A 54,911-nucleotide genomic window follows, 5' to 3' on the forward strand; every position below is an offset into this window, starting at 1 on the left:
CGCCCACCCCGCCCGTGACCTGGAGGAGCTGGGCGCCCGCCTCGGTGAGCTCATGCCTCTCCATGGTGCCCACCCACGAGATGTAGGTCAGGACGGCCATCCCCCCGCCCGAAATCACGGTGCACCCCCCGGACCACGCCAGCGCACGCCGCTGCCCTTCCGCGCGGGCGTCCAGATGGGCAAGGACCTCCATGTCCTCGAGCAGGTCCGGCACCGGCGCGCGGGACTGATAGCGGAAGACTTCGTGGAAGCGGCTGATGTTGACCGCCAAGGCGGTGGACTCCCTGCGATGCCCGTCGGGCGGACCCGTGCGCGAGCGTAGGGGCCTCCGGGCCGTCCCACCAGGGGTGAACCGCCGGGCATGCAGGCAAGCCGAGCGCCGGGAAGGCGGGGACGTTAGGTAGGATGGGCGGCCCCAACGGCATGGAGCGCGAGGTGGACCGTGGATGAAGTGAGCCGGAGGGCAGCGCTGAAGCTCATCGCGGCGGCGGGTGTCACCACCGTCGCGGGGTGTTCACGCGGCTCGGGAAAGGCAGAGGAGTCGAAGATGAGTCAGCAGGCGCAGCAACCGGAAGCCGTGGTCCGCGTGGATCCGCTCGGGCCGTCCCCCACCCCGTGGCGGACGCCGGATCCGTTCCTCTTCTGCGTGCACCATGACGACCGCTACCCCCAGGGCAACGAGAAGCTGGGGCCCCAGGCATCGCTCGCGGGCCGGGACATCGGCCAGGACTTCGCGGGGCGGGACGGCTGGAACATGTACCACGGCACCGTGGTGCCGGGCTTCCCGCAGCACCCGCACCGGGGCTTCGAGACGGTGACCATCGTGCGCAACGGGCTGCTGGACCACTCGGACTCGCTGGGCGCGGCGGCGCGCTTCGGCGGGGGCGACGTGCAGTGGCTCACCGCGGGCGGCGGCATCAACCACTCGGAGATGTTCCCGCTGCTCAAGCAGGACCAGGGCAACCACATCGAGCTGTTTCAAATCTGGCTCAACCTGCCGCGCGCCAACAAGATGGTGCCCGCGCACTTCTCCATGCTGTGGAACAACGTCATCCCGCGCCACGTGGCGAAGGACGACGCGGGCCGCGCCACGAACATCACCGTGGTGGCGGGCAACCTGGGTGACATCCAGGCGCCTCCGTCGCCGCCCAAGTCCTGGGCCGCGAACGCGGACGCGGACGTGGCCATCTGGACGCTGAAGATGGAGCCGGGTGCGCGCTGGACGCTGCCGGCCGCGAAGCGCGGCACGAACCGGATGCTCTACTTCTTCCTGGGCGCTGGGATGAAGGTCGGCGGCCGGGCGGTGCCGGCGCGCAACGCCATCGAGCTGCGCGCGGACGTGGACGTGGTGCTGGAGAACGGCCCGGAGACGGCGGAGCTGCTGCTGCTCCAGGGGCGGCCCATTGGCGAGCCGGTCGTGCAGTACGGCCCGTTCGTGATGAATTCGCGGCAGGAGATTCAGCAGGCCTTCGCGGACTACCAGCGCACGGGCTTCGGCGGCTGGCCCTGGCCCAGCCACGACCCGGTGCACGCGCGAGAAGAAGGCCGCTTCGCGCGGCACGCGGACGGCAACGTGGAGCGGCCGGCCTGATCAAGGCTTCTTCGCGTCGGCGCCCTCCCACTCGAAGCTCAGGGAGGGCGCCTTGGCGCTCCTGGCGTCCTTCATGAGGAAGCCCTCCTGGCGCGTGCGGGCGCGCTCCAGGGCGGGCTTCAGCGCTTCGGGGATGGGCAGCAGCACGCCCACCACGAACATGTTCCCGCGGCAGGACTCGTTGTCGTAGGCGAACGCGATGCGCACGGCGACCTTGTCGCCTTCGACGTGGTGGAAGGCGACCGAGCGCTTCACGTTGTCCAGGCCGGAGGAGTTGAAGCCCACGCAGTCCTCGCCGGGCTTCAGGATCTCCATCAGGCCCGCCACGGTCTTCGCGTCGTTGAAGGCCTTCGCGTCGTCGATGTGCTCCTTCACGAAGCTGTCGGCCTTGAGGGCCTGGAGGACGTCCTTCTCCGGGAACACGTCCAGCAGGTTGAAGGCGCCGTGCTCCTTCGTCACGTCCCAGGTGACGTAGCCGGAGTGCGCGTATGGGTGGGCGCCGCCGGTGTAGCCGGAGCTGGACTCCTCGTAGCTCGCCCAGGGCCCCACGACCGACAGCACCTTGAAGGAGTGGTAGGCCTCCCAGTCGGACATGTCCCGGGTCTCCTCCGGGTCGGGCTTCAGGTCCTCCAGGAAGCCCTTCTTGCGGGACAGGAGGCCGAAGACCTCCTTGCCACCGCGCAGGGCGCGCAGGTCCTTCGAGGACATCTCGAACGTCACATCATCGGAGCCAGTGACCTTCCACGTGAGCGGCTGGGACTTGGGAGCGGGCGCGGCCGTGAACAGCGCCACCATCACCACGGAGCACATGAGCATGCGCGCCATCCTGCCCGAACTCCGGACCGCCCGGTTTGCCGCCGGCCCGCCGTCGCGGTAGCACCCGTCCGTGGCCTCCTCTGGAATCGTCTACGCGTCCTTCGACCGCTTCCCCGCGCCCAAGGGCGCCGCCGTGCACATCCGCGCCTTCGTGGAGGCCCTGGGCGCCGCGTTTGGCCCGGTGGACCTCGTGGCCATCGGCGACGCGCCGGGCGCTCCCCCGCCTGCCCTGGGTCCCCACATCACCTACCACCCGCTGGGTGCCCGCGGGAAAGACCTGGTCGCCCAGGCGCTGACGTTCCGCTCGCACCTGGGTGCGTGGTGGAGGGGTCGGCCGCGCGCGAAGGTCGTCCACGTCCGCTCCATCTTCGAGGGCTACCCCATCGCCCGGCGCAAGGCCGCCCTCACCGACGCGCTCGTCTACGAGGTCAACGGCCTGCCCTCCATCGAGCTCAAGTACCACCATCCCGATGTCTCCGATGACATGGAGCTGATGCGCAAGCTGCTCGCGCAGGAAGAGGCCTGCCTCCAGGCCGCGGACCTCCTCGTCACGCCCAGCGCCGTCACCGCCGAGCACCTGCTCTCACGCGGCGCGGATCCAAAGCGCCTGCGCGTCATCCCCAACGGCGTGGACCTGGACGTGTTCCGCTACGCGCTCCCACGCGCCCCTGAAGCGGGCCGCCCGCTGCGCCTGCTCTACAGCGGCACCATGACCGCGTGGCAGGGCGTGCACCACGCCATCGAGGCCTGCCGCATCCTGCGCCGCGACCTGCCCGTGACCCTCACCCTCGTGGGCCCTCTGCGCAAGCACGCACGCCGCGCCCTCCTGGACCGGTGCGGAGACCTCGTGCTCCAGGGCGCCGTTGAAATCCTCGAACCCCTGCCCCAGGAAGAGCTCGCCCGGCTGCACCACGCCTGCGACGTCGTGCTCGTGCCGCTGCCCGTGAACGACCGCAACTGCGTGCAGGGCTGCTGCCCCCTGAAGCTCATCGAAGCCATGGCCACCGGCACGCCCGTCGTCGTCAGCGACCTGCCCGTGGTGCGCGCGCTCGCGGAGGCCACCGAGGCCTACCGCGTCCGCCCCGGCTCGCCCAAGGCCATCGCCGAGGCCGTGAAGGACCTCATCGCCCATCCCGCCCTCGTCGCCGCCATGAGCGCCAACGCCCGAGCCCGCGTGGAGCGCGACTTCCCGTGGGGCCGCGCGCAGGAGGCGCTCGTGAACGCCTACTCGGACGACCTGGGCATCGCGCGAGTCAGCACGCGAGACAACACCGCAGCCTCCGCGTCCGCCTGAAAGCCCGCCTCGATTCGCGCGCGCGCCGCGGCCCCCAGCGCCGCGCGCTTCGCCTCGGGCATCCCCAGCACGTCCAGGCACGCCTGCCCCAGGTGGTTGAGCAGCGCCTTCTCCACGATGAAGCCATTCACCCCGGACTCCACCGCCTCCGGGATACCGCCCGCGTCGCTGGCGATGACCGGCCGCGCGCACGCCATCGCCTCCAGCAGCGCGTTGGGCATGCCCTCCCACAACGACGGCTGCAGATACACGTCACACAGCCGCAGGTGCTCCGCGATGAGCTCCGGGGACTCCAGCGCGCCGGAGATGATGATGCGCGCCGCGTCCTCCGGATGCTCCGCCCGGTAGGCCACCAGGTGCTCCGCGTCCCGGGCGCGCACCTCGCCAATCACCAGCAGGCACGCGGGCCGCACGCGCCGCACCTCCGTGAGCGCGGACAAGAGGAACGGCAGCCCCTTCTTGTGGCGCAGCTCTCCAGAGAAGCCGAGCACCGCCTCGCCCGGCTGGATGCCCAATCGCTCGCGCAGGGCCGCGTCCGCGGGGCCCGGTGAGAACAGCGCCGTGTCCACCGCGTTGGGGATGACTTCCACGCCCGGGTCGCGGCCCAGCAGCATCGCCATCTTCCGGCCCAGGTCCGCGGACGCGGCGGTGAGCACGTCCGCCCGCTGAATCGTCCAGAGCAGGCGGGCGAAGTCTCCGGGCGGGAACATCAGCTGATCCACGTCATTGCCCCGCGCGCTGAGGATGGACCGCAGCCCCGCGCTCTGCGCGAACACCACCGCGAGGAAGCCCGGCGGGTACAGGTAGTGCCCCCACACCAGGTCATACTTCCGCCGCGAGTGCAGGTGGCCGAGCACATCGAGCGTGTGCTGCATGGACAGGTCCGCGCTGCCGAACAACCCCATCCGGTGCAGCGTGACGCCCTTCGCGAACGGCGACACGTCCCCCGCGTCCGGCACCGTCTCCAGCGCTCCGGGCTGCGCCGTGCGCGTCCAGGCGACCACGTCCACGCGTGCGCCCAGCCGCACGAGCGAGCCCGCGGTGCGCGCCCCGCTGCGCGCGAGCCCTCCGATGTCAGGGGGAAAGCGCTCGGCGAGAAGGAGGACGCGGGGACCGGAAGCCATGCCCTCAATCTACCCGTCCGCACGCGCCGGCGAGCGGGGAACCGCGAGGGATGAAAGGCGGAAGGCGTCCCGTTGCAACGCGCAATCCATGACGCAACCCCCGCCTGAAATCCTCGCCCCGGACGCCGCCCCCTCCACCACTGGAGCCAGGGGCCTCCTTGCCTCCCTGTGGCTGGCGGTGAAGGGATCCACCGAGGACCTGGCCACCGGGCCCGTGGATCGCGCCTTCCTGCTGCTGTCCGTGCCCATGGTGCTGGAGATGGTGATGGAGTCCATCTTCGCCCTGGTGGACGTGCTCTTCGTGTCGCGCCTGGGCGCGGACGCCATCGCCACCGTGGGCCTCACCGAGTCCATGCTCACGCTCCTCCAGACGCTGCCGCTGGGTCTGTCCATCGGAGCCACCGCGCTCATCGCGCGCCGCATCGGGCAGAAGGATCCGGAGCGCGCCGCGAGCACCGCGGTGCAGGCCCTGGGCCTGGGACTCGCGCTGGCCGTGCCGCTGGCGTTCGCGGGCAGCTTCTTCGCGCGTCCGCTGCTCATGGCCCTGGGCGCCGCGCCCGGCGTGGTGGAGCACGGCGCGGGCTACACGCGGCTGATGCTGGCCAGCTATCCCATCATCATGCTGCTGTTCCTCATCAGCGCCATCCTGCGCGGCGCGGGGGACGCGGCCACGTCCATGCGCGCGCTGTGGCTGGCCAACTCCGTGAACATCGTGCTCGCGCCGCTGTTCATCTTCGGCCTGGGCCCCGTGCCCGCGCTGGGTGTCACCGGCGCCGCGCTGGCCACCACCGTGGGGCGCTCCACCGGCGTGCTGTATCAGGTGTACCGCCTGCTCAAGGGCAGCGGGCGTCTGGAATTGCGCCGCCGCCACCTGCGCGTGGACGTGTCCACGCTGCGCTCGCTGCTGAAGCTGTCAGGAGGCGCCACGCTCCAGTCGCTGTTGGGCATGTCCAGCTGGCTGGTGCTGATGCGCATCGTGGCCACCTTCGGCAGCACCGCGCTCGCGGGCTACACGCTGGCCATGCGCATCCTGCTCTTCGCGCAGCAGCCGTCATGGGGCCTGTCCCACGCGGCGGGCACGCTGGTGGGTCAGAGCCTGGGCGCGGGCGACACCGACCGCGCGGAGCGGGCCGCGTGGCGCGCCAGCTTCTACACGCTCGCGTTCCTGGGCGTGGTGGCGGTGGGCTTCCTCCTCTTCGCGGAGCCCCTCATCCACCGCTTCACCTCCGAGCCGGAGGTGGGCCTGCACGCCGTGCGCTGCCTGCGCATCGTCAGCTGCAGCCTGGCCCTCTACGCCTTCGTCACCGTGCTGCCCCACGCCTTCAACGGCGCGGGCGACACCACCACCCCCACGGTGGTGAACGCACTCTTCTCCTGGGGCCTCCAGCTGCCGCTCGCGTGGATCCTCTCCCATCCGTTGGGCCTGGGTCCCTCGGGCGCATTCATCGCCATCGCCGTCACGTATGGAGCGCTCGGCCTGGCGAGCGCCGCCCTCTTCCGGCGCGGTGGGTGGAAGCTGCGGCACGTCTGAGACCGTCCTCCATCAGCCGACAGTGGCCACGGCCTGGGGGCTGAGTTGAAAGCCTCCAGGCATGTGGAGACCTTCCCGAAACTCTCACGGCGAATGGGCACCTCCGGTGCCTCCAACCTCGGGGGCGCCAGTCACCCTGGGGCGCTTCCGAAGTGTCGCCGCGAGAGCACGGGGCACAACGGCGGGGAGGGGCTTCACACATGGCGGGCAACGAGCGGTTGGGCGTGGCGGTGGTGGGACTGGGCGGCGCGGTGGCGACCACGGCGGTGGCGGGCATGGAGCTCCTGCGCCGGGGACGGGTGGACACGCGGGGCCTGCCTCTGGCGGACGCCAAGGGCCTGGGGATGGTGGAGTACGGCGAGCTGACCTTCGGCGGCTGGGACCTGTTCGAGGACGACCTGGCGCACGCGGCGCGCAACCACGCGGTGCTGACGGAGGCGCAGCTGGAGGCGGTGGCGCCCACGCTGGGCCGCATGCGGCCGTGGCCCGCGGCCTCCAACGCGAAGTTCTGCAAGAACGTCGTCGGCACCGCGGAGAAGAAGGCGCGCACCCTGCGCGAACAGGTGCTGGCCATCCGCGACGACCTGGCCCGCTTCAAGCAACGTGAGCAGTTGGAGCGCGTGGTGGTGGTGAACCTGGCCTCCACGGAGAAGGCCGTGGACCTCACCCGTCCGGAGTTCGCCACGCCGGAGGCCTTCGAGAAGGCCCTGGACGCGAACGACCCGGACATCGGCCCCGCGATGCTCTACGCGTACGCGGCCATCGTGGACGGCCTCCCGTTCGCCAACTTCACGCCCAGCGTCGCCGCGGACGTGCCCGCGCTGCTGCTCCTGGCGAAGCGCACCGGCGCGCCCGTCGCGGGCAAGGACGGCAAGACGGGGCAGACGCTGCTCAAGACGGTGCTCGCGCCCGCGCTGCGTGACCGCGCGCTGCACGTGGACGGCTGGTACTCCACCAACATCCTGGGCAACCGCGACGGAGAGGCCCTCAACGACCCGGCGTCGAAGCAGAACAAGCTCGACACCAAGGGCGCCGCGCTGGACAGCATCCTTGGCTACAAGGTCCAGGACCACGTCGTCCAAATCCAGTACTACCGCCCGCGCGGAGACAACAAGGAGGCCTGGGACAACATCGACGTGACGGGCTTCCTGGGGCAGCCCATGCAGCTGAAGCTCAACTTCCTCTGCAAGGACTCCATCCTCGCCGCGCCGCTCGTCGTGGAGCTGGCGCGCACGCTGGACCTGGCGAAGCGCCGGGGCGAGTGCGGCGTCATCGACGCGCTGGGCTGTTTCTTCAAGGCCCCCATGTCGCAGGACGGCGAGCCCGTGGAGCACGCCATGGCGGAGCAGCAGCGCCGCTTGATGACGTGGCTGTCCAAGGGCAGCGCGCGGCAGGTGGAGCGCCTTCCGGAACGCATCAGGGGTTGAGCCATGAACGCACCCGCGCGTGACACGGCGTCCCCTGGCCGTTTGGCGAAGCTCCGTCCGCTCCTGTCGGAGCTGATGGACCTCAAGCGCATCCGCACCCCGGACCATCCGGACGGTCTGGCGGCGCACGGTTTCCGCCGGGCCTGGGCCGCGCTGGCCTCCGGCATGGACCCACGCATCGTCGCGCTGCAGGAGACGGCGCGCGCGTTGGCGGCGGTGCGGCTGGGCGGCCTGGACATGGACGTCCTCCAGCGGGCGGGGCTGTCCCCGCTGGACGCGACGCGGGTGCTGCACCGGGGCCTGGAGGCGATGACCGGGCCGCTGGCCCCCGGCCTGCGGGAGCGGCTGTCCGTGGCGCTCTCGCAGACACCGGAGGAGGCATGTCACGTGCCGCCGCCCCTGTTCGTGGACCGGCTGGTGCGTCAACCCCGCGCCGGGGCCACGTTCCCCGGCCGGCCGCGCATCCTCGTGTCACCGCAGGAGGGCCACGCGGACCACTGCTACGCGGTGGCGGTGGGCGCGGTGCTCGTCGCGCCCTGCTTCAGCGCGTCCCCTGCCCTGCCCTTCGTGGCGGGGCTTTCGCACCACCTCTTCAACGCGGTGCTGCCGGACGCGGGCTACTGCGGGGAGGCGCTGCTGGGGGACCTGCTGGAGCCCGTCATGAAGCGCCTCACGGAGAAGGCCCTGTCCTCGCTGCCGGAGCGGCTGGCCGGTGTCGTGCGGCAGGCGCTGTCGCTCACCGGCAACGTGGACTCGGCGGAGGCGCGCGCCTTCAACGCCGCGGACGCACTGGACCGGGTGCTGGAGCTGGAGGCCCACGCTCGAGCGGCGGGCTTCACCCTGCGCCACGCGATGGAGGACCTGGAGCTGATCCACCCCGGCCCGCTCCAGACGTTCGGCAACGGCGTCCTGCGCGACGCGGCGGTGTGGCCATGAGCCAGCGGCGGTTCCTGAACCTTCCCAACAGGCGGTGACCATGTTCGAGGCGAAGCCGAGGCCCCGGAGGCTGGGCTGGGCGGTGGTGGGCTGTGGCTGGGTGGCACGGGACTACGTCATCCCTGCGCTCCAGGGCGCGAGCAACGCGCGGCTGGTGGCCCTGTGCGACGCGAACGCGGAGGCGCTGATGCGCATCCCGGCGGACGACGTGAATCGCTACACCGAGCTGGGGTCGGTGCTGGCGGACAAGGACGTGCAGGCCGTCTACATCGCCACGCCCAACCACCTGCACGCGGCGATGACGGAGGTGTGCGCAGCGGCGGGAAAGCATGTGCTGTGCGAGAAGCCCATGGCGGTCACGCCGCGCGACGGCCTGCGCATGGTGTCCGCGTGCCAGCGCGCGGGCGTGCACTACGCCACCGCGTTCGACCAGCGCCACCACGCGGCGCACCGCAAGCTGCGCATGCTGGTGAAGGAGGGCGTGCTGGGCACCGTCACCCAGGCGCGCATCCACTACGCCTGCTGGCTGCCCGAGGACTGGACGCCGGACAACTGGCGCATCGACCCGGAGCAGGCCGGCGGCGGCGCGATGATCGACCTGGCACCGCACGGCCTGGACCTGCTGGAGGTGGTGCTGGGCGACGAGTGGGAGTCGCTCACCGCCATGACGCAGCGGCGCGTGCACTGCTACGCCGTGGACGACGGCGCGGTGCTGATGGGCCAGTTCAAGAGCGGCGCGCTGGGCCTGTTGCAGGTGGCCTACAACTGCCCGGACGCGTACCCCCGGCGCACGCTGGAGCTCATCGGCACCCGGGCGCGAGCGCTGGCCTACAAGACGATGGGCCAGACACCCGGCGGCTCCCTGTCGCTCATCGACGCGAAGACGGGAGAGGAGACGTGGGTCCCCCTCTCGCCGGAAGAGGACCGGAGCCCCTTCCTCCACCAGGTGGAGGTCTTCTCCACGTGCGTGCTGGAGGGGCGTCCACAGCCGTTCGCGCCAGAGCGTGACGTGCGGTTGGTGGGGCTGCTGACGCAGGCGACGCAGGCCGGAAAGGCGTTTCCGCCATGCCACTGACCCGCTACGCCTGCACCCATTGCGGCACGTGGCAGCCGGGCTTCCCGAGCGAGCGGCCCACGGGCTGTCCCACGTGCCTGGACGTGCGCAACGCGCTGCCGCGCGACGGCTGGGACTTCCAGACGGCGGGCCAGGTGTCGGAGCGGCTCACCACGCGCTGGGAGGAGGCGCTGCCCGGCATCTGGGGCTTCACGTGCACGCCGCCCTTCGGCCTGGGCTCCACGGGGTGGCTGTTGCGCAGACCCGAAGGCAACGTCTGCTTCGAGGGCGCGCCCTGGTACTCGCGGCCCGCGCTGGAGTTCATCGAGGTGATGGGCGGCCTCCAGGTGCTGTCCGCGTCGCACCCGCACGGCTTCGGGGCGCTGTGGCAGTTGCAGGAGCACTTCGACCCGCTGCTCGTCCTGCACCGGGACGCGGTCCAGTACAGCAAGGCCTTCCAGGTGCGCTGGCCGGTGGATGACGAGCATGAGCTGGCGCCGGGCCTGACGTTGCATTGCGTGGGCGGCCACTACGAGGGCCAGACGGTGCTGTACGACGCGCGCACCCGTTCACTGTTCTGCGGCGACGCGCTGAAGGTGGACCTGGACGCGCGAGGCAGGCCCACGGGCCTGTCGTGCCACAAGGGCTTCCACTCCGCGATTCCGCTGAGCCACGGCGAGCTGCGCCGCTACCGCGCGGTGCTCAAGCAGCTCCCGTTCGAGAACGTCTTCACCCCGTTCGAGTTCGCGCGAGGCGTCACCCGCGAGCACGCGCTGGCGCTGTTCGACCGGCTGCTCTCGGGCATGCCGCACACCCGTCCCCTGCCCTTGGAGGAACTGTCATGAGCATTGCCCGAGCCCTGGATGCGTATCACCACGCCATGTCCACCGGCGCCCTGCAGATGTTCCGCATCGACCCCATCGACCGGCTGGGAATTCCCGTGGCCTCCGCCAGTCTGGCGCTGGGGGGCGGTTCGAGCGCGGTGCTGCACGGCAACGGCTATGGCCGCACGGACGAAGAGGCGCGGGTGGGCGCGCTGGGCGAGCTGGTGGAGGAGACCTTCTGTGAGCTCGCGATGCACCGAATGCCGCGCGTGCACGGCAGCTACGAGGCGCTGGTGCGCGCGAGAGGTCCCACCGCGGTGGCGGATCCGCTCACGCTGGGGCTGCCCGCGGGCAGTCCGTATCAACCGGACCTGCCGCTCGTCTGGGTGGAGATGCAGCGGCTGTCCACGGGGGAGCGGGTGCTGGTGCCGGAGGAGTACGTCGCCATCCACCCCGGGCAATTGCAGGGGAGAACACCGCTCATCACACCCATCACCAACGGCCAGGGCGCGGGGCTGACGCGGCCCCAGGCGCTGGCGCACGGCCTGCTGGAGCTCATCCAACGCGACGGCAACGGGCTGATGTACCGCGCCATGGACCAGGGCGTGGAGCTGGACCTGGAGGGCACGGACCTGGCGCCAGATGTGCGCGAACTGCTGGAGCTCTACCGCCGCGCGGGCGTGGAGGTGATGGCGAAGCTGGCCAGCACGGACTTCGGCCTGGTGAACCTGTACGTGGTGGGCCGCGACCTGTCCGTGGGGGACCAGCCGCTGATGGTGACGGCGTGCGGAGAGGCGGCCGACCCGGACCGGGACCGGGCGCTGCGCAAGGCGCTGCTGGAGTACGCCTGTTCGCGCGCGCGCAAGGCGTTCATGCACGGGCCGCTGAGCCACGTGGCCCGGGTGGCGCCGCCGGAATACATGGACCGCTTCGTGCCGCGGGTGGACCTGGACGCGGAGGAGCCGCGCGCGCTGAACGCGATGGTGGAGTGGGCGCGGCTGCCGGCCTCGGCGCTGCGAGAGCTGACGGCGTGCACGCTGATGATCCGCCAGAAGGTGCGCTTCGAGGACCTGCCCCGTTCGCCCACCGTGGAGGACCCCTCGCTCCGGTGCGACCACGTGGTGAGGCAGCTGCACGCGGAGGGCTTCGACATCCTGGTCGCGGACCTGTCGCCGCCGGGCCGCCAGGTGCACGTGGTGAAGGCGCTGGTGCCAGGCCTGGAGGTGGAGACGATGACGTACAACCGCCTGGGCGAGCGCAACGTGGCGCGGCTCCTGGAGCGCAGGGACCCGCTGGTGGGCCTGGGAGCACCGCCGTCGGGAGCGCAGCCGGTGCGACTGACGCCGGAGGCCGAGTCACGGCTGGGAGGCCCCGTCTGGTTCAACGTGCGGCTGGCGGAAGCGCGAGTGGGGAGGCTGTACGCGCTCTACCGGGAGCCGGACCGCCACGCGGTGCCGGCGGTGCTCGCGAGCCGCCGCTTCGGAGGGCAGTGAGCCATGGCCCTGCGCTTCGCATACAACACCAACGGCGTGTCGAATCACCGCTTCGAGGACGCGCTGGGCCTCATCGCGGACAGTGGCTACGACGGCGTGGCGCTGACGCTGGACCACCACCACTTCGACCCGTTCGCGCCGGACTTCGAGCGGCGCACGGAACAGCTCGCCACGAGGCTGGAGCGGCTGGGCCTGGGGCTGGTGGTGGAGACGGGGGCGCGCTTCCTGCTGGACCCTCGGAGGAAGCACGAGCCCACGCTCATCACTCCGGACGCGCAAGGACGCGCGCGACGGCTGGAGTTCCTGAAGCGCGCGGTGGACGTGTGCGGGACGTGCCGGGGGGAAGCGGTGTCCTTCTGGGCGGGAGTGCCACGCCCAGGAGTGACGGAGAAGGCCGCGTGGCCGTGGCTGGTGGACGGCGTGGCACGGCTGGCGGAGTACGCGGCGGCGCGCGGCGTGGTGCTGGCAGTGGAGCCGGAGCCGGGGATGCTGGTGGAGACGGTGGACGATTGGCGCCAGTTGGAGACGCGGGTGCCCGGCGTGCGTCTGGCATTGGACGCGGGGCACCTGCTGGTGACGCAGGAGCGGACGCCCGCGGAAGCGGTGCGCGAGTTCGCGCAGGTGCTGGGCACGGTGGCGCTGGAGGACATGAGGCGCGGCGTGCATGAGCACCTGCCCTTTGGCGAAGGGGACGTGGACGTGCCGTCGGTGCTGCGCGAGCTGACACGCGCGGGCTACGACCGGCTGGTGTGCGTGGAGCTGTCACGGGACGCGCACCGGGCGCACGAGCTGGTGCCCTGGGCGCTGGAATGGTTGAGGAAGCGCCTGCCGACGGGCGCGGAGGTGGCGGCATGAACACCGTGAACGGACTGCGAATCTGTTTCATCTCCCGGCGTTTCTTCCCGGCCATCTCGGGGATGAGCGTCTATGCGCTGAACCTGGTGCGGGAGCTGGTGGCGTGCGGGCACGACGTGACGATGGTGAGCCAGTACCGCAGCGACGCGGCGGGCATGGCGGTGTACGGGGGCGGGCCGCCACCGGGAATCCCAGGCGCGCACGTGCTGGGCTGCGAGTCGGTGGGCGAGCAGCGCATCAACCAGGGCCAGCCGGCGAGCTTCGAGCATGACCTGGAGGTGATGGTGAACACGGTGGTCCGCGAGCACCGGCGCCGCCCGTTCGACCTCATCCATGCGCAGTACGGCTATCCGTGCGGCCTGGCGGCGCTGCAAGCGGCGAGGCTGTTGGGATTGCCCAACGTCGTCTCCATCCAGGGCGGAGATGGGCACTGGGTGGGGGCCTGCTGCGGGACGCACAAGCAGGCCATGCTCGCGGTGCTGGGCCACGCGGGGGCGCTGCTGATTGGGAGCAGGTCCTTCGCGGAAGAAGTGAGCGGGAACCACGGGACACCGCTGGAGCGGTTCACCATCGTCCCCGGCGCCACGGACACGCTGCGCTTCCATCCGAGGAGTGAGTCGGCGGTGGGAGAAACGCGGGACGTGCCGGTGTGGCTGTACCACGGCCGGGTGGACGCTCGGAAAGGGGTGATGGAGCTGCTGGATGCCGTGCGGCGGCTGGTGGCGGACGGGCGGAGGTTCAAGCTGCGGGTGTCTGGGATTGGACCGGACCTGGAGGCGGTGCGAGCGAAGGTGGAGACGGAGGGGCTCCACGGCGTGGTGGAGCTCACGGGGGCATCCCTCTACGCGAAGGCGCCGGACCTGTACCGGAGCGCGGACCTGTTCGTGTCGCCCACGTACTCAGAGGGGTTCTCCAACACGCTGCTGGAGGCGATGGCCTCCGGGCTGCCCATCGTGTCGACGCGAGCGGTGGGGGTGGTGGACTGCCTGGAGGACGGGCGGGACGCGCTGCTGGTGCCGCCGAAGGACAGCGCCGCGCTGGCGGAGGCGATGGGCCGGATGATGGACGACGCGCCGCTGCGCAAGCGGCTGGCGGCGACGGCGCTGCGCGAGGTGCGGGAGTTGTACTCGTGGCGTGCGGTGGGGCGGAGGATTCAAGGTGTCTACAGGAACCTGACAGGCACGCGGCCGGACACGCGGTGGACACACCTCTACGACCCGGCGATGACGGAGGAGCGAGCGGACCACACGTGCCGCTTCCGGGCGGAGCCGCACCTCCTATGAGCACGGCCCTGTTCGTGTCGCCGCACCTGGACGACGTAGCCTTCTCCTGTGGAGGCACGTTGGCGGCGTTGAAGGCGAAGGGGTGGACGGTGGCGCTCGTCACCGTCTTCACGAAGTCGGTGCCGGGGCCGAAGGGCTTCGCGCTGCAATGTCAGACATCGAAGGGGCTGGGGCCGGAGGTGGACTACATGGCCCTGCGGAGGAAAGAGGACCGCGCCTTCGCGGCCTGCATGGGCGTGGACCAGGTGCGCTGGGGGGACCTGGAGGAAGCGCCGCACCGGGGCTACGCAAGCCCTGAAGCGCTGTTCCAGCCACCGCGAGCGGACGACGTCATCGAAGCGAAGGTGGCGAAGTGTTTGAAGCCGGTGTTGTGGGACCTGAAGCCAGACCGCGTCTTCGTGCCCCAGGCCCTGGGAAGCCACGTGGACCACGTGCACGTGGTGCGAGCAGTGAAGGGGCTGGGCATCCCAACGAACCGGATCCTCTACTACCGGGACACGCCGTACGCCGTGCGCCAACCGAAGGCCCACCCCGACCCCGCCGTGCCCCAGGGCCTGCACCCGCTGGCGGTGGACATCACGGAGCACCTGCCGAAGAAGGTGGAGGGCTGCGTCCGCTACGGCACGCAACTGGGCTTCCAGTTCGGCGGAGTGGACGGCCTGGCGCGGACGCTCACGGCGTTCCACCGGATGGAAGCACAGACACGCGGTCAGTCAGGAGCCGCGGAGGTGTTCCTGACGGATGGGGTCAGCTAGGAAGCCGCAAGGGATGCAGCAGGCCCGCGGCGTCGAGCACTTGTTGAACCTCCGAAGCCAGCGCGACGTGTTCCGGGTTCGTCACCGTGAACCGCTCCGGAGTGAGGACCACGAGGGTTCCCAGGTCGCCCACGGGCTCGACGCGTACGGGGGCGGGGAGCGGGGGCACGGTCCCCCTCTGGCGGGAGAAGTACATCACCCAGCCAGGAAGTGTTCCCATCTTGGGCCGTGAGGACAGGCTCCCATAATGATCACTCGAGGTGGCGAAACCAAACTCAGGATCCCAAGCAAGCGCCATCTCCCGAACCACTTGGGAAAGCACGGCCGCGGTCAAGATGCGCTCTGAGAGTGGCCCCTCCTCGGGTGGGGACAGGACACAGGTAGAAGGAGTCCAGGGATCCGCGGAGCCACATGTCCCAGTGACACTCGCCGTTTCATCGGGCCGAGCCCCCGCCCAGAGCCAGTACTGGAAGGCATCTCCCAGCCGGCGGTCCTTCCTGCTGAAGTGCTTGCGCAGCGAATCCACGTCCGTAGCGACCTGCTTTTGAGACGCCTCCTCGAAGGAGTTCGCTGTTTCGCACCAGCGGTTCCATGTCGGTTCGATGCGGGCCAGGAACTGGAAGAAGGCTGAGGCACGCTGAGCGCACTGCTCCGCGGATTCGCTACGTCCCAGCCAATACGCACCTGCAAAATAGGATTCCATCATGGAGGGGGGACTTTGACTGGACGTAGGACGACTTCAATGCCGATGCTTTCCCGCTCGAACATCCTCTTGAGGACCCTCGCGAACCGCTCCTCCGCGACAAGCCAACGCACAGGAGTATCTCCGGCCACGCTCAGTTGACGCCTTGCCTGTTCACGAAGGCCCTTTTCTCCCTCGAAGTACCTCTTGAATCTCGGCACCTCATCAAGAAACTGCTCGTAGCCAGGCCCCTTGGCGTCCAGCAGAACGTTCTCATCCAGGTCATAGCCGTCGAAGTCGACTTCCTCATCCCCTCGCTTGACCCGGTACGCGGATCCCTTCGGTGCTCCGGTCACCTGGGCCTGATAGTCGCGGGCGCGGTTGGACATCGACTCATTCACCTGCACCCACTTGCCCGGCCCTCCTGCTGGCGGCATCCCTCCGCTGCTGCTCGCGGGAGGCGGGCCCACGGCAGCCATGGCCACCGCCGTGGACGCGAGCGTCACCTCCACCACGCCGTCCACCACCGCCACCGCGCTCACGTCCAGCACGCGTGCCGGGTTGAAGCCCGCCTGTGTCGAGCCCAACCGCACTGCGTCCGGGAAGCCGGGCATCAACGTGAGCGCGGATGACAACCCCACCGTCACGCCGTGACTCACCAACATCGTCACCGCGAGCACGAAGACGCGCGCCACCTCCGGCCCCAGTGCCTGCGCGAAGACTTCCGCCGCCTCCTCCAACTCCTGAAACGTCCGCGCCCGGTCCGTCGCATCCTTCAGCGCCCAGCACGCGCGCACTACGGCGACGAACGACTGCACACCCACGTACGCCAGGAACACGGCCGCAATCACCGCCGCGGCCTTCGTGAACACGGGCTCCGGCGCCGCGGCCAGCACCACCCAGGACGCAATCGCGCCCGACACCACGGACACGAAGAACTCCGGATTCAGCGTGTCCTGCAGCGCCGCGCCAATACTCGCGCGCAAGGGGGTCCAGCGACATGCCCACCGCGAGCGTCAGCCGGTCCAACTCACCGAAACCCGCGCCGTCCTCCAGCAAGGACAGACAGTCCCCCGGAGCCTCATGCGCCCGGCACCACCGCCCGTACCCGTCCCGCAGCATGAACCCGAATCCCAGGTCCAGCTGCGCCCCCTTCTTCGCGACCGCGCGCACCACCTTCGGTGCCCCCACCGTCAGTGGCGCCTCCAGCACCAGCCGCGTCAGCGCCTCCTCGAACTCCCGAGCGCTGACCGGCACACTGCGGTCCCACGTGGCCGGGGCGTATGTCCGGGTCTCCCGTTCCGTGCGCAGCCGCACCGTGGGTCCACTGGCGCAGCCCGCCCAGAACACCAGCAGCATCAGCCAGCAGCCAGCCCGTCCCCACGGTTTCGTGCCCAAGTGGCGTCTCCAACCCACGACGTGTCGTCTAGACTGCTCCGAGGACCGCGAATGTCTCCCAGGTCCCCGGAGCACGAATCATGACGTCCATCTCGGATGAAACCCACCAACGCATCACCGACCTCTGCGCCCAGGGAGACACCGCGGCGGGAGAGGACGACTTCGAGCAGGCCCTGAAACACTTCAAGGCCGCCCTCGCCCTGATTCCGGAACCCACCCGCGACCATCAGCAGAACACCTGGGTGCGCGCCGCCATCGGCGACATGTACTTCCAGCTCGAACGCTTCGAGGACTGCCGCGAGCACTTCCGCGAAGCCGTCCACTCGCCGGGAGGGCTCGGCAATCCCTTCATCCACCTGCGGCTCGGCCAGTGCGCCCTGGAGCTGGGAGACGAAGCCCGCGCCGCCGATGAGCTGGCCCGAGCCTTCATGGGCGGAGGTGAGGAGCTCTTCGAAGGCGACGACGCGAAGTACCTGGAGTTCATCCAGTCCCGCCTGCAACCGCCCCAGGACGATTGAGGAATCCGGGACCCGAGCGCCGGCCTCCCCGCTCGACCTGGCACCTCACGCCCGCGGGGAATGCACACCCTGAGGCGTGAACCCGCTCCCGCGAGGAGGCGCCCATGACACGCCAGCAGCCGAGCACCGTCCGTCCCTTCTTCCCGGAAGGCTTCCGCGAAGGTGACGAGGACGTCAACGGCACGCGGATCCACTTCGTCATCGGCGGCAAGGGCAGCCCCGTCGTGCTGCTGCACGGCTACACGCAGACGCACCTCATGTGGTGGCGCCTGGCGCCGGAGCTGGCGAAGGAGCACACCGTGCTCATCCCGGACCTGAGAGGCGCGGGTAGCTCGGCCGCCCCCGCGCAGGGCTATGACAAGGAGACGATGGCCGGCGACATGCGCGCGCTGGTGAAGAAGCTCGGCTTCGACAAGGTCTCCGTCGTGGGCCACGACATCGGCCTGATGGTCGCCTACGCCTACGCCGCCCGGTTTCCCGGCGAGGTCGAACGCCTGGCCCTCCTGGACGCGTTCCTGCCGGGCATCGAGCCCTGGTCCGACCAGGTCATGAAGAGCCTGGACGTGTGGCACTTCACCTTCAACGGCCCCACCGCGGAGAAGCTGGTGCAGGGGCGCGAGCGCATCTACTTCGACCATTTCTGGACCGACTTCGCCGCCAATCCCCAGGCCGTCGGCGAAGCGGAACGGCAGGCGTACACGGAGGCCTACGCGGCCCCGGGCCGGCTCCACTCGACATGGGGCTACTTCCAGGCGTTGGACCAGGACAAGAAGGCCTTCCGGGAGCTGGCCCGGAACAAACTCCCCATGCCCGTGATGGTCATTGGCGGTGACAAGTCCATGGGCGAACCGCTCGTCGCGCAGGCGCGTGCAGTGGCAACCCAGGTCGAGCCCCACATCCTCCGGGACACCGGCCACTGGGTGACCGAGGAGCGGCCAGCGGAGGTCCGCGAGCTGCTCGGAGACTTCCTCCGGGCGTGACGCCTGGCCTTCCGCGCCCGCTAGGCTCCGAAGCCGCCCAGCGCCGTGCGGCTGAAGCTGGCCGCACCCTGGCTGACGCGCACGGCGGACTGGCTGAACACCTGGAACGCGGCGCGGATCTCCTGGGCGCTCTGCCCCGGCGTGAGAATCCACCGGTCCGAGATGCCCATCTCCTGGAACACGCGCCGGAAGTCCGTCACCCCATCGTCGATGCCCATCGCCGCGACGATGTGGTTCTCCACCCGGTGCAGGTCCTTCACCAGCGCCGCTACATCCTTCGCCCGCGCCTTCTGCGAGCCCGCGTCGGCGCCGTCCGTGATCAGCAGCGTCACCGTGCGCACCGGCACTCCGTTGCCGCTGAACTCCTGCGACTTCGCCAGCACCGTGCCCAGCAGCACCACCGCCTGGTCGTACAGCGGCGTCCCCTGGTCCGCCGAGTAGTTCTTCGAGTGCATCCGCACCACGTCCTCCAGCGGCCGGAACGGATTGAGCACGTGTCCGTTCAGGTAGCGCGTGTGGAACAGCACGCCGTCCTTCTGCTGGCTCGCCAGCAGCGCGTCCAGCACCAGGTTGTGCCCGTCACACACCGTCTTCGTGTGCCCCGCGTGCGAGATGCTCCCGGAGTCATCCGGCATCACCGTCACCAGCACCACCTCGCTCGCCTGCACGTCGTCCACGTGGATGCCCAGACCCGCTTGGATCTGCGCCCCCAGGTCCACCACCGTGAGCGTCTGCAACCCCGCAGGGCTGAGGATGCCCTCCGCGTGCGCGTCCTCGAAGAGCTTCGTGACACCCGTCCCGTTCGCCTTGCTCATGTCCGTGTCTCCCTTCGTGTGAGTGCCAATGCCAGACGTCACGCCAGGTGCAGGTCCGGCCAGCTCGCCAGCGGATCCGTCGACTTCACCAGGTGCATGCCCGCGTCCGCGAAGCGCTTGAGCGCCGCGTCCGCCTGCGGCGTGAAGTCCGCCGCGAAGCCGCCCTTGCCGTCCGGCACCGTCACCGACGACATGCAGTCCGTCAGCAGGTACACCTTGCGAGCCAGCGCCGCGTCCTGCGCGACAATCTCTCCCAACAGGTCGTCGATGCTGCTCTTCACGCAGTGGCTCGCGGCCTGCCCGCCAATCACCACCGCGTCCGACGTGAGAAGCGTCTTCAGGAACTGCGTGTTGCGCTGAGCGAGCGGCTGGCCGTCATGCCGCAGCAACACCTCCGGCCGCAGCACCGAGTAGTTCTCCGTCAGCGGGTTGCCGCCCTTCACCTCCGCCCACGACTGCACGCCGCGCGCGTACGAGTGGAACAGCCGCGCCTCCTGCACCACGCCCGACAGCGCGTGCCCGTCGCTGCCCAGCAGGCAGTGCGGCGGCCACAGGTAGAGCGTGTACTTCCCCGCGCGCTCCAGTTCCTCGCAGTAGAACTTCACCTGCTTGAGCAGCCACGGGTAGTTGCCGCCGCACAGCCACTTCGCCACCGCGGGGTTCGGCCTCGCCTGGCCGCGCTCAATCTGCTCGCGAGTCACCTCGAGGTACGGCTGGAGCGGCTGGTCGTCCTGGTCCACCCAGAACGACGGGAAGAAGATCTGGAAGGCGAAGTGCGTATCCAGCGTCGCGGTGACGTTCGTCAGCGTCCCCAGGTTCCGGTAGATGAACTCCGCGATGCGGCGGTTGTCGTCGATGGCGCCCCGCCCGCTGCGCCCCGCCACGTACAGCGAGCCATCCGGGAAGCAGAAGTCCTTCTGCACGTCGATGAGCAACAGGTGCAGGTTGAAGCGGTCCGTGGCCGCCGCCGTCACGCCCTGCGCCGCCTTCCACGCTCCGGCGTCACGCTGGAGCTTCCCGGCGTTCGCGCCGTAGCCGTACTCCGCCGCGTGGTTCGAATTGTAGAACCCGGGCAGCGGCAGTTCCTTCACGGTCGTCTTCTTCATGTCCATCCCCCTGTGTGTGTTTCACTTCATCCGCAGCAAGGTGAGGTCCTGGGCCCCCACCACCGTCAATCCCTCTCGCGACAGCAGGAGCTCGCGGCCCGCGTCCACGAACGGCTCCGCGTCCGGGAACTCGCGCACCGCCACCAACTGGCCCTGCTGGAGCTCCACGCGCGTCAGCCCCGCGTCCGTGGCGCAGAAGAGCGCGCCCCCCACGGCGCACTTTCCACGCAGCGTCCCCAGCCAAGAGCCATCCCCCGCGTCTGCCCGGGCGCTCGCGCGCACCGCCCCGTCCGAGCCCAGCAGCACCGCGTGATGCACGGTGCGTCCGTTGGCCTCCTCCGCGAGCAGCAGCCACACCGAGTCCGCGTCGAACACAGCCTCCGCGTCCAGCAACTGCCCTGACGGCCACGGCAGCGCGAGTCCGTCCCGCAGGCCCTTGCGCTCCACGTTGAACAGGAAGGCTCCCCGCAGCCCCGCCGCGCGGTGGAACCCCAGGCCGAACCGGGGTCCCACGAACAGCCGCGTCTGCCCCTGCAATACGTCCCCCCAACGCTCGGCCCCATACACGCCGTCCCGCCACAGCCCGCCGCCCGCCGCCCAGAACCGGTGTCTGGCATTGGCCGCGAACACCGGCCGGTTCTCACAGACATCCACGCCCAGGAACTCCTGCTCCCGGCCCGGCGTGAACACCGCCACGCGGCCCCTTTGCCCCAGCAGCGTCACATCCCCCTGCACCGCCCAGCGCAGCGTCGGGTCCAGCGCGCCACGCATCACCGTGCGCCCGTCCTCGCGCCGGTACGCGCCGTCCGCGTGGTAGACGAAGCGCACCACTCCGTCCTCCGCGCTCGCGTGCACCATCACGCCGCGGGTCGTGAACGTCCGCTTCGCCGTCACCTGACCGCGCACCGCCGACACCGGCGTGGCAGCCACCGTCGCGTGCGGCTGACATGTTGGACACGCGGCCCGCGCGTGCTCCAGGCCACACGACGCGCACACCGTGAAGCGAAGTCCCTCCAGCACTGGCAGCGGGAACGCGCCGCGCCGGTCCTCCACGAACACCTGGTGGAACAGGTGCAGCAGGTCATCCGGCAGCGACACCCGGGGCAGCGCGGGCTTGGGGTACTGCACGTCCGGATGGAACACCGTGACGCGCTGGAGCATCCGTCCCACCGCGTTCAGCCGCGCCGCCTGCGCCTTCGGCTTGTGGATGCCGCCCTGCGGCCCTACGCACAGGAGCGACTGCATCACGGTGACGGCGAAGGCATACCAATCGCTCTCCACCGTCGCCGGCCGCGCGGGCGTCAGCGTCCGCGCGCTCGCGTCCAGCCGCAGCGGGTCCAGGAACTTCTCCGTGAACACCGGGCACAGGTAGGGACCGAACTGGAAGCTGTCCGCGTCGATGAAGTACGCGTCCGTGCCCACCGTCAGCACGTTCAAGTCATTGAAGTCCCCCACCACCACACTGGCCGAGTGCACCGCCGCCAGCACCCGGTGCAGCCCCGCCAGCACCGTCACCGCGTCCGCGGCCTTGCCTCCCGCGCGCCGGAACGAGGGCTCGCTCCACCGGCGCAGCGGCTCCACTCCGTCCAGCTTGCGCATCGCATAGCCCAGCACCTCCGCGCCCTTCTTGTCCGTGGCCAGGGCCTGCGGCGTCACCACTCGCGCAGGAAGGCCCGAGGGAAACGCGCGCAGCTTGCGCTGGTGCTCCACGAGCCGGGCCTTCGCCGCGGCCTGCTCGGGCAACAGGCCCAGGTAGTCCGGGTGCTGGGGCTGCTTGAAGACCTTGAGCGCGCGGCCATCACCCAGGTCATACACATCCGCCTCGCCGCCCTTGCCCAGCGCCTGCTGCGGATCCAACCGGACCTTCTTTCCCTCCAGCCAGACGTCCATGGCCTCACGCCCTCCCCATCCGGCGGCGCAGCACCACCAGCGTGGTGTCGTCCGTCAGCAACCCCGGCGTGCGCAGCAGCCGCCGCTCCGCGAAGTCCGCGCGCACCGCCTCGCGATTGAGCTGCGCCAGCCGCCGTCGCACCGCGTCCGGGTTCGTGAAGTACCGGTCCTCCGTCCAGAAGCGCGACAGCGGGCCCACCGCTTCATCGCGCTCTGGCAGCCGCGCCTGCGAAAGGTCCAGCAGGTCCCCCACCCCGTCCGTGCCCACCAGCAGCGCGTGCACATCCTCCGTGGGCACCATCGCCCGGCGTTCCAGCCGCACGTCCTCGCCGCGCAGCAGCGCATACGCGAGATACGGCGGCGCGTTGCCCGGGAACGGCCCCAGCGCGTGCACCTCGCCGTTGAGCATCCACACCCCGTCCCCAGACGAGAAGACGAGCGTGTGAGCCGGCGTCATCACCGCCCCCACCAGCGTGAAGAGCAGGTCCCCCATCACGTCCCGCCCCAGCGTGGATGCCAGGCCCTCCATCAGCTCCAGCAGGTCCGCGCGCAGCCCGGTCAGGAAGTCCGCGCCGTCCACGGTCTCACCGCGCGCCAGCCTCGCCTGCGCCGCCTGCGCCAGCCGCCGCACGCCCAGCTGCGCCCCCAACTCGCTGCACGGCTGGCTGCCACACCCGTCCGCCACCACCACCACCAGCCCGTGCTCGCTCTCCCGGACGCAGGCGGCGTCCTGGTTGTTGCGCCCCGAGCGCGCGTGCTCCCGCCCCTGCACCGAACCCACCGCGACATCGAAGGGCAGCGTGGACATGGCTCTCCCGTGGCCCTCGAAAAGGGCTCGCACGACCCGGAACCTGCTGGCGAGTGGACGGCCCCACGCCGTCCAGCTTCGTGTATCTACGACACCAACATAGTGTCCACATGACACGAAGTCAAGGCGACGTGGGACAACCTGTCAGCGGGCGCCGATGGGTGTGGCGGGAGGTGGGGGTGTTCAGAGCTCGAAGTTGAAGCCGGCCTTCTCGAGCTGTTTGTACTTCTTGTGGTCGAACCGGTAGAGGCGCGCGGCGCGGTGGGAGACGTCCTGCTCCACCTCGTCCAGTTCCTCCAGCAGGTCCATGGCGAGGATCTTCTTGCGGAAGTTGCGCTTGTCGAGCTCGCGCTCCAGCACCGTCTCGTACAGCCGCTGGAGCTGCGACAGCGTGAACTTGGGCGGCAGCAGTTCAAACCCGATGGGCTGGTAGCGCACCTTGCCCTTGAGCCGCTGCAGCGCGGTGGACAGCACGTCCGCGTGGTCGAACGCGAGCTTCGGCGTATCCCAGACGGAGAACCACGCCGCTTCACGCGCGTCGGTGGACGCCTGGAGGTGGTGCTGGGACAGCTTCACCAGCGCGAAGTACGCCACGGTGATGACGCGGCCCCGGGGGTCGCGGTCCGGAGAACCGAACGTGTAGAGCTGCTCCAGGTGGCTGGTGCGCAGGCCCGCTTCTTCCTCCAGCTCACGGCGCGCGGCGTCCTCCAGGGACTCGTCCATGCGCACGAAGCCGCCGGGCAGCGCCCACCGGCCCTGGTACGGCTCCACGCCGCGCTGGATGAGCAGCACCTTGAGGTCCTCTTCGTCCAACCCGAAGACGACGCAGTCCACCGTCACCGCAGGGCGCGGGTACTCATAGGTGTGGCTCAATTGGAAACCCTCCGGCCGGCATCGTGTCCAGAGGACACGGTGCCGGCAAGCGCCATCATGCGCTCATCGGAAGGGACAGCGGGCTAGACCGCGACGAGCCGCCCCAGGCGACGCCAGTCGACCAGGTTGACGTTCTCCTCCGCCAGGTCGAACTCCAGCGAGCGGCGCATGCCCAGCACGTCGCCGCCCATCTGGAAGGGGACGTCGCGGTCGAAGTCCATCCGCAGGCGCTCCACGAAGAAGTCGTGCATGCGCGGCATGGGGTGCTCGCCGCGCCACAGGCGGAACATGTTGCGCGTGGCCTCCATCACTCCCGCGCCGTACACGCGCACGGACAGCCGGTGCGGCACCGCCTGCGCGAACGGGAACGCCTTGAAGCCGAAGCCCCACTCCGGCGTCGTCGCCGCGCCCGCCACGCCCGCGGGGCCCTGGTACAAGAGCTGCCCCTCGCCGGCGTTGGGCAGCGGCCGCACCGCGCCCGTCGCGTCGATGGTCAGCGCGGGCGCGCCCAGGTTGTAGACGGAGACGTTCGGGTTGCCCTCGCCGAACAGGTGGCGAGGCACCGTGCGCGTGAACATGGCACCCAGGTAGCCGCGCAGGCCGGCCTGCGACTTCTTCAGCGGACCGGCCGCGGCGAGCTGGTTCTTGAAGTCCTGAATCATCTCCGCGTCCCAGCCCGTGCCCGCGAAGGGCGCCACCCGGCCCTCCACCCGCACCAGGGAGAAGGGACGCAGGGGAGGCAGGCGCTCGCCGTACGCGGCGATCTGCTTCAGGGCCACGTGGGGACGCGGCGCCCCGGTGACGCGGGCCCAGGCGTTGCCCGTGCCCAGCGGCAGCACGCCAATGGCCGGCAGGGCCACACCCTGGGAGCGCAGCTCGTTGAGCAGGCCCGTGATGGTGCCGTCGCCTCCGCCCGCGAGCAGCAGGCTGGGCGGGTCGTGCCGGAGCTGGTCCACCCACTCCCGGGCTTCCTCCAGGGAACGGGTCAGGGCGACCCGGGCCCGGGGGAGCAGGTCTCTGACGAGCCCGCCCATCCCTTCGGTCCCTTTACGCGCACGCAGATTGACGAGGACGGCGATGTTCATGGCGGGCGCGACTCTTCCCCAGTTCATGTCATGGCCCCGTCACGAAAAGAGCCCCGGCATGGGGACTCCCCCGGAAACATGGGCATCACACCCCCAGGGCGTGGGCCAGCCGTGCTTCCAGGTGCCGCTCGGCCGCACGCCGGCGCAGCGTCACCGCCGCGGCGGCCAGCCCTCCGGCCACCAACAGACGACGTAGCCATTGTTTTCCGGTGCCGTGGTAACCGCCCGAGGCCGTGTCCCCCTCCTCCATGGGCTGGAAGAGGTTGCCGGGGGTAGGGCGCTGCCGCTCGTCCTTGAAGTGCAGCGCGTCCGTGCCGGCCCGCATGGTGCGCTCGTACGTGCGAGGGAACAGGCCGTGCATCGCCGCGAAGCTCTTCCCCGCGGGGCCGACAATCACCTCGTCCTGGGGGTGGCGCAGCACGCGGAGGATGGTGCGGGCCACGCGCTCCGGCGTGTAGACGGGCTCCACGGGGCGGATGCGCCAGCCGGTGTAGTTGGCGGTGTGGCGCCACAGGGGCGTGTCGATGGCGGCGGGCATCACCGTGCACACGTCGATGCCCGTGCCCAGCAGCTCCTGGCGCAGCGACGCGGAGAAGCCGCGCACCGCGAACTTGGAGGCCACGTAGGCGCTCAGGTACGGCGCGGGCACGGTGCCAAAGGTGGAGGACACGTTGACGAGCGTCCCGTAGCCCTGGCGACGGAACCGGGCCAGCGCCGCGCGCGCGCCGCTCACCGTGCCGAAGAAGTTGGTCTCCATGAGCTGGCGGAACGCCTCGTCCGGCGTCTCCTCCAGGCTGCCCAGCATGTAGACGCCCGCGTTGTTCACCCAGCCGTCGAAGTGGCCGAAGGCCTCCACCGCGGCCTCCGCCAGCTTCCGCACGGCCTCCGCGTCCGCCACGTCCGTGGGGACCACCAGCGCCTGGACACCGTGGGACTCGCACTCGGCCGCCAGCTCCTCCAGGGGGTCCTCCCGGCGCGCGGCGAGCACCACGTGGGCACCCTTCTTCGCCAGGAGCAGCGCGGTGGCCCGGCCAATGCCGCTGGAGGCGCCCGTGATGACGATGACCTTCTTCTTCCAGATGCGATCCATGGAGTGGGGTCCTTGTTGGCGGGCCCGCCGGCTCTGGACGGCCCGAGCATTCGAAAGGGTTCGTGGACGGAAAGGTGGGGATGACGCCCGGCGTCGCACCCGGGACACAGGTGACTCACCCGGAGGGCAACCAGCGAGGCAGGGGGCCCGGAATCCGGACGGGGGTCCACGTGCGGGACCGGGAGGCAGGCTCCGGGGTCGCTGGCCTGGAGGGTGGACAGTCCGGTAGAGGACGGAACGCGGCCTGCATCGCCGGTCCGGCCATCCCTTCCACACCCACGTGACCATGCCCTTCCGTCCGAAGCCGTCCGCCTTCGCGCTGCTTTTGTGCCTGCTGTGCGCCGCCGCCTCGGGGGCCGCGCCCCACCGGCTGGTGGTCTCCAGCGGCGACTGCCGGGACGCCGAGCTGAGCGGCCAGTCCAAGGCGTTCTACGACGCCCTCCGCGCCCGCCCCGAACAGCACCTGCTGAGCGCGCCCGAGTTCGCCGAGCGCCTCTTCCCCGACTCCTCGCGCTCCTTCGAGGACCTCCAGCGCCAGTTGGACGCCGCGCAGGACCAGTTCTACGAGGGCCGCAACGCCCGCGCGACCCAGCTCCTGGACGATGCCCTGCGCGACATCCGCCGCCTGCCGCCGGGCGCGCCGCGCTGGAAGCTCTTCGCCCACGCGCAGCTGCTGCACGGGCTCAACCACCGGGCGATGGGGAAGACGAAGGACAGCGACGCGGCCTTCCTCCAGGTGCTGCGCCTCCAGCCGAAGTACCAGCTGGACCCAGACCAGTACGCCCCCTCCATCCGGCAGGCCTTCGAGAAGCTGCGCCGCGACCTGGCCAGGACGCCGAAGGTGAAGCTGTCCCTGAAGTCCACGCTGCCCGCGGCGGACGTGTACCTGGAGGGCCTGAGCGTGGGGCAGACGCCGCTCACGCTGGAGCTGCCCGCGGGCGCGTACGAGCTGACGATGGTGAAGGGGGACGCGGTGAGCTTCCCCCGGCAGGTGCAGGCGCAGGGGGCGGACACGCCGCTGCTGGTGGACCTGGCCTACGAGGGGTCCGTGACGGCCGCGCCCTTCCCGTGCCTCGCCGCCGCGGACGGCAACGAGGAGCGCACCTGGAGCCACGCGGTGCGCCTGGGCGGCACGCTGGGCGTGGAGGAGGTCATCGTCGTGCGGCTGGAGCGCCCGAGCAGCGGGCCCAAGTGGTTCGCCGCCACGGTGCTCAACGTCGACGGCGGGCAGAAGCTGCGCGAGGGCGGCTTCAAGACACAGGGCCTGGACGCGCCCGGTGAGGCCCTCTCCGCGCTGGTGGACTTCGTCACCACCGGACGCTCGCCCTCCAACCTCGTGGTGATGAACAACGCCAACGGCAAGGCGCCCTGGGACGCGGGCGGCGCGCGGGGCACGGCCAGCGCCTCCGGCACGGGCGCGGACCTCACCGCGCCCAACCTGCTGTCGGAGGACGTCTCCAGCGACGCCGCCCCCAGCACGGGCCTGCGCACGGCGTCGTACGTGACGGTGGGCGCGGGCGTGGCGGCTTTGGGTGGCGCGGGCGTGGTGCGGCTGCTGGCCCAGAAGGACCTGAACGGCCTGGAGGACCGCCGCGCGGCCAATGGCGGCCAGTTGGTGAGCACGGATGCGCGGGCCGTCGCGCTGCGCGACTCTCTGGTGGGCAAGAGCCACGTCATGACGGGGCTGCTCGTGGGCGGCGGCGCGGCGGTCGTCACCGGGGCGGTGCTCTTCCTCGTGTCCTCCCCCGCGAAGCCAGCGCCCGTGACGCTGGGTGTGACGGCGGACGAGACGGGCGCGGCGGCGAGCGTGTCCGGAACGTTCTGAGCGGACGGTCCCGGCCGGAGGTTCCTGGATGGGAAGCGCCGGGCGCGTAGAGTCGCGCCACATGCGCGCTTCCCTCCTGCTGTTGCTGCTCACGGCGAGCACCGCCCTCGCCGCACCCCGGACGTTCCGCGTCGACTACTTCCACACCGGCAACGCCACCGAGGAGCGCTTCAGCCTGGAGCGGCTGGTGGTGGAGCCCCTGCCCTGGCCGGGCCACCCGGCGCGGGCCATCGACGAGACGAACCTGGGCAAGTACCTCTTCGAGGTGCGGGACCGGAAGACGAACCGGCTGCTGTTCTCGCGCGGCTTCGCCTCCATCTTCGGCGAGTGGGAGCTGACGGACGAGGCGAAGCAGGCCCACCGCACCTTCAGTGAGTCGCTGCGCTTCCCCGCGCCGGACAGCCCCGTCCAGGTCATCCTGAAGAAGCGCGACGCGCAGAACGCCTTCCGCGAAATCTGGTCGCTGGTGGTGGATCCGAAGGACCCCTTCGTGGATCCGTCCTCGCCGCCCGCGCCGGGCCCGCTGCTGAAGCTGCTGGAGAACGGGCCGCCGCAGGACAAGGTGGACTTCCTCATCATGGGGGACGGCTACACGGAGGCGGAGCGCGCCAAGTTCGAGAAGGACGCGCGCAAGCTGGTGGAGATCCTCTTCAGCTATTCCCCCTTCAAGGAGCGCAAGGCGGACTTCAACGTCTGGGGGCTGATGCCCAAGGCGTCCGAGTCCGGCATCTCCCGGCCCTCCACCGGCGTCCACCGCCGCTCGCCCCTGGGCTCCACCTACGACGCCTTTGGCGCCGAGCGTTACATCCTCACCTTCGACAACGCCGCGCTGCGTGACACCGCCGCCTTCGCGCCCTACGAGTTCGTGGAGATCCTCTCCAACGGCAATACCTACGGCGGAGGAGGCATCTACAACCTCTTCAGCACCGTGGCCGCCGACAGCCTCTGGGCCCCCTACGTCTTCGTCCACGAGTTCGGTCACCACTTCGCGGGGCTGGCGGACGAGTACTACACGTCCGCCCCCATCTACGGCGCCGCGCCTGCGGAGCGGGTGGAGCCCTGGGAGAAGAACGTCACCGCGCTCCACGACCCCGCCCAGCTCAAGTGGAAGGACCTGGTGGCGCCGGGGACCCCGCTGCCCACGCCCTGGAATCAGCCCGCCTATGACGCGCACGCCCTGCAGGTGCAGCAACGCCGGCAGAAGATTCGTTCAGAGCGCAAACCCGAGTCGGAGATGGACGCGCTGTTCGTGGCGCAGCGGGACTGGGAGGAGAAATTCCTGGGCACGCAGAAGTTCTCCGGGAAGGTGGGCGCCTTCGAGGGCGCGCACTACGAGGCGAAGGGCTACTTCCGGCCGCAGATGGACTGCATGATGTTCACCCGGGACCGGGTGCCCTTCTGCGCGGTGTGCCAGCGCGGCATCACCGAGGTCATCGACCTGTACGCGGGTCCAACGTCCACCCCTGCACGAAAGAGTCCCTGACTTCCTTCGATTCCCAGGCCCCTGTGCATCCTTTCGGGTGACAGGGACGTGGCAGGTGGTTGGGCAAATGGACGCCCCTCTGTTTTCGGGTGTAAGGGGGACCGCACCTGCAATCTGGACACCCTGGAGGCATTTACATGCTGAAGCAGAGCTTGAAGCGGAGCTGGCTGCCGGCGCTCGTGACCACCGTGTTCGTCACGGTCGGCACGGGTTGCGGCGACGAGTGTGTCGATCAGTTCGACTGTCGTGACAAGGGCGCGCCGCCCGCGGGCCAGGCGTACACCTGCGTGGAGAACAAGTGCGAGCTGCGCACGCTGAACATTCCTCCGGAAGAGGACGCGGGCACGGAGACGGACGCCGGCACCACGACGGACGCGGGCACCGACGCGGGCACGGAGACGGACGCCGGCACCACGACGGACGGCGGCACGGGGGGTCCCCAGGCGTGCACCCCGGCCTGCGCGCTGACCGATTCCTGCGACATCGCGACGAACACCTGCACGCCCTCCAGCGTCACCACGCCTCCGGCGGATACGAGCGCGCAGATCGCCGCGTTCATCGCGGCCCCGGCGGGCGCACTGACCACGCCGCAGATCGTGAGCGGCGCGTTCGTGACCTTCGTCAAGCCCGCGGTGACGGGCAGCGCGGCCACGGAGGCCTCCGGCTTCTTCCTGCAGGCCGAGGCCAACGGCCCGGCGATGTTCGTGCGCGACTCCGCGTCCACCACGGCGGTCGCCGTGGGTGACCGCGTGACGCTGAACGTCACGGAGAAGGAGATCATCAGCGGTCTCAACGTGGCGAAGACCGTCACGGACCTGACCGTGGTGAGCAAGAACCACGGCGTGTGGAACCTGAGCACGGCGACGCCCCCGGGCCTGAAGGTGGACGCGAACGCCGTCAGCTCCTTCGAGGACGCGGGCACGACCGGCGTCTACGAGAGCCGTCTGGTCACCGTGTCCGGCAAGCTGGAGGCGGGCGCTGGCAGCGGCGCGGCCTTCACCGCCTTCCCGCTGATCACCACGGGAGAGCCGTCCCCCAGCCCCCTGCGCCTGCGCGTGCCCACCACCCTGTCCACGGACCTGGACCTGGTCTCGGGCTGCGACGTGACCGTGCCCACCGGCGTCGTCTGGCGCTTCACCGCCCAGCCGCAGGTGTCCGTGTTCGCGCCGGAGCAGCTCACCATCACCGCCTGCCCCGCGCCGAAGCTCACCGAGGCGCGCCCGCTGAGCGGCACGGAAGTGCGGCTGACGTTCGACCGGAAGCTCGACGCGGCCAGCGTGGAGGCGGCGGACTTCGGCATCACGCCGACCGTGGCCGTCTCCGCTGCGACGACGACGGGCAACCAGGTCTCGCTGACCACCGGGGACCTGACGGGTGGCACGCAGTACACGGTGACCGTGAACGGCGAGGTGAAGGACCTGGCCGGCAAGGCCCTGGACGCGGCCGCCAAGACCGCGACGTTCACCGGCCTGACGCCTCCTCCGACGGGCCCGTCGCTGGTCATCAATGAGATCGACTACGACAACGTGGGCACCGACACCGCGGAGTTCGTCGAGATCTACAACCGCGGCACCGAGGCGGCGGACCTGACCAACGTCAAGCTGGTGTTCGTCAACGGCGACTCCACCGCCAACCCGCGCGTGGAGTACCTGAAGTTCAACCTGGCTGACACCAAGGACGCGGCTGGCACCGCGGTGACGTCGCTGCCCGCGGGCGGCTACATCGTCGCGGCGCCCGAGCCGTACTTCACCACGGCGAACCTGCCGGCGGGCACGCTGCGGCTGATCATCAAGACGACCTCCGGCGCGAACACCGACATCATCCAGAACGGCAGCGGTGACGGCGTGGGCCTGGTTGACGACGCGGCGGGCACGCTCCTCGACAGCGTGTTCTACGAGCCGGGCGCCCAGAACCCCACGTTCACCATCACCACGGCCGCGGGTGCCAAGTCCCTGAACTTCGAGGAGGGCACGCGCACCTCCGCCTCGGACTCGAACTCCGCCGTGGGCTCCCTGCAGCGGACCCCGAACGGCAACGACACGAACAACAACAACGCGGACTTCGCGTTCGTGACCACCCCGACGCCGGGCGCTCCGACGCCGTAGTCGCCGCGTCTGACACATTGCAGTAACCCAGGGCCGCGTTCCCCCACCGGGGAGCGCGGCCCTTCTTCTTGGATGACGGGGGGATGTGCGACTCTTGGGAGCATGGGGATGCACCGCCCGTCATCGCGATGGGCCGTGGTCCCTTTCCGGTGTCTGGACCGGATGGCTTCCATGTCCCTCCCTCGCATCGTCGCGCCCCTGCTCGCACTGCTGCTCGCCGCGTGTCCCAGCTCCACACCGCCGACGCCGGTCGAGCCTCCCGACAGCGGAGTGAAAGCCGACGGCGGCGCGTCCGACGGTGGCGGCGAGCAGGTCGACGGCGGCGAGCAGGTCGACGGCGGCGAGCAGGTCGACGGCGGCGAGTCTGTCGATGGAGGTGGGCCTGGCGACGCGGGTGAGCCCGACGATGGCGGCGCCTCCGGCGATGGCGGTTCGTCGGATGATGGCGGTTCGTCGGGTGACGGCGGTGTGCTGAACGATGGCGGCTCGTCTCCCGATGGCGGCGATGCGGGAGTGCCAGATGCAGGCATTCCGGCGCTCACGGTGACCTCCCTGGGGCTCGGGGACGGACGCGTGGGGCAGCCCTACGCCATGACGCTCACCGCCTCTGGCGGGCGGGCACCGTTCACCTGGAGCTTCACCGGCACGCTGGCCGCGGGGCTCACGCTCTCCACGGACGGCGCCCTGTCCGGCACGCCCACCGCCGCGGGCTCGACGCTCTTCACCGCCACCGTGCGCGACGCGGAGGGACAGACCGCGTCCGCGCGGCTGATCGTGATGGTGCAGCCGCCCCTCTCCCTGTTCACCGTGGGCCACTGGAACCTGGAGTGGTTCGGCGCGCCCAACCAGGGCCCGGCCAACTCCACCTCCGACGGCGGCGTGACCGACGACCTCCAGGTCGCGGGGGCGACGAGTGTCATTCGCGACGCGGAGGCCCACGTCTGGGGCCTGGTGGAGATGGTGGACACCGTGGACTTCAACACGCTCCTGTCGGGGCTGCCCGGCAGCTACCGCGGCTTCCTCGCCAACAACACCACCTACGTCCTCAGCGGCACGTCGACGTACTCCGCGGGCGAGCAGAAGCCCGGCATCGTCTACGACAGCTCGCTCACCTACCGCAGCGCCCAGATCATCCTCACCGCGCAAGCCGCCGACTTCGGCGGACGCCCGCCGCTGCGCGTGGACTTCACCACCCGCATCCATGGCGAGGACGCGCCGCTGGTCGTCATCGTCACGCACATGAAGGCCTTCGAGGACATGACGTCCTACGGCCAGCGCCAGCGCTCCTCGGCCGCCCTCAAGAGCTACCTGGACCAGTGGCTGCCCGAGGCGCGCGTGCTCGTCATCGGCGACTGGAACGATGACCTGGACCACTCCATCTCCACGCAGAACGGCGTCGCGCTGCCCACGCCCTACGCGAACTTCCTGGACGACCCCACGCACTACACCTTCCTCACGAAGGTGCTGACCGACGCCACCATCCGCACCACCACGGAGTACAACGACGTCATCGACCACACGCTCGTCACCGACGAGGTCGCCGTGGACGCGGTGCCCGGTGGCGTCCAGGTGCTCCGGCCCGACGCGACCATTCCGGACTACGCCCGCACCGTCAGCGACCACTACCCCGTCATCACCCGCTACGACCTGAGCGGCGTTCCCGGTCCGCGCGTGCGGGTCACCGCGCCCCTGGACGGCACGTTCGTCGTGGGCACCCCGCTGACGTTGACGTGGCGCTCGGCGGGCGTGAGCACCGTGCGCATCGAGGCCACCTACGACAGCGGCGACCAGTGGTTCGTCGTGGCCCCCTCCGTGAGCGCGAGCGCGGGCACCTTCACGTGGACCGTGCCGGACGAGGAGAGCGACCTGGTGCGCGTGCGCGTGGTGGACACTGCCAACGCGTCGCGCTTCGACATGACCCCCGGCCGCATCTGGTTCACGCGCACGGCGCCCCGCGTGATCATCAACGAGCTGCTCGCCAACGAGCCCGCGCTCCCCGGCGGCACCGCGCACGAGTTCGTGGAGCTCTACAACACGGGCTCCGCCCCGCTGGACCTGTCCGGCTGGAGCCTGTGGGACGCACTGAGCACGCGGCACGTCTTCGCCCCGGGCACGGTGCTTCAGCCAGGACGACCCCTGGTCGTCTTCGGTGGGTCCGCGGGCTTCCCGGCCGGCACGCCCGACACCGTCGCGGCCTCCAGCGGGACGCTGAGCCTCAACAACACGTCGGACACCGTGCAGCTCAAGCGCCAGGATGGCGGCGTCGTGGACAGCGTCGATTACTTCAGCACCGTGGACGCGGTGTCCATCAACCGCTCCCCGGACCTGTCGCCGGACACGAGCTTCGTGCTGCACACCACGCTGACGCCCGGGCTGCAGTCCTCACCGGGCCGGCGCGCGGACGGAGGCGCGTTCTAGTCAGCGCAGCGGCGGGGCCTGGGGGTCGGGCCCGGGCTCCGGCTCCGCGGGCACCGCCTCCACGTCCCGGGCGATCCACTCCTGGCCATGGTCCTCGTAGGTGACGCGGATCTCATCGCCCTCGGACATGTCGTGCAGCTGCACGTTCTCGTCGTCGCGCTTGAGCCGCGTGGCCTCGTCCACGAAGACCTCCTGCTCCTGGCCCTGGCCGTCCACGAAGAGCAGCTCGTCGTCGCCCACCCAGGACACGCGGCCCGCGGCCCAGCCCATGGGCCGGGGCTGCTGACCGGAGCCGCCCGTTCCCTCTGGAGCCGGAGCGGGGGCCGATTCGCCCTTCACCTCCGAGCCCGCGGTCTTCAGCGCCTTGGGGTCCACGGTCTCCTTGGAGGCCATCAGCCCGCGCAGCACCTCCGAACGTCCCTCGCGGTGCTTCGCGGAAGGGCCGTCTTGCCCCGGCTCGCCGCCGTGGCACGCCGACAGCCCCCCGAGTCCCACCAGGCCCAGCATCAGCAGGCCCGCCGTCCCGCGCATTCTCCGCATTGGCCACGTCCTCCCGTGTCGTGCGAAGGAGCCCGCTTCCCGACGGAGTCCCGTCCATGGCGCGCGAGCCCGCTCTCCCCCGGTAAAGATGGGGACACCCTGCCCCGCCGGGAACCACGACCGTGTGGGGCTGGGCCTGGCTGCCTGGAACTCTCTCCTTCCTGTCCGGAGGGCGGGCGGGCATGCGCTACCTCGCGCCCTGGCCCAGGGCCTTCCGGAAGCAGCGCCTATGCGGCCAGGAGCCAGTCGCGCACCGCGAGGAAGCGGGCCGTGGGTGCCGCGGCCCTGCGCCACGCGACATAGAGCGTTCCCCGAGGCTTCCGTGCGGAGCGTCGGCCCAGCTCCGGCGTGAGCGTCACGACCCGCTTCTCGCGCACTGCGGGCGCCACCAGGTAGTCGGGCAACACCGCCAGCCCCACGCCCGCCTCCACCAGGGCCAGCATCTCGTCCAGGTTCGCGACGCGGCACACCACCTGCGCCGGCAGGGGTTCTTTCGGTCCGAAGGTGGCGCGCCACCACGGCGCCAGCATGGCCAGGTCCGCATCGAAGGCGATGAAGCGGTGCGCACCGAAGTCGCGTGCCCCGCGCGGTGTTCCCCAACGCTTCAGGTACGAAGGCGCGCCCACGGCGACGAACTCCTCCTGGGCCACCGGTCGGACCTCCAGCCCCGGAGCGTCCGGCAACAGCCCGACGATGCCCAGGTCCAACGCGCCGTCCAGCAACAGCCGTGACACGCGGCTGGGCACGTCGAAGCGCACATCCAGCCGCAGCTCCGGGTGCCGCGCCAGCAGGCCCGGCATGCGGGGCCGGAGCCAGTACCGGAAGAAGGGCCAGGGACCGCCCAGGGACACCTCGCCACGCACCGCGCGCTGGGCCTCGGAGGCCGCCTCCAACGCCGCGTCCACCGCGGGCAGGTGCTCTCCCAGCCGCGCGACGAGGGCGGCGCCCGCCGGAGTGAGCCGGGCCCGGCGCCCCACCCGTTCGAACAGCGCCACGCCCACGTGCCGCTCCAGGGCCTTGAGCTGCTGACCCACGGCGGAGGCGGTGATGCCCAGGCGCGTGGCGGCGGCCGCGTGCGTGCCCGCCCGGCTGACCTCCCACAGCGTCCAGAGCGCTTCGTGATTGCCAAGCATCGCTTCAGTTTATGTGAAGAGGCTCTCGGTTTTCTTGGGGACTGCGGGGACGTATTTCATCGCCCATCGCCCCACGGACTGGGGCTCGAAGGAGGACGTTCCATGGAAGCGCTCACCGCAGTGAAGGTGCTGCTCATCGTCACCAGCCACTCGCAGTTCGGGAACACCGGGGAGAAGACGGGCTTCTGGTTGGAGGAGCTCGCCGCGCCGTACGAGCAGTTCACCAAGGCCGGGGCCCAGGTGGACATCGCGTCGCCGCTGGGCGGCAAGGCGCCCGTGGATCCTCGCAGCGAGAAGGAGCAGACGGAGGACACGCGCGCCTTCCTCGCGGACGCCGAGGCGACGAAGAAGCTGGCGAACACGAAGGTGCTCGCCCAGGTGAAGGACACCTACGACGCGTACTTCGTGGTGGGCGGGCACGGCGTGATGTGGGACCTGGCGCAGCACGTGCCGGCGCACCAGCTGCTGTCCGCGGGCTACGCGCGGGGCGCGGTGGTGGCGGCGGTCTGCCACGGCCCGGCGGCGCTGGTGGGCGTGAAGGGACCGGACGGCAAGCCGCTGGTGGCGGGCAAGCGCGTGGCGGCCTTCAGCAACGCGGAGGAGCAGGCGGCGAAGTTCGACGCCATCGTCCCCTTCCCGCTGGAGACCCGGATGCGCGAGCTGGGCGCGCGCTACGAGTCCGGCCCGTTGTGGAAGAGCTTCACGGTGCGCGACGGGCGGCTCGTCACGGGACAGAACCCGGCGTCCTCCGCCGCCACCGCGCAGGAGGTCCTGAAGGTCCTGGCCGAGAAGAAGCAGGCCCCGGCCCCCAAGGGCTGAAGCCCGCTGCCGTCAGCCGAACTGGAAGCCGGAGATGCGCGTCCCCATCATGGAGCCGGACCAGGCGGTGGTGCCCCGGTCCGCACCGGCGGCACCGGCGACGACCATCAAGGGGAGCAGGTGCTCCTCGCGAGGATGGGCGAGCCGCGCATAGGGGGCCTGCATCCACTGCGTGAGCTTCGCGTCACGCTCGTCCGCGGGAGAGGTGGCGGCGTCCTGGACCCACGCGTCGAACTTCGCGGAGACCTCGTGCGCGCGAGGGTCTCCGAAGGCGCGCAGGTTGTGGAACGTCATCCCGCTGCCGATGATGAACACGCCCTCGTCGCGGAGCGGCGCGAGCGCCCGGCCCATGGCCAGGTGCTCCGCCGGGTCCAGCCCCTGCTTCAGCGAGAGTTGGACGCAGGGGATGTCCGCCTCCGGGTACGTCAGCTTCAGCGGGATGAAGGTGCCGTGGTCGTAGCCGCGCGCCGGGTCCTCCGACGTGGCGAAGCCCGCCGTGGAGAGCAATTCGCGCACGCGCGCCGCGAGCCGTGGGTTGCCCGGCGCCGGCCAGGGGATGCGGTACGACTCCGGCGGGAAGCCGTAATAGTCATACAGGATGGGTGGCGCGGCGGACGTCATCACCGTGGCCACGGGCTCCTCCCAGTGGGCGGAGATGACGAGCAGCGCCTTGGGTGGCGTCGCGAGCTGCTGGCCCACCTGGCGCAGGTAGGTCGCGAGCGCCTGGAGCTCCGCTTTCGGAAGGCCCATCTCCACGAAGGGCCAGGGGCCACCGCCGTGCGGGATGAAGACGACGGGCAGGCGCGAGGAGGGATTGGACGGGTCGGTCGGCATGGGGCCTCTCGGTGCCATTCAACTCCACGGGTGGGCCGGCGCGCCAACGCACTCCGGGTGGACCCCTGCGTCCGATTGAGACACGACGTCTTCTGCTATGAACCCGCGCTGGGGAACGGATGGGTGGTCCCGTCGCGAAGGGGGTTGCATGAAGAGCATCATCGGCTGGGCGCTCGCCGCGTTCGGCGTCTTTGGCATTGGCCTGGAGCTCGACAAGCTGATCCAGGGCACCGCGGAACACACGATCGCGGGGTTCATCCTCGGCGCCGTCTTCGTCCTCGGAGGCCTGGCGCTTGTCCGCTCCGCGCGGCGCGCGAAGCTGCCGCCCGAATTGAGGGATGCGCCCGTCGCGGTGCGGCCCTCGCTGGACTCCCGCGACGTCGAGCGCGCCGTGCTCACCTGCGCGAAGGAGCACGGGGGCCGCGTCACCATCGCCGAGGTGGCGGCGAGCAGTCAGCTCTCGTTCACCGAAGCCAAGGAGGTGCTCGAAGGCTTGTCCCGCGCGGGCGCCTGCACCGTGGACGTCACGGAGAACGGTGCGTTCATCTACGAGTTCAGCGGCTTGATGCCGCGCGAAACGGCTCCCGCGGCGCTCAAGTCCTGAGGCCCATGCCCGCCGAATAGCGCGAGGAACTGCCGCTCCCGCTCAGACTTCCTCGTGAGCTGTCCGCGCACCAGGCGCGTGACCCGGTGGGTGCGCTCTGCTTCGGCTACCAGTCCGCTGAACACCTGCACTGCGGCAACGTCATTCGACTTCCGCATCTACGACCCGGACTCGCCTGCCTTCGACGGCTCCTGGCAGCCTGATGACCTCGAAGAGGTGCGGCCGCCGCGCCTACCGCCCCAGCTTGAGGGTCACGGTCGCGGAGTCCTCCACCGTCCCCTTCAGCGTGAAGCGCAGCTCCCAGACGCCGGGCATGAAGAGGTCCGCGTCGGAGACCTCGAAGGTCCCAGGGTCTCGCGCGGTGACGCGGGGGACCTCTGAGATGCCGTGGTTCATCGCGGGCATCCAGGGCTGGACGGACAGCACGACACCGGGCACCGGCTTTCCCGACGCGGCGTCGGTGATCCGCACCTGGAACGCCTGAACGCCTCTTCGGAGCGGTGTCATCGAAGAGAGGACCTCGACTCGGAGTCGACCGGATGCGCTGGCCACTGTCCCCACGGAGGAGGCCGCGCTCACCTGTCCCCCGTCGCTTCCGGCGTCTGGCGTGGCGGAGGGCGTCGCGCCCAGCAACAACGTTCCCATCAGCAGTGCCTTCATCATCCTTGCCGTGTAGCGGAAGAGGCGGGCCTGGGTTCTGCGACAAGGTGTCGCATCGCACATGCGGTCTGGATGAGAGAGGGTGCGCCATCATGTCCGCCCTTTCGTCCTCTTCCGCGCAGCCCCGTTCGTGGGTGTTCGTGGTGCTGGGAGCCGTGGGGCTGACCGTGTCCGTGCTCGCATGCGCGGCGCTCGTGATGGTGCTGGACTTCGCCTGGTCGGAGGCGCCCCCTTCGAACGCCTCGTGGGAGCTGGAGGTGCCGCCTCCTGTGTATGGGCCGCTGCCCTCGCTCACCCTTCGCGATGAGCGGGGCCAGCCGCTGGAGCCCGGGCAGCTTCAGGGACAGCTCACCCTGGTTCAATTCACGCTTGTTCCCCTCCTGCGACAGGTCCAGGAGCGTCTGGAGACCGATGGCGTCCCGCTCCGGGTCGTCAGCGCGACGTCGCGCGACTCCACGGTGCTCCACCCGGATTGGCAGCCGCTGCGGGACAGCGGACGCCTCCTGTTGCTGGTGGATCAACGCCTCCAGGTCCGGGGCGTCTACGACTCGAACCAGGCCACATCCACCTCCGAACGCGTCATCACGGACGCGCGCTGTCTGCGCTCCTGCCCCCCTCTATGAAGCCCACATCCCTCTTCGTGCTCGCCGGTGCAGGAGTCATCGCGTTGCTGTCCGTCGCGTGGCCCCACGTTCAACGCGAACGCGCGCGCGTCGCCGCGGAGAACCTGCCCCTCTACGGGCCGCTCCCGCGCTTCGAATTGACCGCCCAGACGGGACGTCCCTTCTCCGACGCCGACATGCGGGGGCATCTCTACGTCGCGGACTTCTTCTTCACCCGCTGCCCCACCGTGTGCCCGCTGCTCACGGAGAAGATGCTGCGGGTGCAGCGACAGGCCCGGGAGCAGGGATTGGACGTGCGCTTCGCCTCGTTCAGCGTGGATCCGCGTCATGACACGCCGGAACGGCTGACCGCCTATGCGCGCGACCACCGCATCGACATGTCCAACTGGACGCTGTTGACGGGTCCGCTGGACCAGGTGGAGACGACGGTCCTGGAGGGCTTCCGGGTGATGATGGGCCGCGACGCCGACGCGGGCGAGGACGACTTCTTCAGCGTCTTCCACGGCGAGCACTTCGTCCTCGTGGACGCCCGGGGACAGCTGCGCGGCTACTACCGGGTCACCGAGGGAGAGGGCGGATTGGAAGCCCTGCTCCGGGACGCCGCGCTGCTGGCCCAGGCCCCGGAGTAACAACAAGGAACTCAGGAAATCCTGAGCGTCCAGTGAGTAGACTCGCGCGGCCGTCCATCCCCGACCCGGAGAACAGAGTGTCGCACCCCACGATCCGCACCATCCTCGGCGCATCCGCCCCGGACTCGCTTGACCCCTTCAGCACCGCCTTGCTGGTGATTGACTTCCAGGAAGAATACTTCAGCGGAAAACTGCCCATTCCGGATGGGACGCGCGCCCTGAATAACGCCAGGCGACTCATCGCCTTCGCGGATCGGCACAAGCTGCCGGTCTTCCACGTGTGGCACGTGAGCCCGTCCGGCGCTCCCCTCTTCGCCCACGACAGCCCGACGGCCTTCTGCCACAAGGACCTCCAGCCGGCCGCCCACCACAAGGTCGTCAAGAAGAACCAGATCAGCGTGTTCCAGGGCACGGAGCTCCATCACGAGCTGCAGATCTCCAGAATCAAGACGCTGATCATCTCCGGCCTGATGACCCACGCCTGCGTGTCCGGCGCGGCGCGGGACGCGGTTCCCCTCGGCTACAACGTCATCGTGGCGGACGACGCCTCGGCCACCCGGGACATCGAGGCGCCCGGCGGCGGCACCATTGCGCATGATGTGCTGCACAAGTCCGCGCTGGTGACCATCGCCGACACCTTTGGCGCCGTCATGGGCACCAACGCCATCGTGAACTTGAGCGTCCGCTGACGTGAAGGAAGCAGCCGCAGTCGGCCTTGACATTAAATCTACATAGGTAGACTTACAAGGCATGCCGCGAACTCGCGCGTTGTCGAATCACGCCCGCTCCGTTCTTGCCGCACTGCTGGAGGCCGGGGCGGGCTGGTCGCACGGGTATGAGCTGTGCCGCATCGCGGACGTGAAGTCGGGCACGCTCTATCCGCTGCTGATCCGCCTCGAAGCCCAGGGCTATCTCGAAGCCGAGTGGCAGCAGCCGGCGGAGGGTGGGCGGCCGCCAAGGCACGCCTATCGCCTGACCCAGACCGGGGTCCAGCTCGCGCGCGACAATCCGCCAGACCGCAAGGTGGCTGCTCGCTCCGTCCTTCGCGGGGCAACGACATGAGCGTCCGAGTCCAACGACTTGCGGCGGACCTGCTGTGCCGCGCCCTGCAGTCCCTCCTTCCACCGTCGATGCGCGACTGGGGGCTGGCCATCCGCTACGAGGTCGCGGAAATCCCCGAGGACACCCAGGCCCTGTCGTTCGCGCTTGCGAGCTTCCGCGGCCTGGCGCCGCGTGCCATCGGCTTGCTCCTGATGCAGCCCTTCGGCGCGCTGCACAGCCCGCGTGCCGTCGGTGCGCTCTGCGCGGCGGGCTCGGTCGCCATGGGGCTCGTCTACATGACGCTTGCCGGCGCGCCCGTCGGCTACCTCGGCATCAACGCTGGCGCGCTCGTCCTCGGTCTTGTCTTCCTGGCCCTCGTCAGCCGCATCCCGGGGGCGGGCGGGCGATGGTCCGGAGCCCTGATTCTCGGCCTCTCGGTCCTGCTGCTCGCCACCGCATTCGCCGGCCTCCGCGTCGAGGGGGCAGCTCGCTGGGTCAAGCTCGGCGGAGTGAGCGTGCAACCGAGCCTGGTCCTTCTGCCGCTCATGCTTGCCGGATTCTCCCGGACGCGCACCCCGCTTGCGACGACGGGGATCATCGTTGCCGCTGTGGCAATGGCGCTCCAGCCCGACCGTGCGATGGCGGCCGTGATGACAGCGACGCTGGCGACCGTCGCGGTGACGCGCGCGGACCGGCCGACGTCTCTGGCGTTCACGGCCAGCCTCCTGGCGTTGGTGGTGACGCTGCTACGCCCCGACGCGCTTCCCGCCGCACCCTTCGTCGACCAGGTCCTCTTTTCGTCCTTCCAGGTCCATGCCCTTGCCGGGCTGGCCGTCGTGGCCGGCTCGGTCATGCTGCTCGTCCCTGTGCTGTTCGGTGGGTCCTGTGACGGGGACAGCCGCGCGACCTACCTCGCCTTCGGGGCTGCGTGGCTCGCGGCGACCGTTGCCGCCGCGTTTGGCAATCATCCGACCCCGGTCGTGGGCTACGGAGGCAGCGCGATCCTCGGCTACGTCCTGAGCCTTTCGACCCTGCCAAGGCCGCTGACTTCGCGCGACATCCCTTCAAGAATCGCACTCGCCCAGTCATGACAATGCCTCGCCCTGGACGGCGGGTTCGATACCTGCTGCCTGTTGTATTGCTTGCCCTCGTGCTCTGGTTCACGTGGACGCGAATCACACGCAGCCGCGGCGACCAGAGGGCCTCTTTCACGCCCGCGAGTCAGCAGTGCGATGCGCAAGGGCCCCTGCGTTACTGCATCAACAAGGCCGCCGGGGGCACCAACGGCGACATCGTCTATCACCACCACGGGCGCAGTCTCGACGAGACGGTCTGGAACGACGACACCTACTTCACCGGCATGCTGCAGGCGCAATGGCAGGCCACCGGAGCCCTACCGCCCACGGTCGTGACCGTCTCCTACGGCTCGACCTGGCTCCTGACTCCGAAGGGCCAGCAGGAGGACAGCGGACTGCTCGATGATTTCATGGCCCGTCTGCCTGCGATTGAGGCGAAGGTGGGACGCCCCCGGCGGCGGATGCTGCTGGGGGAGTCGATGGGTGGGCTCAACGTCCTGGTCGCGGGCCTTTCCCATCCGGCGCAGTTCGCCAAGGTCGCGGCGCTCTGTCCGGGCGTCTACACCGACACCCCGTTCTCCTCCTTTGACACGATCCAGGCCTCGATGGAGCGCACCGGCGCCGATCCCAAGATCGTGTTCGGAGTCTGGCGGATGGCGCGCCAGTACGTGGCCGACGAAGCCGAATGGCGCCGCGTCTCGCCCCTGCACCTGGTCGCGCAGGCGGGACCGGACCATCCGGAGCTCTATCTCTCCTGCGGCCTCTACGATGCCTACGGCAACTACGAAGGCACCGAGCGCCTCGCCAACCTTGCCCGTCAGCGAGGCATCAGGACCGAATGGCACCCGCTCTATGGCGGCCACTGTGCGTCAGACGTGTCCTCGCTGGCCGACTTCCTCGTGAAATGACTCCTTGCGAGCCCCCCAGTACGCCCTGCGTAATAGGTTTCGGGAGGGCTCTTGGCCTTTGCTGTTGGGGGCTCCTTCAACAGCCCGCCGGGTCAGACGTCCTCGTCGGGAAGGAGCGTCAGGAGAAGTTCGTCATACGCTTCTGGCGTGGAACCGGACCACGGGCTCAGTGCTTTGGCGACCTGGAAGCGGTTCGCATCGTCAAGCTCTGCGGGCCAACCCTTGGGAAGACCGCCGGCCAATTCACGCACGAGCAAATCGCGAACAACGCGGGTGGGCTGCCTGCGGCGCTCCCCCTCGAAAAGCAGACCATTCATCACCTGCACCCCTGCGATGTCGTCTTTGCCAGGCTCCTCGGCTAGCTGATCCAGAGGAATCGCAGGACGGGACTCGGCGAAGGCCGTCAACGAGTCAAACCCTCGCTCGCGGACCCGTTCATACAGGCGTGCCTTCCAGTTCCCCAGCCACGAACGCCCGTCCGTCATTGGCTGCTCCCCTTCGTGAAGTCCTGCGTGACGACGTGGCAACGTGGCGTCTCGCCTCGCCAGCTCTCGGGACCACCATCTGCGTTCAGGCTTCCTCGTCGGGAAGGAGCGTCCGGAGCAGTTCGTCGTCAGGGCTGAGTGGGCGCCATCCAGCGGGGGGGGGATTGCCGCGAAGTGCCTCCCTAGCCAGTCGAACCCTCCCCTTATGGGTTTCTGGGGTGTATGCCGACCACTGGCTGAACACGAGGGCAACCTCCATCCGCGCGTCGTCATCCAGCACGGCCGGCCAGCCGTTTGGGAGATATGCGCACAGTTCTCGCACGAACTGCCCGCGAACGAGGCGTGTGACCTGATGGCTGCGCTCCGCCTCGGCCACCAGTCCGCTGAAGACCTGCACACCGGCAATGTCCTCTCGACCAAGCTCCTCGGCCAGCGCCACCAGCGAAGCTGTAGGGTGGGCCTCGGCAAAGTCAGTGAGTGAGTCGAAGCCGCGTTCGCGGACGCGCTCATACAGGCGGGCCTTCCAGTTCCCCTGCCATGAACGTCCGTCGGTCATCGGCTTCTCCCCTTAGTGAAACTCATCGGGATGTCGTAAATCTTCATGTTCTCTCCGACGATCCTCAGGACTGTATTCCGCGTCAACCTGCGTCCAGCTTCGGCCTCGGCGTCGCGCAGCACCTCCATGATCAGCCGATTCCACTCACCGGGCCAAGTGCGCCCCAGCTTCCAGTTCCCCCCGCCGTGAATCGCCTCATGGTGGGCCTGCTCCAACCGGACGCAGAACTGGTCGATGTCCATGTCACCCCTGAAGCCGCGTTGCTCGAACCACTCGCGGTGCTCTTGCGGCAGCACATGGTGCTTCGGGGCGTCCGACATTCCCGCCCCCGACCTGCCCGTCACCCGCATGCCGCGCACCTCCGGGCTATCCCCCAGCGCGTCGCGCACACCCTTGGGCAAGTCCTGATGCGCCTGGGCCATCGTGACCTGTCCGCCCTGAATGAGGACGGCCGCGCCGACGGCAGGCACGGAGATGACGCCCGCCTGCACGAGCCTTCGCATCATCTCCACCCACTCGGCGGAGACCACCAGCCGCGAGCCCACCATGACGCCACCTGAACTCATCGCCAGCCCCACGCCGAGCGCCGCAGGGGCCGAGGGCGGCACGCGTGGCAGGGCCATCTTCATCGTGGAGATCATCGTGACCATCTCCACCGCCTGCATCGCCGCGATGACCTGCCCGCCAAGCTTCAGGGTCTCGCGGGTCTCCCGTTGGAGCGTGTCGAATTCACGCGTCAGCTTCCCCATCAACTCGGGCATCGCGGTGGTCGCTGCCTCCACCCGCTCCGGGTCCAGTGAGGCGAGGTCCGTCAGCGTGGGCTCCATCAACCCCTGCACGCGATGAAGGTCCACGAAGAGTTTCTCGGCGCTGCACATGGGGCAGTGACGGAGCACGGCGTCCGCGAGGTGCAGGAAGTCCACCCAGGTGGCCAGCAGGAGCGTCCCGAACTGAGCTGCCTGGAGTTTCGGCCCCGTCATGCGAAGTAGGCCCAACTCCATGTCCGTGTCGCCGACTTCCGAGGCCGCTTCCGTCAACACGGTGGCGCTCGCAAGTGCGCCATGAAGCCACGTCACCTGCTTGGAGCCTTGGTCGAGGTAGCGCGTGAAGACACCGGTGAGGCTGAAGCCCCAGAGGTCTGGAGGGCGGGCCGCCAACCTGGTGAACGCGGCCTCGACGCTACGCAAGGAGCCCTTCACGTCTTTCGTCGCGTCGAGGACCGCCTGCCGCGTCAATGCATTTCTCTGGCCCCCGCCCCCGACAGCGCTGTCTCCCACGGCGGTCACGTCGTCACGCGGCTGCTGGCGGCGCAGGAGCCGTTGCTCGGGCCCAGCAAGAGCGCGCGGGAGGAAGTTCTGGGCGCGCGGGAACTCATCGCTCGGGGGTTGCCCCCAGGTGGGCGACGGGGCTTCGCGCGGTGCGTAGCTCAAGATTCGGCCACGTCCAGGCGCTTGCGACACGGAGGCGCATCCCGTGGCCATCAGCACCAGGGCCAGCACCAGGGCATCAGCGCGCATTGTCCACCCCCAGGCCCACCGAGGCGAACGCCCCCAGCCGCAGCGTCCCTTCTGGCGTGGGGAACAGGAGTGTGCCGCCCGTCCCCATCGCGTAGAGCTTCCCGCCCAGCAATCGCCAGCGGGCTTCGGCGGCCCCCAGGTAGCGCGCCCCCGCCTGTCCCATGCCCACTCCGAGCCCCTTCAACGCCACTTCGAGGCTGCGCGCGAAGAGCTGCACCGCCACGCGCCCGTCCACGTCGAAGCGGCCCCACGAGAAGGCTTCCGCGCCCAGCGATAGCTTCAGGTGCTTGGAGAGGCCGCCGTAGCGGACCGCGTCCCAACCCACCTCCGCCTCGCCATAGGCGGAAGTCCCGTCCGGGAAGTGGGCCTCCGCCAGTGACACTCCCTCCGGCCCCGCCGCTTTGAAGCGCGCCAACTCGTAGTCCGGGCCGAAGTATCCCTGTCGGAAGCCGCCATGCTGCCCGCGGACCTCCAGCCGCAGCCGCATGTCCAGCGTGGGCGTCACCGCATCCACGCCCGCGCCCACCACCGCACCCCATGCGCCGCCCGCACCGGGCCGTCCTCCCCAACCGGCAAGCAGGTGGGCCTCGAAGCCCGGCCGCACCACCACCACGGCGGTTCCGTCCAGATGCGCCAGCGTCACCGGAGGCGCGTGTCCTCCGGCCCGCCCCCAGTCATGCACAGCAGAGAAGGCCAGCGTGTAGCGGCCCTGCGCGCGAGGCTGGCCGAAGAGGACGTGCTCCAAGTCCAGCGCGACTTCCGCCCCCATGAGGCGCGCGCCCAGTACGTCCGAGGCGAACGCCTGCGTATAGAGGGGCCCCATCGTGCCCGTGAGGAAGCCGCCTGCTGGGTGGTAGTCGGGATTGCTTCGGTTGGAGTAGCGCCGCACGAGGTGCGCGGACAGCAGGCTGTAGGACTCCAGCGCGCCGAACCAGACGCCCACGGGCGCGTCGTTCGAGCCCAGCTTGAGGCCGCGCACCACCTGCCCGAAGTCCGAGAGGCTGTCCCAGTCCTCGCGTCGCACGAAGCCCGCGTCCCCTCCACCACCCCAGAGGCGCAACCGCACGGGCGTGCCCAGGTTGAGGCCGAATTCCGCGCCTCCGTCGAGAATGAGGGTCGGCTCCACCTGGAGGAAGCCCTCGTCCGTGCCGGCGCCCGTGCGCGGCAGGAAGGCCAGCGTCGTCGCCTCCACGCGCAGCAGGTTGCGCCAGGCCTCTTCCACGGGCGGCACCTCCGGGACGTCCTCGGCCCATGCGGCCACCGGCAACAGCAGCCACAGCCAGACAGCCCCACTTCGCGTCATTCGCATCCACGCCCCCTGGAAGTGACACCTCCGGGGAGAGCAAAGGACACACGTCTGACATTCAGCCCGGCACCCGTAGGCCCCGCGCAACTACCCAAGGGTGAAGGGAAAAGAGGGGCGGCCGCGTCGAGCCAGCGACTGTTACCGCCGTGGCAGGCGCAAGGCGCCCGGTCCCGGCTCTGTCGTCGTCTCGTCCGCGCTGCGCAGCGGGTGCGGCTCCGTGCGGTTGTCTGGCATGAGGACGGGCAGCCCCTGACCGATGGGCTGATGCGGCGACCGCTGGAGCGCTGCCTGCCGCAGGCGACCATCACTCACGCACAGGGCAGCCTCGGCTGGCATGACCTCCGCCACACCTACGACAGCCACCTCGCCATGCGCGGTGTCCCGCGCAAGCTCAACCAGGAACTGATGCGCCACGCCACCATCGAACTGACGATGGGGTACGCCCATCTCTCCCCGGAAACGAAGGAGCGCGCCGTCCAACAGCTCGACGCGCCCACTTCACAGAATCACGCCGCTCTGGCATGGCCGCGACAGAGGAGCGCAGCAGGAGCTACTGAATCGCGAAGATGAGCGTCACCTTCGCCAGGACGACAGGAAACCTCACGCAGGACGCGCGGTTACCCATCTGTCGCCCTGGTTTCGCTCGGGACGCCATCCCGTGCTGTTCCGGGGAGTTCCCTGGTGTGCCCCTTCAATCCACGCTGGAGGGGCACACTGGGGGCACATGCCAACTCAAGGTGCCGGGCATGCACGAACACCCTGCTACAAGCTACTTAGTGAGCGGAAGCGCCTCAATATCGAGCCCAATACTCCTGGCCTTCCTGAGCCCCTGGACCAATAGCCCATCCAAACGGCTGCGTTCGGAGAGTTTCTCGCGTGCATCTTCGGCCGCGCGGGAGGACTTCATACCAATACGCTGCCGCTGCAATACCTTCTCGGGCTTATCTGTCTCTTGAAAATCGCGCCCAACATAATGAAGCGTAACCAGCGCGACCAAGTCAGCAGCATCAAGCACCTGAAGGTGTTGATTGAAAGCCTGCTCCGCAGGGCGCGGACGCACTCCTGTCAGCGCGTCCACTTCACGCCTCACAAGATCAGACGCGGTCAAAAGACCACCGGTGGACGGATACAACCGCTCGTACTCCTCGTCCATCGCGCGAGCGAGCTGAATGGTCTGCTCAACAATCGCACGAAACCGCCCTCGACCCCTCTCATTGCTAGACGCCGTCATTGACAACCCTCCTGTTCTCTCCGTGAAACCATCGCTCCTTCAGGCAAACTCGATTAGCTCTTTCTCCCAGCTCACGACCTCATCCGGAACGGTCGAGAGCCAACGAACCATCCTGCGCTACAGCACTGCCCACCAACCGTTGCCCATCACTCGCGCCTCCTGACTGCACTCCGGTGCGGTGTGCAGAACCCGGACATACCCGCTGGGTCTGACACGTCAGCCAAACCGAGCGGCGAATGCCCCCCCCCCTGAAGGCATGGAGGGCGGAGAGAATCAGAGCTTCAGACTATTGGCGGCAAACTCCCGCTTCCTCGGCTACATCCGCCGGCGTCAATCCGACTCTGCCCCTCGCCTGCCTAGCTGCCTTGGCCAATGTGGCGCCAGTTGCTTCTCTCGATTTCTAATTTATATGCCCCTGCGACTCAATCAGGATGCTTTTCGCGGCTCTTTCGGTAGAGTCAGAATCCGATATCGCGGCGCAACTACTTCGACAGAGAGGCAGGGCCAAAAATGGCAGTAAAGGTGACGATCAAAAACCTGAAGGCGATCAAGACCCTGGAATTCGATGTACCAATGAGTGGCGCATTCGTCATCACTGGAGCCAACGGATGCGGCAAGACTTCGTTGCTGACGGTTTTGCACCGCATGGGTGCTTCCAACGCCTTCCAAACTGGGCTTCCAGGCGGCAAGAACACTACCGGCATAGATGGTATCGACGAAACGACAATCCAATACGACGTCAATGGAAATTCAGTCACCTATCAATACAATTACACACGATGGTCGGCAACGCCAAGATCAAACAGCACCATCATAGGCAAGGCATTCTCAGAGGTGCTATTTCTCAAGGCCGACTCGTCGCGTGTCGAGCCCACACAGAATGAACTAAAAGGCATCAAGAAGCAGCACGCAGACCAGATGCTGCGGAATTTCATGAATTCAGTATTCGACACTACAAGATTCAACAATCTGTATCGCATCCGACTGCGTGGACGCAATCTCATTGCCCACCTGATCGACAAATCAGCTCCGACAGACAAGAAGAAATCATATTACTCCGAGAAAACTTTCAGTCTCGGTGAGCTTTGCGTGATGCGTCTCGGCCAGAAGCTCCTGGGCATGAAAAATGGGGGCCTCTACATCATTGACGAGTTCGAGATGGCCCTGCATCCGGCCGCCCAGATTCGACTCTTCAGAGAGATCGAAAAACTCGCAAACGCGGCCAGTTGCACTGCACTAGTCTCGACCCACTCATCCAGTCTGATCAAGAGTGTAAAACGCTCAAACATCATCTATCTGGAGAACGATGGGGGCAACGTCACAATCCATCGACATGTTTACCCCACTTATGCACTCCAGCATCTGTCTCTCGACGAAGAAAGCGCGCCTGACAAGTTGCTCTTCGTCGAGGACGTGGCAGCGAAGCACTGTTTGGACGAGATGTGGCGGCAACACATCAAGCGCCAGCAATCGAGTGGTACCGGAAGCCTTCCAACTGTTCAGGTCGCGGTGATTGGCGGATACAAGGAAGTATTGAGGTTCCTCGAACGAAGCAAAGCTTTCATTCCGAATATGACTCGGCGCATGGCTGTTCTCGACGCTGATGCAGAGCCTGATTGCATGCCCCCAACGACACAGCCTGGGGTTCCTGCGCCAGAGCTTACTGTCCCACAGAGCCTGTATCACAATCAAAAGAACAACGTTGTGTTCCTGCCCTGGACACCAGAAGTGGGCCTTTGCGAACTGCTTCGCGGCGACATTGCGACACACACACAAGGAATCCAGACTCACACCGGCATAACCAACCTCAGAATCTCGCAGGCATCAGTGAATGCGCACGTAGGACAGACCGGCAGACTCCAGCGGGAGACTTGTAAGTCCGCCATTGACACAATCGCATCCGACATTGCAGCGAAAAATGCATGCACCGAGGACCGAGCCAGAGAAGCGTTGTTTTCCTATCTGGTGCAAGCAACCTTGGTCACGAGCCAGCCGAGCATGTTAAAGCTTAGCGGAAAGCTCTTTCGTTGAATAGCAATCGGCCCGAATAGAGCCTGCCTCGAGAGGGAAGAGGGTCGGCCACCTGCCGGGTAAGTAGCAGGAGGAAGCGACCATGAGGTAGTGAAGCAGGACGATGGCTGGCGGGTGCCGGGTTAGCCGTGGTGACGGATTGAGCCTCTGCCACCGGCCCGCCCCAAGCACCCGTTGGGCCGCCATAGCCTACGAGTACATGCCCAACAGGCCCTGGATGGACCTCATCAAGCGCTGCGCACGGGGACGTAGTGGGGGCTGTTGAAGGTCATGGGCCTGCGCCATTCCTGCTCGGACTACCAGCGTTTCCGAGCGCTGTTGGCCTCAGGCACCTTCCGCGAGTTTCGGCACCAGGGCTGCTCTCTTATGACGGCTTGGCGAAAGTTGATTGGCAGTGGCTGGCGCTGGACGGCACTCAGGGCAAAGCGCCGCTGGGCGGGGTAACTTGGCCCGAATCACACTGACAGAGCGAAGCGAGGCGCCATGAAAAGCCTTCTGTCGGATTCGCGTGGCGCCCCCCTTTGCAATGAAGCAGCTCTGAGCCTCATTAGCCATCACGACTAGCCAGGAACGCATTCCAAGCAGAAGAAGCTCGAAGCGCCGTGACGACGTCGTCCCACACAGAAGCAAACACTTGAACGAATTCTGGGCCAGCAGCGCCCTGGTAGCTTCTGCCCTCTCGGACAGTTCCGATTACACGCACACCGTTGGCTGCGACATAGACAACGGGGCCGCCACTGTATCCGCCAAACGGCTCCTTGTCCTTTGCGCCCATATTCTCCACAAACTTCTCAGCCAAATTCTTGAGATCTCCAGAGTATTCACGCGCATTGGAAGCTTCGATCTCCATTGACATCTGAGGTGCAAACCGTCCCATCCCTGACCATGGGCTATCATCAAGCTGACGAAGATAAGCAATCATCGGCAACGCACTTGGCTGCTCAGTTCCTCTTGCGCGATCAACGAGATGCCCAAAGTTCGGAAAGCCGAGCACAAAAATTGGCAGAGCAGTCGTCTCGCTTGTCCGTTCACGCCAAATTTTGCGAACCCATTCCGTGGTCGTTCGCGCGTCTCGCTCCCCCGGTAGAAAGATATACCCCTCAGCGTCAATCAATCCATCTGGGGGGAGCAAGACCGCAACATCAAGCAACACTGACTCCCACACAACCTGTAGGCCTCGAAATCGAAACACCTCGGCATCGGTAACAACCCCATGTTCAACATTTCGAGGAGCAACCATCAGCAGCCATTCTCTGTCCTGCAACCCCTCGGCTAAAGCGACGTGGCGAGCAGTCACCAGCACCTTCTGTCCATCGATTTCTACAAAAAATGCCGTCCCCTTTGCTTGCACAAAACCATCATCGCCCATGGCAATGAGGCAGCCATAGCTACGCAAGAGATCCATCAAAAATGGATTAGAGAACTCAAAATGTTCCGATGGTGTAACTACGCGAGGCGGTTCGATTTTGTCCATCGCCATACTTTGCCGTCATGCCATCCACCTGGGGAAGTGAATTCGACCAGCGGCTGACATGCTTTTCTGCTGGGAAGCGAGGTGCGCGTGTAATTCTTCTCACAGAAAGTCCTCGCGGATTACGCGAATGACAGGACTGACCTTGGAGAGAGCCGCCACTCAGGCTCTTTGTTTGTTGTCTGCCATCATCTATCGCGATGCAGTCGTTCCCCGGGCACAGTCGTCACTTCGTCCGGGTGGCGCGTCGTGGCCCACTCCCTTGAGACCCTACGACTCGCGGGTGCGGTCGAAATCTCCTCAGGGTGGGGGGTGGTAGGCAGGGGCATAGAGATCCCACCCTCATCATCCGGCACAGCGATGTCCCAGAGCAGATTCTCCGCTTCCATGAGGGCTTGCTGAACCTCCTTCACCGCGTCTTCCCCCGAGTAGGGCGGCAACTGAGCCAGACGCGCGCGGAGGAGACCCGCCAGCTCCGACGCCGTGGCGAAGCGCGCCGAAGGCTCAGGCCGCAGCAGCGTGTGGAGGATGTCGCGCAGGGGCACGGACAATCCCTCCGCCGCGCGCTCCACGTCTTCAGAGCGATAAGACATGGCACACCGGATGATGTCCTCCGCGAAGGGCGGCAGATTGAGCCCCAGCGAGGCCACCGACGCTGCCAGCACCTTCTCTCGTTCCTCCCGCGACAGCCGTGCCTCCACCCCTTCCGCGAGCAGGTGGCCCGGGTCGTAGAGGTGCCGCCCCGTGGCGAACTCCAGCAGGGTCAGCCCCAGGGAGAAGAGGTCGGCCCGCGCATCCACCGCGTCGCCCAGCAACGCCTCAGGCGCGGCATAGAGGACTTCGCCTTGGGGTCGGGGGAAGGATGTTGCCACGCGGCCCGTCAACCGGGAGAGGGCCACGCCGAAGTCCGTCATCCGCACCTCACCGCGCGGCCCCAGGCGGATGCGGCCCGGGTTGACGTCACGGTTGACGATGCCTAGCGGCGTGCCCGCTTCATCCGTGCGCGTGTGCGCGTATTCCAGCGCCGCCGCGACCTCCGCGCCCACGTAGAGGACGAAGGACTCAGAGAAGTAGCGTCCGCGCGCCTGGGCCACCGACAGCAGCGTGTTGAGGGACAAGCCCTCCAGGTTCTCCATCACCACGCACAGCCCATGCGTCATCTCGACAAGTCCATGAACGCGCGCGATGCGCGGGTGCTGGAGGTAGCGCGCGAGCCGCACCTCTTCCTCCAGCCGCGTCCGCGTGTGCTGAAAGCCTTCGGACAGTTCTTCGCCTTGTGGCAGAGGGATGCACTTGAGCACCACGCAGTCGCCCAGCCCTTGGGGCGTCCGGACGAAGGCGAGCAGGACGCGCTCTCCCAGCCGCCCCACTCCCAGGTCCCGGAAGAATTCGTAGGAGGTGTCCCCCTGCGTAAAGAGCACGACGCCGCTGGAGAGCGGCGGATCAGACGGATGGGCCATGCGGATACCCCTTGCGCCTACGCGAGAGGAATTCGCGCGAAGGAACTTGCAAGGTAGTGCCCGCATCGATCCTCGGGAACGACGCGGCGGGTTCAACTCCCCCGAAATCCCTCTCACTCCGGGTGAGAAGGACAGGGGCTGAATTGTAAATGAGCGTTACGTCGGGCAGGAGCCTCAACGCCAACGTTCAACCGCGATGCCAGACAGGTTACTGCGAGTCACGATCTCGCCCGGCTTGGACTCCTCGGCTCTCGTGGTCCATCCGAGTTCGTCCTCGTTTCCCATCTCAATGCAGACCGGCACCCTCTGGCCATTCGGAAGCCGGGCCTCGGTGTAGCGTCCCAGCAGCAGGTCCTTGTTCCCCGTCCACAGGTAGCCGTAAAGCAGCGTGCCCTTGGGCAATGCGCGCTGCTCGTCGGTGTACACCTCCCCCGTCACGGGCCCCTCGCGGAAGATCCCATCATGACCCGCGCGCCTCTGACGCGCGTCCGCGTAGAAGGCGACATAGGCATTCTTCCGCAACCCCAACCCGCCGTCCGCCTTCTTGGTGAACATTGCCTTGCGTGCGGCCTCGGGGCAGTCCGCGGCCTCGGGCCGCACCTGGGCTCCCGGGCAGCCCATCTGGAGGGCAGCGGCGGCGGTCAGACCCGCGCACTTCTTGAGGAAGCCACCCCATTCCGCCGGAGGCCAGCCCGGGGAGACGGCCAGGGGCTTTGGCTTCCTGATAGCGGGAGCGGGCGGCGGAGACATGGGCGAGGGAGCGCGCTTCACGGGAGGACTTTCCTTCTGCTCGGGTGCGGACACGGGAGAGGCTACTTCAGGGGGCATCGTGGCGGGCGCTGGAGGGGGAGCAGGTTGCTTCGGCTCTGGATTCACCTGCCATGCGGAGGAGGGCGCTAACGGCGTCCGCTGTGCAGTGGGAAGAGATTCCGAGGGTGTCGTGAAGCGCCAGAGCACGAGGCCGCCCAGGAGCACGGCAAGCGCCACCATGAAGGCCCCTCGCGCGGTCACCAGTCCCTGCCGGGCGGCCGGGGCAGGCACCTCTTGTGAGGGCATGAGGGGTGGCGCCTCGGGGGCGAGTTGGACGTGGGGCTTGGGAACGTGGAAGGGCTCCCTCCAAGCGATTCCCACCTCAGGCAGTAATGCCGTCAGCTCGCGCCGCATCACCTCCGCCGTGGGGGCACGCTTCTCCGGATCGCGGGCAACGAAATGGAGGACGGCCGCGCCCAGGGCCGCTGGCACCCGAGGGTTGAGCGAATGCGGCGCGGGCAACTCCAGCCTGCCCCCCAGGAACATGGCCGGAGATTCACTCCAGGGGCGCGCAATCGTCAGCAGGTCATAGAGGCAGATGCCCAGCGCGTAGACATCATCCGTGGCCTTGAAAGTGTAGCGCGCCTCGGACTCCTCGCCATGCTCGCGCAGGAACTTCGTGGCCTCGGGGGAGCGGTAGCGCCGGGTGCCGGGCGGCAGGGGGGAGTCCGTCAATTCGGGCGCCCGCGCGTAGCTGCCCACCCCGAAGTCCAACAGGAAGGGCTCACCGTCGGAGGCACGCACGAGGATGTTGCTCAACTTCAAGTCACGGTGGAACACACCCCGCGCGTGCACGTGGGCCAGGGCGGAGGCGAGCTTGACGAAGAGGGCCACCACCTCGTGCGCCGTGGGGTGCGTCTTCTCCATCCACTCGCCCAGCGTGTAGCCCTCCACGTAGTCCTCGACGACGTAGAGCCAGCCCCGGGTCGCGTCGTTCCATCGGCCGTGGGCATACATGCGCACGATGTTGGGATGGCCGCTCACCTGGGCCCATCCGCGTCCGTTTAACGCGATGGAGAAAAGCAGAGCAGAATCAAAGACATAGGTGCAGCCGAGCAGGCAGGCCCGTCGAAACGGGGGGACGAGGAACATTCTCCTGGCATGAAGAAGAGCACTCC

Annotated in this window: 51 protein-coding genes and 1 pseudogene; 27 read left to right on the forward strand and 25 right to left on the reverse strand. The window is 68.6% G+C overall.

All coding sequences use genetic code 11. The features are described from left to right. The coding region (locus tag D7Y15_RS12630) for a hypothetical protein (RefSeq protein WP_148712751.1) at positions 1–271 on the reverse strand (271 nt) is incomplete at its 3' end. 276 nt (positions 272–547) lie between these two features. On the opposite strand from D7Y15_RS12630, the gene D7Y15_RS12635 reads away from it, so the two are divergent. Beyond that, positions 548–1,591, forward strand: a complete 1,044-nt coding sequence (locus D7Y15_RS12635) for a pirin family protein (protein WP_121752712.1) — start codon at positions 548–550, stop codon at positions 1,589–1,591. Here D7Y15_RS12635 and D7Y15_RS12640 read toward each other — a convergent pair whose 3' ends face one another. After that, positions 1,592–2,407 carry a hypothetical protein gene (locus tag D7Y15_RS12640; RefSeq protein WP_233604918.1) on the reverse strand — a complete coding sequence of 272 codons (816 nt, stop codon included), beginning with the start codon at positions 2,405–2,407 and terminating at the stop codon, positions 1,592–1,594. Positions 2,408–2,477: 70 nt separating this feature from the next. Between D7Y15_RS12640 and D7Y15_RS12645 the strand changes: the two genes are divergently transcribed. Beyond that, on the forward strand, positions 2,478–3,701 hold the full coding sequence (locus D7Y15_RS12645; protein ID WP_121752714.1) for a glycosyltransferase family 4 protein: 1,224 nt from the start codon (positions 2,478–2,480) through the stop codon (positions 3,699–3,701). Here the strand turns inward: D7Y15_RS12645 and D7Y15_RS12650 are convergent. Then, entirely contained in the window at positions 3,632–4,825 is a 1,194-nt protein-coding gene (locus D7Y15_RS12650) for a glycosyltransferase (protein ID WP_120579252.1), read from the reverse strand. The two genes, D7Y15_RS12645 and D7Y15_RS12650, sit on opposite strands and share 70 nt — an antisense overlap. 88 nt (positions 4,826–4,913) lie before the next feature. Between D7Y15_RS12650 and D7Y15_RS12655 the strand changes: the two genes are divergently transcribed. From D7Y15_RS12655 to D7Y15_RS12695, 9 genes are all read left to right on the forward strand, one after another. Next, entirely contained in the window at positions 4,914–6,356 is a 1,443-nt protein-coding gene (locus D7Y15_RS12655) for an MATE family efflux transporter (protein ID WP_121752715.1), read from the forward strand. Positions 6,357–6,556: 200 nt separating this feature from the next. Continuing rightward, positions 6,557–7,783: an inositol-3-phosphate synthase gene (locus D7Y15_RS12660; protein WP_121752716.1), complete on the forward strand. Its 1,227-nt coding sequence runs from the start codon at positions 6,557–6,559 to the stop codon at positions 7,781–7,783. A 3-nt stretch (positions 7,784–7,786) separates the two neighbouring features. Beyond that, on the forward strand, positions 7,787–8,719 hold the full coding sequence (locus D7Y15_RS12665; RefSeq protein ID WP_121752717.1) for a hypothetical protein: 933 nt from the start codon (positions 7,787–7,789) through the stop codon (positions 8,717–8,719). 40 nt (positions 8,720–8,759) lie between these two features. Then, entirely contained in the window at positions 8,760–9,794 is a 1,035-nt protein-coding gene (locus D7Y15_RS12670; RefSeq protein ID WP_121752738.1) for a Gfo/Idh/MocA family protein, read from the forward strand. Beyond that, a complete protein-coding gene (locus D7Y15_RS12675; protein ID WP_120579256.1) occupies positions 9,785–10,618 on the forward strand; it encodes a hypothetical protein in 834 nt (277 codons plus the stop codon). Before D7Y15_RS12670 ends, D7Y15_RS12675 begins: the two co-directional genes overlap by 10 nt. Beyond that, complete coding sequence (locus D7Y15_RS12680; protein ID WP_121752718.1) at positions 10,615–12,090, forward strand: YcaO-like family protein; 1,476 nt, start codon at positions 10,615–10,617, stop codon at positions 12,088–12,090. The genes D7Y15_RS12675 and D7Y15_RS12680 overlap by 4 nt, the downstream gene beginning before the upstream one ends. Before the next feature lie 3 nt (positions 12,091–12,093). Then, entirely contained in the window at positions 12,094–12,945 is an 852-nt protein-coding gene (locus tag D7Y15_RS12685; protein WP_121752719.1) for a sugar phosphate isomerase/epimerase, read from the forward strand. Beyond that, the gene (locus tag D7Y15_RS12690) at positions 12,942–14,228 is read left to right on the forward strand and encodes a glycosyltransferase family 4 protein (RefSeq protein ID WP_121752720.1); all 1,287 of its coding nucleotides are present in this window, start codon (positions 12,942–12,944) and stop codon (positions 14,226–14,228) included. The genes D7Y15_RS12685 and D7Y15_RS12690 overlap by 4 nt, the downstream gene beginning before the upstream one ends. Beyond that, positions 14,225–14,983: a PIG-L deacetylase family protein gene (locus D7Y15_RS12695; protein WP_121752721.1), complete on the forward strand. Its 759-nt coding sequence runs from the start codon at positions 14,225–14,227 to the stop codon at positions 14,981–14,983. The genes D7Y15_RS12690 and D7Y15_RS12695 overlap by 4 nt, the downstream gene beginning before the upstream one ends. Here the strand turns inward: D7Y15_RS12695 and D7Y15_RS46390 are convergent. Together D7Y15_RS46390 and D7Y15_RS12705 are read right to left on the reverse strand one after the other, a co-directional pair. After that, positions 14,976–15,689 carry an immunity 52 family protein gene (locus D7Y15_RS46390; RefSeq protein WP_121752722.1) on the reverse strand — a complete coding sequence of 238 codons (714 nt, stop codon included), beginning with the start codon at positions 15,687–15,689 and terminating at the stop codon, positions 14,976–14,978. The two genes, D7Y15_RS12695 and D7Y15_RS46390, sit on opposite strands and share 8 nt — an antisense overlap. Beyond that, entirely contained in the window at positions 15,686–16,651 is a 966-nt protein-coding gene (locus D7Y15_RS12705; RefSeq protein WP_233604919.1) for a restriction endonuclease fold toxin 5 domain-containing protein, read from the reverse strand. Before D7Y15_RS12705 ends, D7Y15_RS46390 begins: the two co-directional genes overlap by 4 nt. Before the next feature lie 492 nt (positions 16,652–17,143). Between D7Y15_RS12705 and D7Y15_RS12710 the strand changes: the two genes are divergently transcribed. Together D7Y15_RS12710 and D7Y15_RS12715 are read left to right on the forward strand one after the other, a co-directional pair. Then, positions 17,144–17,581, forward strand: a complete 438-nt coding sequence (locus tag D7Y15_RS12710) for a lipopolysaccharide assembly protein LapB (RefSeq protein WP_120579263.1) — start codon at positions 17,144–17,146, stop codon at positions 17,579–17,581. A gap of 104 nt (positions 17,582–17,685) precedes the next feature. Beyond that, a complete protein-coding gene (locus D7Y15_RS12715; protein ID WP_121752723.1) occupies positions 17,686–18,561 on the forward strand; it encodes an alpha/beta fold hydrolase in 876 nt (291 codons plus the stop codon). A 20-nt stretch (positions 18,562–18,581) separates the two neighbouring features. Here the strand turns inward: D7Y15_RS12715 and D7Y15_RS12720 are convergent, their stop codons facing one another. The 7 genes from D7Y15_RS12720 to D7Y15_RS12750 form a co-directional block, all read right to left on the reverse strand. Then, complete coding sequence (locus D7Y15_RS12720; RefSeq protein ID WP_121752739.1) at positions 18,582–19,376, reverse strand: hypothetical protein; 795 nt, start codon at positions 19,374–19,376, stop codon at positions 18,582–18,584. A gap of 38 nt (positions 19,377–19,414) precedes the next feature. Beyond that, the gene (locus D7Y15_RS12725) at positions 19,415–20,482 is read right to left on the reverse strand and encodes a nicotinamidase (protein WP_121752740.1); all 1,068 of its coding nucleotides are present in this window, start codon (positions 20,480–20,482) and stop codon (positions 19,415–19,417) included. A gap of 21 nt (positions 20,483–20,503) precedes the next feature. After that, positions 20,504–22,372 carry a hypothetical protein gene (locus tag D7Y15_RS12730; protein ID WP_121752724.1) on the reverse strand — a complete coding sequence of 623 codons (1,869 nt, stop codon included), beginning with the start codon at positions 22,370–22,372 and terminating at the stop codon, positions 20,504–20,506. A gap of 4 nt (positions 22,373–22,376) precedes the next feature. Continuing rightward, on the reverse strand, positions 22,377–23,180 hold the full coding sequence (locus tag D7Y15_RS12735; RefSeq protein WP_121752725.1) for a protein phosphatase 2C domain-containing protein: 804 nt from the start codon (positions 23,178–23,180) through the stop codon (positions 22,377–22,379). 183 nt (positions 23,181–23,363) lie between these two features. Then, the gene (locus D7Y15_RS12740; protein WP_120574597.1) at positions 23,364–24,053 is read right to left on the reverse strand and encodes an NUDIX domain-containing protein; all 690 of its coding nucleotides are present in this window, start codon (positions 24,051–24,053) and stop codon (positions 23,364–23,366) included. Positions 24,054–24,136: 83 nt separating this feature from the next. Beyond that, positions 24,137–25,138, reverse strand: a complete 1,002-nt coding sequence (locus tag D7Y15_RS12745) for a diacylglycerol kinase family protein (RefSeq protein WP_121752726.1) — start codon at positions 25,136–25,138, stop codon at positions 24,137–24,139. 85 nt (positions 25,139–25,223) lie between these two features. Continuing rightward, positions 25,224–26,228: an SDR family oxidoreductase gene (locus D7Y15_RS12750; RefSeq protein ID WP_120574599.1), complete on the reverse strand. Its 1,005-nt coding sequence runs from the start codon at positions 26,226–26,228 to the stop codon at positions 25,224–25,226. Positions 26,229–26,514: 286 nt separating this feature from the next. On the opposite strand from D7Y15_RS12750, the gene D7Y15_RS12755 reads away from it, so the two are divergent. The 4 genes from D7Y15_RS12755 (at position 26,515) to D7Y15_RS12770 (ending at position 34,059) form a co-directional block, all read left to right on the forward strand. Then, entirely contained in the window at positions 26,515–28,053 is a 1,539-nt protein-coding gene (locus D7Y15_RS12755) for a PEGA domain-containing protein (protein WP_121752741.1), read from the forward strand. A 61-nt stretch (positions 28,054–28,114) separates the two neighbouring features. Continuing rightward, the gene (locus tag D7Y15_RS12760) at positions 28,115–29,536 is read left to right on the forward strand and encodes an IgA Peptidase M64 (RefSeq protein ID WP_121752727.1); all 1,422 of its coding nucleotides are present in this window, start codon (positions 28,115–28,117) and stop codon (positions 29,534–29,536) included. 137 nt (positions 29,537–29,673) lie between these two features. Then, positions 29,674–31,641, forward strand: a complete 1,968-nt coding sequence (locus D7Y15_RS12765; RefSeq protein WP_120574602.1) for a lamin tail domain-containing protein — start codon at positions 29,674–29,676, stop codon at positions 31,639–31,641. A 171-nt stretch (positions 31,642–31,812) separates the two neighbouring features. Next, a complete protein-coding gene (locus D7Y15_RS12770; protein ID WP_233604920.1) occupies positions 31,813–34,059 on the forward strand; it encodes a lamin tail domain-containing protein in 2,247 nt (748 codons plus the stop codon). Here the strand turns inward: D7Y15_RS12770 and D7Y15_RS12775 are convergent, their stop codons facing one another. Continuing rightward, positions 34,060–34,599, reverse strand: a complete 540-nt coding sequence (locus D7Y15_RS12775; protein WP_126932874.1) for a hypothetical protein — start codon at positions 34,597–34,599, stop codon at positions 34,060–34,062. Positions 34,600–34,826: 227 nt separating this feature from the next. Further along, positions 34,827–35,732 carry a LysR family transcriptional regulator gene (locus D7Y15_RS12780; protein ID WP_120574604.1) on the reverse strand — a complete coding sequence of 302 codons (906 nt, stop codon included), beginning with the start codon at positions 35,730–35,732 and terminating at the stop codon, positions 34,827–34,829. 120 nt (positions 35,733–35,852) lie between these two features. Between D7Y15_RS12780 and D7Y15_RS12785 the strand changes: the two genes are divergently transcribed. Beyond that, entirely contained in the window at positions 35,853–36,551 is a 699-nt protein-coding gene (locus D7Y15_RS12785) for a type 1 glutamine amidotransferase domain-containing protein (RefSeq protein ID WP_346728603.1), read from the forward strand. A gap of 12 nt (positions 36,552–36,563) precedes the next feature. Here D7Y15_RS12785 and D7Y15_RS12790 read toward each other — a convergent pair whose 3' ends face one another. After that, positions 36,564–37,385, reverse strand: coding sequence for a class III extradiol ring-cleavage dioxygenase (locus D7Y15_RS12790; RefSeq protein WP_121752728.1), 822 nt, complete (start codon positions 37,383–37,385; stop codon positions 36,564–36,566). A 148-nt stretch (positions 37,386–37,533) separates the two neighbouring features. On the opposite strand from D7Y15_RS12790, the gene D7Y15_RS12795 reads away from it, so the two are divergent. After that, the gene (locus tag D7Y15_RS12795) at positions 37,534–37,989 is read left to right on the forward strand and encodes a hypothetical protein (RefSeq protein ID WP_121752729.1); all 456 of its coding nucleotides are present in this window, start codon (positions 37,534–37,536) and stop codon (positions 37,987–37,989) included. A gap of 47 nt (positions 37,990–38,036) precedes the next feature. Here the strand turns inward: D7Y15_RS12795 and D7Y15_RS45675 are convergent. Next, positions 38,037–38,135: pseudogene (locus tag D7Y15_RS45675) on the reverse strand (NUDIX hydrolase); the annotation flags it as partial. Positions 38,136–38,220: 85 nt separating this feature from the next. Continuing rightward, entirely contained in the window at positions 38,221–38,712 is a 492-nt protein-coding gene (locus tag D7Y15_RS45680; RefSeq protein WP_368667336.1) for a FixH family protein, read from the reverse strand. Between the two features lie 29 nt (positions 38,713–38,741). Here D7Y15_RS45680 and D7Y15_RS12810 point away from each other — a divergent pair, with 29 nt between their 5' ends. From D7Y15_RS12810 to D7Y15_RS12835, 6 genes are all read left to right on the forward strand, one after another. Beyond that, positions 38,742–39,272, forward strand: coding sequence for a hypothetical protein (locus D7Y15_RS12810; RefSeq protein ID WP_121752730.1), 531 nt, complete (start codon positions 38,742–38,744; stop codon positions 39,270–39,272). Further along, positions 39,269–39,901, forward strand: a complete 633-nt coding sequence (locus tag D7Y15_RS12815; protein ID WP_121752731.1) for an SCO family protein — start codon at positions 39,269–39,271, stop codon at positions 39,899–39,901. The genes D7Y15_RS12810 and D7Y15_RS12815 overlap by 4 nt, the downstream gene beginning before the upstream one ends. A gap of 77 nt (positions 39,902–39,978) precedes the next feature. After that, positions 39,979–40,590 (forward strand): cysteine hydrolase family protein, encoded by a 612-nt coding sequence (locus D7Y15_RS12820; RefSeq protein WP_121752732.1) that lies wholly within the window; start codon positions 39,979–39,981, stop codon positions 40,588–40,590. 61 nt (positions 40,591–40,651) lie between these two features. Then, positions 40,652–40,963: a PadR family transcriptional regulator gene (locus tag D7Y15_RS12825; protein ID WP_120574612.1), complete on the forward strand. Its 312-nt coding sequence runs from the start codon at positions 40,652–40,654 to the stop codon at positions 40,961–40,963. Then, positions 40,960–42,033, forward strand: coding sequence for an FtsW/RodA/SpoVE family cell cycle protein (locus tag D7Y15_RS12830; RefSeq protein WP_121752733.1), 1,074 nt, complete (start codon positions 40,960–40,962; stop codon positions 42,031–42,033). Before D7Y15_RS12825 ends, D7Y15_RS12830 begins: the two co-directional genes overlap by 4 nt. Positions 42,034–42,092: 59 nt before the next feature. Then, positions 42,093–42,926, forward strand: a complete 834-nt coding sequence (locus tag D7Y15_RS12835) for an alpha/beta hydrolase-fold protein (RefSeq protein WP_199745921.1) — start codon at positions 42,093–42,095, stop codon at positions 42,924–42,926. A gap of 92 nt (positions 42,927–43,018) precedes the next feature. On the opposite strand, the gene D7Y15_RS12840 is transcribed toward D7Y15_RS12835, so the two are convergent. The 4 genes from D7Y15_RS12840 to D7Y15_RS12855 all read right to left on the reverse strand — a co-directional run bounded on the left by D7Y15_RS12840 (position 43,019) and on the right by D7Y15_RS12855 (position 46,793). After that, the gene (locus tag D7Y15_RS12840) at positions 43,019–43,411 is read right to left on the reverse strand and encodes an NUDIX hydrolase (protein WP_233604921.1); all 393 of its coding nucleotides are present in this window, start codon (positions 43,409–43,411) and stop codon (positions 43,019–43,021) included. Positions 43,412–43,496: 85 nt separating this feature from the next. Beyond that, on the reverse strand, positions 43,497–43,967 hold the full coding sequence (locus D7Y15_RS12845) for an NUDIX hydrolase (protein ID WP_121752734.1): 471 nt from the start codon (positions 43,965–43,967) through the stop codon (positions 43,497–43,499). Continuing rightward, on the reverse strand, positions 43,964–45,484 hold the full coding sequence (locus D7Y15_RS12850) for a DUF2380 domain-containing protein (protein ID WP_121752735.1): 1,521 nt from the start codon (positions 45,482–45,484) through the stop codon (positions 43,964–43,966). The genes D7Y15_RS12845 and D7Y15_RS12850 overlap by 4 nt, the downstream gene beginning before the upstream one ends. Further along, on the reverse strand, positions 45,474–46,793 hold the full coding sequence (locus D7Y15_RS12855; RefSeq protein ID WP_121752736.1) for a hypothetical protein: 1,320 nt from the start codon (positions 46,791–46,793) through the stop codon (positions 45,474–45,476). Before D7Y15_RS12855 ends, D7Y15_RS12850 begins: the two co-directional genes overlap by 11 nt. Before the next feature lie 204 nt (positions 46,794–46,997). Between D7Y15_RS12855 and D7Y15_RS12860 the strand changes: the two genes are divergently transcribed. Further along, positions 46,998–47,360 carry a tyrosine-type recombinase/integrase gene (locus D7Y15_RS12860; protein WP_233604922.1) on the forward strand — a complete coding sequence of 121 codons (363 nt, stop codon included), beginning with the start codon at positions 46,998–47,000 and terminating at the stop codon, positions 47,358–47,360. A gap of 199 nt (positions 47,361–47,559) precedes the next feature. On the opposite strand, the gene D7Y15_RS12870 is transcribed toward D7Y15_RS12860, so the two are convergent. After that, complete coding sequence (locus D7Y15_RS12870; RefSeq protein ID WP_120627037.1) at positions 47,560–48,021, reverse strand: hypothetical protein; 462 nt, start codon at positions 48,019–48,021, stop codon at positions 47,560–47,562. A 510-nt stretch (positions 48,022–48,531) separates the two neighbouring features. On the opposite strand from D7Y15_RS12870, the gene D7Y15_RS12875 reads away from it, so the two are divergent. Further along, positions 48,532–50,052, forward strand: coding sequence for an ATP-dependent endonuclease (locus D7Y15_RS12875; protein WP_120627038.1), 1,521 nt, complete (start codon positions 48,532–48,534; stop codon positions 50,050–50,052). Between the two features lie 547 nt (positions 50,053–50,599). Here the strand turns inward: D7Y15_RS12875 and D7Y15_RS44115 are convergent. The 3 genes from D7Y15_RS44115 to D7Y15_RS12885 form a co-directional block, all read right to left on the reverse strand. Beyond that, a complete protein-coding gene (locus D7Y15_RS44115; RefSeq protein WP_147443754.1) occupies positions 50,600–51,532 on the reverse strand; it encodes a hypothetical protein in 933 nt (310 codons plus the stop codon). Positions 51,533–51,711: 179 nt separating this feature from the next. After that, on the reverse strand, positions 51,712–52,983 hold the full coding sequence (locus D7Y15_RS12880) for a serine/threonine-protein kinase (protein WP_121752737.1): 1,272 nt from the start codon (positions 52,981–52,983) through the stop codon (positions 51,712–51,714). A gap of 174 nt (positions 52,984–53,157) precedes the next feature. Beyond that, a complete protein-coding gene (locus D7Y15_RS12885; protein WP_233604923.1) occupies positions 53,158–54,777 on the reverse strand; it encodes a serine/threonine-protein kinase in 1,620 nt (539 codons plus the stop codon). Between the last annotated feature and the right edge of the window lie 134 nt (positions 54,778–54,911).

The organism is Corallococcus sp. AB030, assembly GCF_003668965.1.
Taxonomy (GTDB): domain Bacteria; phylum Myxococcota; class Myxococcia; order Myxococcales; family Myxococcaceae; genus Corallococcus; species Corallococcus exiguus.

Bases quoted from the DNA above. Each gene is read 5' to 3' on its own strand.
- D7Y15_RS12635 (WP_121752712.1), top strand. From the start codon at position 548: ATGAGTCAGCAGGCGCAGCAACCGGAAGCCGTGGTCCGCGTGGATCCG.
- D7Y15_RS12640 (WP_233604918.1), bottom strand. From the start codon at position 2,407: ATGCTCATGTGCTCCGTGGTGATGGTGGCGCTGTTCACGGCCGCGCCC.
- D7Y15_RS12650 (WP_120579252.1), bottom strand. From the start codon at position 4,825: ATGGCTTCCGGTCCCCGCGTCCTCCTTCTCGCCGAGCGCTTTCCCCCT.
- D7Y15_RS12655 (WP_121752715.1), top strand. From the start codon at position 4,914: ATGACGCAACCCCCGCCTGAAATCCTCGCCCCGGACGCCGCCCCCTCC.
- D7Y15_RS12660 (WP_121752716.1), top strand. From the start codon at position 6,557: ATGGCGGGCAACGAGCGGTTGGGCGTGGCGGTGGTGGGACTGGGCGGC.
- D7Y15_RS12665 (WP_121752717.1), top strand. From the start codon at position 7,787: ATGAACGCACCCGCGCGTGACACGGCGTCCCCTGGCCGTTTGGCGAAG.
- D7Y15_RS12670 (WP_121752738.1), top strand. From the start codon at position 8,760: ATGTTCGAGGCGAAGCCGAGGCCCCGGAGGCTGGGCTGGGCGGTGGTG.
- D7Y15_RS12675 (WP_120579256.1), top strand. From the start codon at position 9,785: ATGCCACTGACCCGCTACGCCTGCACCCATTGCGGCACGTGGCAGCCG.
- D7Y15_RS12680 (WP_121752718.1), top strand. From the start codon at position 10,615: ATGAGCATTGCCCGAGCCCTGGATGCGTATCACCACGCCATGTCCACC.
- D7Y15_RS12685 (WP_121752719.1), top strand. From the start codon at position 12,094: ATGGCCCTGCGCTTCGCATACAACACCAACGGCGTGTCGAATCACCGC.
- D7Y15_RS12690 (WP_121752720.1), top strand. From the start codon at position 12,942: ATGAACACCGTGAACGGACTGCGAATCTGTTTCATCTCCCGGCGTTTC.
- D7Y15_RS12695 (WP_121752721.1), top strand. From the start codon at position 14,225: ATGAGCACGGCCCTGTTCGTGTCGCCGCACCTGGACGACGTAGCCTTC.
- D7Y15_RS46390 (WP_121752722.1), bottom strand. From the start codon at position 15,689: ATGATGGAATCCTATTTTGCAGGTGCGTATTGGCTGGGACGTAGCGAA.
- D7Y15_RS12710 (WP_120579263.1), top strand. From the start codon at position 17,144: ATGACGTCCATCTCGGATGAAACCCACCAACGCATCACCGACCTCTGC.
- D7Y15_RS12715 (WP_121752723.1), top strand. From the start codon at position 17,686: ATGACACGCCAGCAGCCGAGCACCGTCCGTCCCTTCTTCCCGGAAGGC.
- D7Y15_RS12720 (WP_121752739.1), bottom strand. From the start codon at position 19,376: ATGAGCAAGGCGAACGGGACGGGTGTCACGAAGCTCTTCGAGGACGCG.
- D7Y15_RS12725 (WP_121752740.1), bottom strand. From the start codon at position 20,482: ATGAAGAAGACGACCGTGAAGGAACTGCCGCTGCCCGGGTTCTACAAT.
- D7Y15_RS12730 (WP_121752724.1), bottom strand. From the start codon at position 22,372: ATGGACGTCTGGCTGGAGGGAAAGAAGGTCCGGTTGGATCCGCAGCAG.
- D7Y15_RS12735 (WP_121752725.1), bottom strand. From the start codon at position 23,180: ATGTCCACGCTGCCCTTCGATGTCGCGGTGGGTTCGGTGCAGGGGCGG.
- D7Y15_RS12745 (WP_121752726.1), bottom strand. From the start codon at position 25,138: ATGAACATCGCCGTCCTCGTCAATCTGCGTGCGCGTAAAGGGACCGAA.
- D7Y15_RS12750 (WP_120574599.1), bottom strand. From the start codon at position 26,228: ATGGATCGCATCTGGAAGAAGAAGGTCATCGTCATCACGGGCGCCTCC.
- D7Y15_RS12755 (WP_121752741.1), top strand. From the start codon at position 26,515: ATGCCCTTCCGTCCGAAGCCGTCCGCCTTCGCGCTGCTTTTGTGCCTG.
- D7Y15_RS12760 (WP_121752727.1), top strand. From the start codon at position 28,115: ATGCGCGCTTCCCTCCTGCTGTTGCTGCTCACGGCGAGCACCGCCCTC.
- D7Y15_RS12765 (WP_120574602.1), top strand. From the start codon at position 29,674: ATGCTGAAGCAGAGCTTGAAGCGGAGCTGGCTGCCGGCGCTCGTGACC.
- D7Y15_RS12770 (WP_233604920.1), top strand. From the start codon at position 31,813: ATGTCCCTCCCTCGCATCGTCGCGCCCCTGCTCGCACTGCTGCTCGCC.
- D7Y15_RS12775 (WP_126932874.1), bottom strand. From the start codon at position 34,599: ATGCGGAGAATGCGCGGGACGGCGGGCCTGCTGATGCTGGGCCTGGTG.
- D7Y15_RS12780 (WP_120574604.1), bottom strand. From the start codon at position 35,732: ATGCTTGGCAATCACGAAGCGCTCTGGACGCTGTGGGAGGTCAGCCGG.
- D7Y15_RS12790 (WP_121752728.1), bottom strand. From the start codon at position 37,385: ATGCCGACCGACCCGTCCAATCCCTCCTCGCGCCTGCCCGTCGTCTTC.
- D7Y15_RS12795 (WP_121752729.1), top strand. From the start codon at position 37,534: ATGAAGAGCATCATCGGCTGGGCGCTCGCCGCGTTCGGCGTCTTTGGC.
- D7Y15_RS45680 (WP_368667336.1), bottom strand. From the start codon at position 38,712: ATGTGCGATGCGACACCTTGTCGCAGAACCCAGGCCCGCCTCTTCCGC.
- D7Y15_RS12810 (WP_121752730.1), top strand. From the start codon at position 38,742: ATGTCCGCCCTTTCGTCCTCTTCCGCGCAGCCCCGTTCGTGGGTGTTC.
- D7Y15_RS12815 (WP_121752731.1), top strand. From the start codon at position 39,269: ATGAAGCCCACATCCCTCTTCGTGCTCGCCGGTGCAGGAGTCATCGCG.
- D7Y15_RS12825 (WP_120574612.1), top strand. From the start codon at position 40,652: ATGCCGCGAACTCGCGCGTTGTCGAATCACGCCCGCTCCGTTCTTGCC.
- D7Y15_RS12830 (WP_121752733.1), top strand. From the start codon at position 40,960: ATGAGCGTCCGAGTCCAACGACTTGCGGCGGACCTGCTGTGCCGCGCC.
- D7Y15_RS12840 (WP_233604921.1), bottom strand. From the start codon at position 43,411: ATGACGGACGGGCGTTCGTGGCTGGGGAACTGGAAGGCACGCCTGTAT.
- D7Y15_RS12845 (WP_121752734.1), bottom strand. From the start codon at position 43,967: ATGACCGACGGACGTTCATGGCAGGGGAACTGGAAGGCCCGCCTGTAT.
- D7Y15_RS12850 (WP_121752735.1), bottom strand. From the start codon at position 45,484: ATGCGCGCTGATGCCCTGGTGCTGGCCCTGGTGCTGATGGCCACGGGA.
- D7Y15_RS12855 (WP_121752736.1), bottom strand. From the start codon at position 46,793: ATGCGAATGACGCGAAGTGGGGCTGTCTGGCTGTGGCTGCTGTTGCCG.
- D7Y15_RS12870 (WP_120627037.1), bottom strand. From the start codon at position 48,021: ATGACGGCGTCTAGCAATGAGAGGGGTCGAGGGCGGTTTCGTGCGATT.
- D7Y15_RS12875 (WP_120627038.1), top strand. From the start codon at position 48,532: ATGGCAGTAAAGGTGACGATCAAAAACCTGAAGGCGATCAAGACCCTG.
- D7Y15_RS44115 (WP_147443754.1), bottom strand. From the start codon at position 51,532: ATGGCGATGGACAAAATCGAACCGCCTCGCGTAGTTACACCATCGGAA.
- D7Y15_RS12880 (WP_121752737.1), bottom strand. From the start codon at position 52,983: ATGGCCCATCCGTCTGATCCGCCGCTCTCCAGCGGCGTCGTGCTCTTT.